The 55,703-nt window shown below is 56.4% G+C and carries 58 protein-coding genes, 1 tRNA gene and 1 pseudogene (2 of these 60 running past the window's edge); 32 read left to right on the top strand and 28 right to left on the bottom strand.

Annotated elements, in window-relative coordinates; all coding sequences use genetic code 11:
- A protein-coding gene (locus AC2FJC_RS14285; RefSeq protein ID WP_496739996.1) for an SDR family oxidoreductase crosses the window boundary here: on the bottom strand, positions 1-70 show its 5' end (the start). The gene continues 749 nt to the left of window position 1, outside the view; 70 of the gene's 819 nt are visible here — the first part of the coding sequence; it begins with the start codon at positions 68-70; its stop codon lies beyond the left edge, outside the window.
- Between the two features lie 134 nt (positions 71-204).
- On the opposite strand from AC2FJC_RS14285, the gene AC2FJC_RS14280 reads away from it, so the two are divergent.
- From AC2FJC_RS14280 to AC2FJC_RS14270, 3 genes are all read left to right on the top strand, one after another.
- Entirely contained in the window at positions 205-1,206 is a 1,002-nt protein-coding gene (locus AC2FJC_RS14280; RefSeq protein WP_496739995.1) for an NADPH:quinone oxidoreductase family protein, read from the top strand.
- Positions 1,207-1,332: 126 nt separating this feature from the next.
- Positions 1,333-1,782, top strand: coding sequence for a type II 3-dehydroquinate dehydratase (gene aroQ / locus AC2FJC_RS14275; RefSeq protein ID WP_109311496.1), 450 nt, complete (start codon positions 1,333-1,335; stop codon positions 1,780-1,782).
- Positions 1,779-2,534 (top strand): helix-turn-helix transcriptional regulator, encoded by a 756-nt coding sequence (locus AC2FJC_RS14270; RefSeq protein ID WP_496739994.1) that lies wholly within the window; start codon positions 1,779-1,781, stop codon positions 2,532-2,534. The genes aroQ and AC2FJC_RS14270 overlap by 4 nt, the downstream gene beginning before the upstream one ends.
- A 369-nt stretch (positions 2,535-2,903) precedes the next feature.
- On the opposite strand, the gene tsf is transcribed toward AC2FJC_RS14270, so the two are convergent.
- From tsf to AC2FJC_RS14245, 5 genes are all read right to left on the bottom strand, one after another.
- Positions 2,904-3,779: a translation elongation factor Ts gene (gene tsf / locus AC2FJC_RS14265; protein WP_170557331.1), complete on the bottom strand. Its 876-nt coding sequence runs from the start codon at positions 3,777-3,779 to the stop codon at positions 2,904-2,906.
- A gap of 76 nt (positions 3,780-3,855) precedes the next feature.
- Positions 3,856-4,659 (bottom strand): 30S ribosomal protein S2, encoded by an 804-nt coding sequence (rpsB, locus tag AC2FJC_RS14260; RefSeq protein WP_058271914.1) that lies wholly within the window; start codon positions 4,657-4,659, stop codon positions 3,856-3,858.
- Positions 4,660-4,825: 166 nt separating this feature from the next.
- On the bottom strand, positions 4,826-5,662 hold the full coding sequence (gene olsA / locus AC2FJC_RS14255) for a lyso-ornithine lipid O-acyltransferase (RefSeq protein ID WP_496739993.1): 837 nt from the start codon (positions 5,660-5,662) through the stop codon (positions 4,826-4,828).
- Between the two features lie 4 nt (positions 5,663-5,666).
- Positions 5,667-6,422, bottom strand: a complete 756-nt coding sequence (olsB, locus tag AC2FJC_RS14250) for an L-ornithine N(alpha)-acyltransferase (protein WP_496740007.1) — start codon at positions 6,420-6,422, stop codon at positions 5,667-5,669.
- A 98-nt stretch (positions 6,423-6,520) separates the two neighbouring features.
- Entirely contained in the window at positions 6,521-6,703 is a 183-nt protein-coding gene (locus AC2FJC_RS14245; RefSeq protein ID WP_058271637.1) for a DUF3553 domain-containing protein, read from the bottom strand.
- Between the two features lie 44 nt (positions 6,704-6,747).
- Here AC2FJC_RS14245 and AC2FJC_RS14240 point away from each other — a divergent pair, with 44 nt between their 5' ends.
- A complete protein-coding gene (locus AC2FJC_RS14240) occupies positions 6,748-7,344 on the top strand; it encodes a histidine phosphotransferase family protein (protein WP_496739992.1) in 597 nt (198 codons plus the stop codon).
- Here the strand turns inward: AC2FJC_RS14240 and AC2FJC_RS14235 are convergent.
- The 10 genes from AC2FJC_RS14235 to AC2FJC_RS14190 form a co-directional block, all read right to left on the bottom strand.
- On the bottom strand, positions 7,341-8,603 hold the full coding sequence (locus AC2FJC_RS14235; RefSeq protein ID WP_496739991.1) for a glutamate-5-semialdehyde dehydrogenase: 1,263 nt from the start codon (positions 8,601-8,603) through the stop codon (positions 7,341-7,343). The genes AC2FJC_RS14240 and AC2FJC_RS14235 overlap by 4 nt on opposite strands.
- A 44-nt stretch (positions 8,604-8,647) precedes the next feature.
- Positions 8,648-9,754, bottom strand: coding sequence for a glutamate 5-kinase (gene proB / locus AC2FJC_RS14230; RefSeq protein ID WP_496739990.1), 1,107 nt, complete (start codon positions 9,752-9,754; stop codon positions 8,648-8,650).
- The gene (gene obgE, locus AC2FJC_RS14225; protein WP_496739989.1) at positions 9,742-10,776 is read right to left on the bottom strand and encodes a GTPase ObgE; all 1,035 of its coding nucleotides are present in this window, start codon (positions 10,774-10,776) and stop codon (positions 9,742-9,744) included. Before obgE ends, proB begins: the two co-directional genes overlap by 13 nt.
- A 37-nt stretch (positions 10,777-10,813) precedes the next feature.
- Entirely contained in the window at positions 10,814-11,350 is a 537-nt protein-coding gene (locus tag AC2FJC_RS14220) for a GNAT family N-acetyltransferase (protein ID WP_496739988.1), read from the bottom strand.
- On the bottom strand, positions 11,347-11,955 hold the full coding sequence (locus AC2FJC_RS14215) for a LysE family translocator (RefSeq protein ID WP_496722849.1): 609 nt from the start codon (positions 11,953-11,955) through the stop codon (positions 11,347-11,349). Before AC2FJC_RS14215 ends, AC2FJC_RS14220 begins: the two co-directional genes overlap by 4 nt.
- On the bottom strand, positions 11,952-12,452 hold the full coding sequence (locus AC2FJC_RS14210; protein ID WP_496722846.1) for a GNAT family N-acetyltransferase: 501 nt from the start codon (positions 12,450-12,452) through the stop codon (positions 11,952-11,954). The genes AC2FJC_RS14215 and AC2FJC_RS14210 overlap by 4 nt, the downstream gene beginning before the upstream one ends.
- An 84-nt stretch (positions 12,453-12,536) precedes the next feature.
- Complete coding sequence (gene rpmA, locus AC2FJC_RS14205) at positions 12,537-12,806, bottom strand: 50S ribosomal protein L27 (RefSeq protein ID WP_058271644.1); 270 nt, start codon at positions 12,804-12,806, stop codon at positions 12,537-12,539.
- An 11-nt stretch (positions 12,807-12,817) separates the two neighbouring features.
- On the bottom strand, positions 12,818-13,435 hold the full coding sequence (locus AC2FJC_RS14200) for a 50S ribosomal protein L21 (RefSeq protein ID WP_496739987.1): 618 nt from the start codon (positions 13,433-13,435) through the stop codon (positions 12,818-12,820).
- A 208-nt stretch (positions 13,436-13,643) separates the two neighbouring features.
- Positions 13,644-14,444: a DUF2059 domain-containing protein gene (locus AC2FJC_RS14195; RefSeq protein WP_496739986.1), complete on the bottom strand. Its 801-nt coding sequence runs from the start codon at positions 14,442-14,444 to the stop codon at positions 13,644-13,646.
- The gene (locus AC2FJC_RS14190; protein WP_496739985.1) at positions 14,444-15,286 is read right to left on the bottom strand and encodes a DUF2059 domain-containing protein; all 843 of its coding nucleotides are present in this window, start codon (positions 15,284-15,286) and stop codon (positions 14,444-14,446) included. The genes AC2FJC_RS14195 and AC2FJC_RS14190 overlap by 1 nt, the downstream gene beginning before the upstream one ends.
- Positions 15,287-15,409: 123 nt before the next feature.
- On the opposite strand from AC2FJC_RS14190, the gene AC2FJC_RS14185 reads away from it, so the two are divergent.
- Positions 15,410-15,499, top strand: a tRNA-Ser gene (locus tag AC2FJC_RS14185).
- 725 nt (positions 15,500-16,224) lie between these two features.
- Here the strand turns inward: AC2FJC_RS14185 and AC2FJC_RS14180 are convergent.
- On the bottom strand, positions 16,225-16,791 hold the full coding sequence (locus tag AC2FJC_RS14180; protein WP_496739984.1) for a TetR/AcrR family transcriptional regulator: 567 nt from the start codon (positions 16,789-16,791) through the stop codon (positions 16,225-16,227).
- 174 nt (positions 16,792-16,965) lie between these two features.
- Here AC2FJC_RS14180 and AC2FJC_RS14175 point away from each other — a divergent pair.
- From AC2FJC_RS14175 to AC2FJC_RS14165, 3 genes and pseudogenes are all read left to right on the top strand, one after another.
- Positions 16,966-18,267 (top strand): annotated as a pseudogene (locus AC2FJC_RS14175) (purine-cytosine permease family protein).
- A 64-nt stretch (positions 18,268-18,331) separates the two neighbouring features.
- Entirely contained in the window at positions 18,332-19,792 is a 1,461-nt protein-coding gene (gene pepD, locus AC2FJC_RS14170; protein ID WP_496739983.1) for a beta-Ala-His dipeptidase, read from the top strand.
- A 12-nt stretch (positions 19,793-19,804) separates the two neighbouring features.
- A complete protein-coding gene (locus AC2FJC_RS14165) occupies positions 19,805-20,872 on the top strand; it encodes a 2,5-dihydroxypyridine 5,6-dioxygenase NicX family protein (RefSeq protein WP_496739982.1) in 1,068 nt (355 codons plus the stop codon).
- A 192-nt stretch (positions 20,873-21,064) separates the two neighbouring features.
- Here AC2FJC_RS14165 and AC2FJC_RS14160 read toward each other — a convergent pair whose 3' ends face one another.
- On the bottom strand, positions 21,065-21,451 hold the full coding sequence (locus tag AC2FJC_RS14160) for a hypothetical protein (RefSeq protein ID WP_496739981.1): 387 nt from the start codon (positions 21,449-21,451) through the stop codon (positions 21,065-21,067).
- A 236-nt stretch (positions 21,452-21,687) separates the two neighbouring features.
- On the opposite strand from AC2FJC_RS14160, the gene AC2FJC_RS14155 reads away from it, so the two are divergent.
- From AC2FJC_RS14155 to AC2FJC_RS14085, 15 genes are all read left to right on the top strand, one after another.
- Complete coding sequence (locus AC2FJC_RS14155; RefSeq protein WP_496722835.1) at positions 21,688-22,926, top strand: hydroxymethylglutaryl-CoA reductase; 1,239 nt, start codon at positions 21,688-21,690, stop codon at positions 22,924-22,926.
- The gene (locus AC2FJC_RS14150) at positions 22,923-23,834 is read left to right on the top strand and encodes a UbiA family prenyltransferase (RefSeq protein WP_496739980.1); all 912 of its coding nucleotides are present in this window, start codon (positions 22,923-22,925) and stop codon (positions 23,832-23,834) included. Before AC2FJC_RS14155 ends, AC2FJC_RS14150 begins: the two co-directional genes overlap by 4 nt.
- Positions 23,831-26,287 (top strand): PEP/pyruvate-binding domain-containing protein, encoded by a 2,457-nt coding sequence (locus tag AC2FJC_RS14145; protein WP_496739979.1) that lies wholly within the window; start codon positions 23,831-23,833, stop codon positions 26,285-26,287. Before AC2FJC_RS14150 ends, AC2FJC_RS14145 begins: the two co-directional genes overlap by 4 nt.
- The gene (locus AC2FJC_RS14140; protein WP_496739978.1) at positions 26,280-27,380 is read left to right on the top strand and encodes a BtaA family protein; all 1,101 of its coding nucleotides are present in this window, start codon (positions 26,280-26,282) and stop codon (positions 27,378-27,380) included. The genes AC2FJC_RS14145 and AC2FJC_RS14140 overlap by 8 nt, the downstream gene beginning before the upstream one ends.
- Positions 27,377-28,708 (top strand): hypothetical protein, encoded by a 1,332-nt coding sequence (locus AC2FJC_RS14135; protein ID WP_496739977.1) that lies wholly within the window; start codon positions 27,377-27,379, stop codon positions 28,706-28,708. Before AC2FJC_RS14140 ends, AC2FJC_RS14135 begins: the two co-directional genes overlap by 4 nt.
- The gene (locus tag AC2FJC_RS14130) at positions 28,705-29,553 is read left to right on the top strand and encodes a hypothetical protein (protein WP_496739976.1); all 849 of its coding nucleotides are present in this window, start codon (positions 28,705-28,707) and stop codon (positions 29,551-29,553) included. Before AC2FJC_RS14135 ends, AC2FJC_RS14130 begins: the two co-directional genes overlap by 4 nt.
- A complete protein-coding gene (locus AC2FJC_RS14125; protein WP_496739975.1) occupies positions 29,546-30,967 on the top strand; it encodes an AMP-binding protein in 1,422 nt (473 codons plus the stop codon). The genes AC2FJC_RS14130 and AC2FJC_RS14125 overlap by 8 nt, the downstream gene beginning before the upstream one ends.
- A 436-nt stretch (positions 30,968-31,403) precedes the next feature.
- Positions 31,404-31,898: a hypothetical protein gene (locus tag AC2FJC_RS14120; protein ID WP_496739974.1), complete on the top strand. Its 495-nt coding sequence runs from the start codon at positions 31,404-31,406 to the stop codon at positions 31,896-31,898.
- Positions 31,899-32,081: 183 nt separating this feature from the next.
- Complete coding sequence (locus AC2FJC_RS14115; RefSeq protein ID WP_496739973.1) at positions 32,082-33,110, top strand: alcohol dehydrogenase catalytic domain-containing protein; 1,029 nt, start codon at positions 32,082-32,084, stop codon at positions 33,108-33,110.
- Positions 33,111-33,185: 75 nt separating this feature from the next.
- The gene (locus AC2FJC_RS14110) at positions 33,186-34,061 is read left to right on the top strand and encodes a branched-chain amino acid ABC transporter permease (RefSeq protein WP_170557355.1); all 876 of its coding nucleotides are present in this window, start codon (positions 33,186-33,188) and stop codon (positions 34,059-34,061) included.
- A 3-nt stretch (positions 34,062-34,064) separates the two neighbouring features.
- Positions 34,065-35,162, top strand: a complete 1,098-nt coding sequence (locus AC2FJC_RS14105; RefSeq protein ID WP_496739972.1) for a branched-chain amino acid ABC transporter permease — start codon at positions 34,065-34,067, stop codon at positions 35,160-35,162.
- Positions 35,159-35,923: an ABC transporter ATP-binding protein gene (locus AC2FJC_RS14100; protein ID WP_480792864.1), complete on the top strand. Its 765-nt coding sequence runs from the start codon at positions 35,159-35,161 to the stop codon at positions 35,921-35,923. Before AC2FJC_RS14105 ends, AC2FJC_RS14100 begins: the two co-directional genes overlap by 4 nt.
- Complete coding sequence (locus tag AC2FJC_RS14095; protein ID WP_496739971.1) at positions 35,920-36,693, top strand: ABC transporter ATP-binding protein; 774 nt, start codon at positions 35,920-35,922, stop codon at positions 36,691-36,693. The genes AC2FJC_RS14100 and AC2FJC_RS14095 overlap by 4 nt, the downstream gene beginning before the upstream one ends.
- A gap of 5 nt (positions 36,694-36,698) precedes the next feature.
- The gene (locus AC2FJC_RS14090; RefSeq protein WP_496739970.1) at positions 36,699-38,585 is read left to right on the top strand and encodes an AMP-dependent synthetase/ligase; all 1,887 of its coding nucleotides are present in this window, start codon (positions 36,699-36,701) and stop codon (positions 38,583-38,585) included.
- 30 nt (positions 38,586-38,615) lie between these two features.
- Entirely contained in the window at positions 38,616-39,776 is a 1,161-nt protein-coding gene (locus AC2FJC_RS14085) for an ABC transporter substrate-binding protein (protein ID WP_496722807.1), read from the top strand.
- A 71-nt stretch (positions 39,777-39,847) separates the two neighbouring features.
- On the opposite strand, the gene rpsI is transcribed toward AC2FJC_RS14085, so the two are convergent.
- The gene (gene rpsI / locus AC2FJC_RS14080; protein ID WP_058271904.1) at positions 39,848-40,333 is read right to left on the bottom strand and encodes a 30S ribosomal protein S9; all 486 of its coding nucleotides are present in this window, start codon (positions 40,331-40,333) and stop codon (positions 39,848-39,850) included.
- 5 nt (positions 40,334-40,338) lie between these two features.
- Positions 40,339-40,797: a 50S ribosomal protein L13 gene (gene rplM / locus AC2FJC_RS14075; protein WP_496722805.1), complete on the bottom strand. Its 459-nt coding sequence runs from the start codon at positions 40,795-40,797 to the stop codon at positions 40,339-40,341.
- Positions 40,798-41,034: 237 nt separating this feature from the next.
- On the opposite strand from rplM, the gene AC2FJC_RS14070 reads away from it, so the two are divergent.
- On the top strand, positions 41,035-41,397 hold the full coding sequence (locus AC2FJC_RS14070) for a nuclear transport factor 2 family protein (protein WP_496739969.1): 363 nt from the start codon (positions 41,035-41,037) through the stop codon (positions 41,395-41,397).
- Positions 41,398-41,401: 4 nt separating this feature from the next.
- Here the strand turns inward: AC2FJC_RS14070 and AC2FJC_RS14065 are convergent, their stop codons facing one another.
- Positions 41,402-42,805: an aminotransferase-like domain-containing protein gene (locus tag AC2FJC_RS14065; protein WP_496739968.1), complete on the bottom strand. Its 1,404-nt coding sequence runs from the start codon at positions 42,803-42,805 to the stop codon at positions 41,402-41,404.
- A gap of 99 nt (positions 42,806-42,904) precedes the next feature.
- Between AC2FJC_RS14065 and AC2FJC_RS14060 the strand changes: the two genes are divergently transcribed.
- Complete coding sequence (locus tag AC2FJC_RS14060; RefSeq protein WP_058271589.1) at positions 42,905-43,132, top strand: DUF1127 domain-containing protein; 228 nt, start codon at positions 42,905-42,907, stop codon at positions 43,130-43,132.
- A 58-nt stretch (positions 43,133-43,190) separates the two neighbouring features.
- Here AC2FJC_RS14060 and AC2FJC_RS14055 read toward each other — a convergent pair whose 3' ends face one another.
- Positions 43,191-43,634, bottom strand: coding sequence for a PaaI family thioesterase (locus AC2FJC_RS14055; protein ID WP_496739967.1), 444 nt, complete (start codon positions 43,632-43,634; stop codon positions 43,191-43,193).
- Positions 43,635-43,692: 58 nt separating this feature from the next.
- Here AC2FJC_RS14055 and AC2FJC_RS14050 point away from each other — a divergent pair, with 58 nt between their 5' ends.
- The 4 genes from AC2FJC_RS14050 to gluQRS all read left to right on the top strand — a co-directional run bounded on the left by AC2FJC_RS14050 (position 43,693) and on the right by gluQRS (position 47,628).
- Positions 43,693-44,478 (top strand): enoyl-CoA hydratase, encoded by a 786-nt coding sequence (locus tag AC2FJC_RS14050; protein WP_496739966.1) that lies wholly within the window; start codon positions 43,693-43,695, stop codon positions 44,476-44,478.
- Between the two features lie 264 nt (positions 44,479-44,742).
- On the top strand, positions 44,743-46,083 hold the full coding sequence (trmFO, locus tag AC2FJC_RS14045) for a methylenetetrahydrofolate--tRNA-(uracil(54)-C(5))-methyltransferase (FADH(2)-oxidizing) TrmFO (RefSeq protein ID WP_496739965.1): 1,341 nt from the start codon (positions 44,743-44,745) through the stop codon (positions 46,081-46,083).
- A 37-nt stretch (positions 46,084-46,120) separates the two neighbouring features.
- The gene (locus tag AC2FJC_RS14040; RefSeq protein WP_496739964.1) at positions 46,121-46,735 is read left to right on the top strand and encodes a class I SAM-dependent DNA methyltransferase; all 615 of its coding nucleotides are present in this window, start codon (positions 46,121-46,123) and stop codon (positions 46,733-46,735) included.
- Positions 46,732-47,628, top strand: coding sequence for a tRNA glutamyl-Q(34) synthetase GluQRS (gluQRS, locus tag AC2FJC_RS14035; RefSeq protein ID WP_496739963.1), 897 nt, complete (start codon positions 46,732-46,734; stop codon positions 47,626-47,628). Before AC2FJC_RS14040 ends, gluQRS begins: the two co-directional genes overlap by 4 nt.
- Positions 47,629-47,634: 6 nt before the next feature.
- On the opposite strand, the gene hisI is transcribed toward gluQRS, so the two are convergent.
- The gene (gene hisI / locus AC2FJC_RS14030; RefSeq protein ID WP_058277906.1) at positions 47,635-48,024 is read right to left on the bottom strand and encodes a phosphoribosyl-AMP cyclohydrolase; all 390 of its coding nucleotides are present in this window, start codon (positions 48,022-48,024) and stop codon (positions 47,635-47,637) included.
- Between the two features lie 48 nt (positions 48,025-48,072).
- Here hisI and AC2FJC_RS14025 point away from each other — a divergent pair, with 48 nt between their 5' ends.
- Positions 48,073-48,525, top strand: coding sequence for an iron-sulfur cluster assembly scaffold protein (locus tag AC2FJC_RS14025; protein ID WP_058271903.1), 453 nt, complete (start codon positions 48,073-48,075; stop codon positions 48,523-48,525).
- A gap of 59 nt (positions 48,526-48,584) precedes the next feature.
- Entirely contained in the window at positions 48,585-49,223 is a 639-nt protein-coding gene (locus AC2FJC_RS14020; protein WP_496739962.1) for a MarC family protein, read from the top strand.
- A gap of 186 nt (positions 49,224-49,409) precedes the next feature.
- Here the strand turns inward: AC2FJC_RS14020 and AC2FJC_RS14015 are convergent, their stop codons facing one another.
- The 5 genes from AC2FJC_RS14015 to sciP all read right to left on the bottom strand — a co-directional run bounded on the left by AC2FJC_RS14015 (position 49,410) and on the right by sciP (position 55,074).
- Positions 49,410-49,532, bottom strand: a complete 123-nt coding sequence (locus AC2FJC_RS14015; RefSeq protein WP_496720389.1) for a hypothetical protein — start codon at positions 49,530-49,532, stop codon at positions 49,410-49,412.
- Positions 49,533-49,643: 111 nt separating this feature from the next.
- Positions 49,644-51,734, bottom strand: a complete 2,091-nt coding sequence (gene recG / locus AC2FJC_RS14010; protein ID WP_496740006.1) for an ATP-dependent DNA helicase RecG — start codon at positions 51,732-51,734, stop codon at positions 49,644-49,646.
- Complete coding sequence (gene ligA / locus AC2FJC_RS14005) at positions 51,731-53,857, bottom strand: NAD-dependent DNA ligase LigA (protein ID WP_496739961.1); 2,127 nt, start codon at positions 53,855-53,857, stop codon at positions 51,731-51,733. The genes recG and ligA overlap by 4 nt, the downstream gene beginning before the upstream one ends.
- Positions 53,858-53,981: 124 nt before the next feature.
- A complete protein-coding gene (gene ctrA, locus AC2FJC_RS14000; RefSeq protein ID WP_496733195.1) occupies positions 53,982-54,698 on the bottom strand; it encodes a response regulator transcription factor CtrA in 717 nt (238 codons plus the stop codon).
- Between the two features lie 97 nt (positions 54,699-54,795).
- Positions 54,796-55,074 carry a CtrA inhibitor SciP gene (gene sciP / locus AC2FJC_RS13995; protein WP_496722773.1) on the bottom strand — a complete coding sequence of 93 codons (279 nt, stop codon included), beginning with the start codon at positions 55,072-55,074 and terminating at the stop codon, positions 54,796-54,798.
- Between the two features lie 129 nt (positions 55,075-55,203).
- Between sciP and mnmA the strand changes: the two genes are divergently transcribed.
- A protein-coding gene (mnmA, locus tag AC2FJC_RS13990) for a tRNA 2-thiouridine(34) synthase MnmA (RefSeq protein ID WP_496739960.1) crosses the window boundary here: on the top strand, positions 55,204-55,703 show its 5' portion. It continues 646 nt past the right edge of the window; only the first 500 of its 1,146 coding nucleotides appear in the window; the start codon lies at positions 55,204-55,206; its stop codon lies beyond the right edge, outside the window.

Below are 55,703 nucleotides of genomic sequence, written 5' to 3'. Positions count from 1 at the left end.
CAATGCCGGTGGCACCGCCTGTCACCAGTGCGGTTTTTCCCTGCAGCGAAAATAAGGTTTCAGGGGTCATGGTCTGCTCCTCGGTTTTGAATTGTGGCACAGGTGGCTACTTTCGGCGAGATTTGCACCCAGCGGAATTCTTGACAACATTCACCGCTGCGCCAAAGGTCCTCTCAACCGAATAACAAGGACAAGACAGTCATTATGCAAGCGTTACTCAGCGTCGCGCCGGGCGGACCGGATACATTGGAACTTACGACCCTGCCCGACCCGGTGCCAGGAAAGGGAGAGTTGCTGATCGGGGTCAAGGCTGCCGGCGTCAATTTCCCCGATACGTTGATGATCCAGGACCTGTATCAGATTAAACCACCCAGACCATTTGCCCCGGGTGGGGAAATCGCAGGTGAGGTATTGGGCGTTGGCGAAGGCGTAACCGGGTTCGAGGTTGGGGACAAGGTTTTGGCGCTGACCGGATATGGCGGTTTTGCCACGCAATTGACGGTCAAGGCGGCCACAGCCGTGAAATTCCCTACATCGATGCCATTCGATGACGCCGCATGCTTCATTTTCACCTACGGCACGTCCTACCACGCGCTGAAAGACCGTGCCGCGTTGCAGCCTGGTGAAACGCTTTTGGTGCTGGGTGCCGCAGGTGGTGTCGGTAGCGCGGCCATTGAGCTGGGCAAGGCGATGGGGGCGCGTGTCATAGCGGCCGTATCTTCTCAGGAAAAGGCGGATTTTTGCCGTCAAATCGGGGCGGACGACACAATCGAATATTCCCGTCAGATGGACCGCGATGCGCAAAAAGCATTCTCCGGTGAAATCAAGGCTATAGCGGGCGCAAATGGCGTGGATGTCGTCTATGATGCCGTTGGTGGGGATTATGCCGAACCAGCGCTGCGCAGCATGGCGTGGAATGGCCGGTTCCTTGTTGTCGGGTTTCCGGCCGGAATACCCAAAATCCCACTCAATCTACCATTGTTGAAGGGCTGCCAGGTCGTTGGCGTGTTCTGGGGGGCTTCGGTCTATCGGGATCCCAAAGGCCATGCCGAAAATGTCAGGGAATTGTTAGACTTATATGCCAAATCTCAGATAAAACCGCAAATCAGCGAACGGTTTCCGTTGGCGGAAGCAAGCGAGGCACTGACATTGCTGAACGACCGCACCGTTCTTGGTAAAGTTGTGATAACGATGCCCGAAACCTGACTGGTTTTCGACGCTCAGTTCAAGATTTGATGGTGTCCGATGCGCGACACTCGCCTGATGAGTGCGCAGGTTGGTGGACATCCATACCTATTCACGTCTATCAACCAGTAATGGGACGGAGAATGAATGCATAAAGTTCTGATTTTGAACGGTCCGAACCTGAACTTGCTGGGCACACGACAACCCGAGGTTTATGGCCGTACAACGCTGAAAATGGTCGAAGAAACCTGTGTAAGCCACGGCGCGTCGATCGGGTTGGATGTATCGCACCTGCAATCAAATCACGAAGGTGTGCTGATTGACGCGATCCATGCGGCCAAAGGCAATCAGGACGGGATCGTTCTGAACGCCGGCGCGTATACCCACACCTCGGTCGCTTTGATGGACGCGATATCCTCGGTCGAGCTGCCGGTTGTTGAGGTTCACCTGTCGAACATACATGCGCGCGAGCCCTTCCGGCACAAATCCTATGTAGCGCCGGTTGCGTTGGGACAGATCTGCGGCTTTGGGCTGCAGAGCTATGTGATGGCGCTGGATGGGTTGTCGGCTCATCTGCAGAATGAGGGGTCCGTATGAAGCTGGATGAGTATCTGAATTTCCTCAGCTACGTCAAAACTCTGGAGGAGCTTTGGGACGCTCATTGTCGCCAGATGGCAAATTTCGGGTTCGACCGTCTGCTGTACGGCTATACACGTTACAGGACCGAGACGTCTTTGGGTGACCCTGAAGACTTCACCATCCTCACGAACCATGGCAAAGAGTACATCGATGGTTTCGTGCGCGACGGGCTGTACTTTCATGCGCCAATGCTGAAATGGGCGCTGCACAATGAAGGCGCGGCCAGTTGGAGAATGATTCAAGATATGAATTCTGACGGCACGATGACCGCGCAGGAACGCCAGGTATACGAGTTCAATCGGTCAAAAGGCGTTGTGGCGGGATACACTGTCAGTTTCACCTCGGTGTCTATGCGGTCCAAGGGGGCGATCTCTCTTTCGGCTGGTGATGCCACAAGTCAGGATGAGGTCGACGCTATCTGGGCGGAACATGGCGATGACATCTTGTTGATGAACAATGTCGCGCATCTGAAGATACTCACCCTGCCCTACAACACCCCCAATCGCGCTTTGACGAAACGTCAACTCGAGGCGCTGGAATGGGTTGGCGATGGGAAGACAACCCAGGACATAGCGCTTTTGATGGGGCTGACGTCGGCTACCGTTGAGAAGCATTTGAGGCTTGCCCGAGAGTCTCTGTCTGTCGAAACAACAGCGCAAGCCGTGCTCAAAGCATCCCTGCAAAATCAGATGTTCATCATGGAAGCGTGATGTGTTCTTTTTGACGCTAAATTGCGTCAATTTACGTAGGGTAAGGAAAACATGACTTCCCGAATCTGAGCCCCAGTTGCAAAGTGAAATTGTTCCGTGAGTGGTGGCTTTAGCCTGGGAACGTTTTGATCGGATCTTTGCAATAACAAAGCTCTCCGGTCGCTCTGACATAAAGGCGTCTATTTGTCCGCGTCTCTTAGTCGGAATTTTGGGGGGCCTCGACCATCCCCATCTGCGGGGCCCCTCAATCCTTCCAAAAGTAGTGTATGATCTGTTCCTACGCCGGAAGGCGCAAAAAAACCGACTACTGGAAAGTAGCCGGTTTCTATTCTGTTCAGGGTGAGGCCCATTCAAGGGCCTCTGCCAGACTTAGCCTTGTGCGGCCTTGGCAACTTCGGCTGCGAAGTCTTCCTTTTCGACTACGATGCCTTCGCCAACTTCCAGACGGATAAAGCCGGTGATGGTTGCGCCCGCTTCCTTGGCCGCTGCTTCAACGGTCAGGTCAGGATTCACAACAAAAGACTGGTTCAACAGTGTCGCTTCAGCCACGAATTTCTTCATACGGCCTTCGATCATCTTTTCGATCACCTGCTCCGGCTTGCCGGATTCGCGGGCGATGTCCATCTGAACCTGCTTTTCTTTCTCGACAACAGCCGGATCCATGTCGGCCTCAGACAAGGCCGCTGGGTTCACAGCTGCGATGTGCATAGCAACCTGCTTGCCGATCGCTTCGTCACCACCGGACAGAGCAACCAGAACGCCGATTTTACCCATGCCGTTGGTGGCCGCGTTGTGGACGTAGGACACAACGGTGTCGCCCGACAGTTTGGCCATGCGACGCACCGACATGTTTTCGCCAATAGTGGCGATCTTGTCGGTCAGGGTGTCTGCAACGCTTTTGCCGCCCAGATCAGCCGCCAGCAATGCTTCGACATTGTCTACGCCTTCGGCAGCGTAAGCAATCTTGCCAACCATTTCTTGGAAGTCAGCGTTTTTCGCGACGAAGTCGGTTTCCGAGTTCACTTCGACAGCAACACCGTTGCCACCGTTGACGTGAACTGCAACCAGACCTTCAGCCGCGGTACGGCCGGATTTCTTGGCCGCCTTTGCCAGACCCTTGGTACGCAGCCAATCAACGGCTTCGTCCATGTTGCCGCCGGTTTCGGTCAGCGCTTTCTTTGCGTCCATCATGCCTGCGCCGGTCGAGTCGCGCAGTTCTTTAACCATTGCTGCTGTGATTGCCATCTTTTGGCTCTCCTCAATTCAAACGGAATTGGGGCAGGTCTGCCCTGCCCCATATGTCAATTACGTGACGGGCAGCTTACGCTTCGGCTTTGGCTTCCGGCGTGGCTTCTTCTGCAACGGGTGCTTCTTCAGCAACGACTTCTTCAACCGGTGCTTCTTCGAATGCGCCCAGGTCAACGCCTGCAGCACCCATCTGAGCGGTCATACCGTCCAGAGCGGCACGAGCAACCAGATCGCAATACAGAGAGATTGCGCGCGCTGCGTCGTCGTTGCCGGGGATGATGTAATCAACACCATCGGGCGAGCAGTTGGTGTCGACAATTGCCACAACCGGGATACCCAGCTTGTTGGCTTCGGCGATGGCCAGTGCTTCTTTTTTGACGTCGATGACGAACAGCAGATCGGGAACGCCGCCCATCTCGCGGATACCGCCCAGCGATGCCTGCAGTTTGCCCTGGTCACGTTCCATGCCCAGACGCTCTTTTTTGGTCAGGCCTTCGGCGCCCGATTCCATGGCTTCGTCAATCTGGTTCAGACGGTTGATCGACTGGGAAACAGTTTTCCAGTTGGTCAGCGTGCCGCCCAGCCAGCGGTGGTTCATGTAGTACTGAGCCGACTTTTCAGCGGCTTCTGCGATCGGCTGAGCTGCCTGACGCTTGGTACCAACGAACAGAACGCGGCCACCTTTTGCAACGGTGTCACGAACGGCCTGCAGAGCCTGGTCCAGCATCGGAACGGTCTGGGTCAGGTCCATGATGTGGATGCCATTGCGCGAGCCGTAGATGAACGGGCCCATGCGGGGATTCCAACGCTGTGTCTGGTGACCAAAGTGAACGCCAGCTTCCAGCAGCTGACGCATGGTGAACTCGGGAAGAGCCATGCTATTTTCCTTTTCCGGTTTACGCCTGGGCGGGGGTGAAAGAAGCGGATGCTCCAACCGGCGGGCCAGATAAGGATGTCTCCCTCAAATAGCCCAAACCCCGCCTGCGGGTTTTAATGGCGCGCGTATACGGTAGGAATTCGTCCTGTGCAAGTGGCAAATGGCCTTATTTTTCAAGCCGCGCAATTGCATGCGCGTGGCGCACTGCCTCTTCGCAATGTGCGGCCAACGCCTTGCGGTCGGCAAAATCGCTGACTTTGGCTGGAACGTGGTAAATCAATTCCACCGTACCCTGCCGACGCGCACCCAAGGTCTTGAGAAGGTGCGGGGCAAAATCCATATCGCCCCACCAGCCATAGAACCTGTCAGGCTGCCCTTTGGGCGCGTGAAAGACTACGGATACAGGCTGAACATACATAAAGTCCCGCAATTCATCCGAGAAGAACGCGGCGAAAAGTGTTGTTTTAAAAGGTAAAACACGAAGACCATCGGTCGAAGTGCCCTCAGGAAAAAACAACAGCTTATGCCCGACTTTCAAGCGCTCTTCAAAGATCAAGGTCTGTTCGCGGGCTTTCTTGCGGTCACGTTCGATAAACACCGTGCCCGTGGCGCGGGCCAGCCAGCCGATACCCGGCCATTTGGCCACCTCGGCCTTGGACACGAAGTACACCCGCTTACGGGCGTTCAGCGCAAAGATGTCGAGCCATGATGTGTGGTTCGCGACCACAGCGCCGCGTTCGCGCATCAATTCGCCGGAGGTGCGAAAGCCGATGCCAAGAAGCCGGAGGGCATTGCGACAGACAAACTGCGCGATGAACGGGGTGATCGGACGCCGTAACCCAAACAGCGGGCGCTCGATCAGGCGAACGGTCAACAAAACGAGCAGCCCGCCAAAAACCAGCAGTGCCAAGGGAAGGCCGCGCAAGATCACCAAAACCCAGCCCAGAATTCCCAATTCAATCGGGTCTGGCGCGTCGTCACTGTCCCAAAGCGGATCGTTCACTGGATCAGGCTCCGCCGTAGATACGCCGCTGGCGCTCGTTCATGCGCGCCGTGTCGAGGATCAGGCAAACATCTGTTGTGTTGAACGCGTGATCGATAAACGCCCCCTCGCCCACAAAGCCACCCAGCCGCAGGTACGCCTTGATCAGCGCGGGAACCTGTACCATCGCCCCACGGCGATCCAGCGCATCCGGCGCGACAAGGTCCATGCTCTGAAACACATCGGGTTGCGCCCTGACCCGCAGGTCCGGCGGGGCCAGATGATTGTGGTGCAACATCGACAAAGGCTGGGCCAGCTCCTGTACATTGATGCCGTGGAAGCTGGCGACCCCGAACAGAACCTCAATCTCGCGCTCGGCCACATAGCCCGCCAGACCATTCCATAGGTGGTACATCGCCGTTCCGCCCCGATAGTCCGGGTGAAGGCAGGAACGTCCAAGCTCCAACAATTTCCGGCCGCTTTGTTTCAGCACGGTCAGGTCGTATTCATCCTCGGAATAAAACTGCCCTAATTCGATGGCTCGTTCACCCGGTAACAGCCTGTAAACGCCCACAACTTCGCTAGTGGTGTCATCATAGGCCAGCATGTGATCAAAATATGGATCGAACTGGTCCTGCTCTAACCCCGCCTCGTGGTCCACCATCTTGCCGCCGCCGCCCAATTCGCGGACGAATACGTCATATCGCAGCCTCTGGGCTGCGCGCAGTTCGGCCTCGGATTCGGCAAGTTTGACAGTGAAAGAAGGGCCTGCATCCGGCATCGGGTATTCCGCTTTTGTTTGCGCGCTGATACCGCAGTTTTCGGTCAAATGGCAACCAGCACGGCGGTGGCCCATCGTTAACCATTCTTAAACCAGTTTCACGGATCAAAGACGGGCGTCAGGGCGATGCGGGTTCCGTCAATCACCACTTTTCCCTGTTCTTGGAAATTCACGGTGATCTTGCCCCCAATGTTGGACTGCACCTGTCCGACGCCCCAGTCGGGGAAATCGGGGTGGCGGACATACATGCCCGGTGCAAGTATGGCATTGAGGTCTGTCATGATCGGGCTCCGGTCCGGCGGCAAATACAACAGGAGAGGTACGCATGGGCGACACCAACGTCAATCTGGCCGAACTGATCGGGTCGCGAATTTGTCACGATCTGATCAGTCCCATTGGCGCAATAAACAACGGGCTGGAACTGCTTGAGATGGTCGGAACCATGCAGGGCCCCGAGATGGAGCTGATCTCGGGCAGCGTCGGAAGTGCCGGAGCAAAGATCAGGTTCTTTCGCGTCGCCTTTGGGTCGGCCAGCGATCAACCGTTGGGTCGGGCTGAGGTCACAGAGCTGTTGAAAGACGTCGAAAGCGTTGGTCGTGTGCGTGTAAACTGGCACGTGACCGATGCCATGCCCCGCAATCAAGTCAAGCTCGCCTTTCTGGCCCTGATGTGTTGCGAAAGTGCGATGCCGATGGGAGGCGATGTCACTGTGGCAAACAACGGCGGCAGTTGGACGGTGACCGGTGTGGCGGACAAGCTGAATATAGAGGCTGATCTTTGGAAGAACCTGCCCAAAGGCCAATTTGCGAACAAGGTGACGCCAGCGCAGGTGCAATTCGCGCTACTTCCGCAAACGGCCGCGTCCATGGGGCGGCGGGTTGCGGCAGAAACCACCTCAACCCGCGTCGCCATCCGGTTTTAAGACCGGACGGTCCCGTTTCCGCGGACAAGATATTTGAAGCTCGTCAGCTGAGCGGCCCCGACCGGGCCGCGCGCATGCATTTTGCCGGTTGCGATTCCGATCTCGGCCCCCATTCCGAACTCGCCACCATCGGCAAACTGGGTTGAGGCATTGTGCATCAGAATCGCACTGTCCAGCCGTTCAAAGAACCGGGCAGCAGCGTCGGCATCCTCGGTCATGATGCAATCGGTGTGGTTCGAACCGAACTGGCGGATATGCGAAATCGCTGCATCGATATCAGCCACCGGCTTGGCCGCGATGATGCTGTCGAGGAATTCCTTGCCCCAGTCGTCGCCCGTGGCCGCAATGGTGCCGTCCAGGGCCAACGCGCCTTCCGCATGGATTTCGACGCCCGCCACAAGCAAGGCGGATATGATATCCCGGCCGAGTGTTTCAGCCACATCCTGATGGATCAGCAAGCACTCGGCAGCACCGCAAATCCCAGTGCGCCGGGTTTTGGCGTTCAGCACGACGTCCAGCGTTTTTTGGGGGTCTGCAGCCTTGTCGACATAAATGTGCACGATACCTTCCAAGTGCGCAAAGACGGGCACGCGTGCTTCGCGCTGAACCAACCCCACCAGACCTTTTCCGCCACGCGGAACGATGACGTCCACACAATCGGTCAGGGTCAGCAGCTCTTGCACTGCGGCGCGGTCTCTCGTGGGCACAAGTTGAATGGCGTCTTCTGGCAAGTTTGCAGCCTTTAGCCCTTGGACCAGACAGGCGTGAATGGCGGTTGAGGAATGGAAACTTTCCGAGCCGCCACGCAGGATCACCGCGTTCCCCGACTTCAGGCACAATGCGCCTGCATCCGCCGTCACATTCGGACGGCTTTCGTAGATCACTCCAATCACGCCCAGAGGCGTGCGAACACGCTGGATGTTCAGGCCCGAGGCCATGTCCCATTCGGTCAGAACCTCGCCCACGGGGTCTGCCTGATCCGCGACCGTGCGCAGGCCATCAACCATGCCCTGAATGCGCGCATCATCCAGCATCAGCCGGTCCATCATCGCCGGGCTCAAGCCCTTTTCACGCCCAAACTCCAGGTCTTTCTTGTTGGCCTCAATGATATCTGCGCGGTTGGCCCAAACAGCGTCAGCTGCAGCAATTAGGGCGGCATGTTTACGCTCGGCGCTTGCAAAGGCCAAATCGGCCGAGGCCGCTTTGGCGCGTTTTCCAAGATCGGCCATCAGGGCGGGAATGTTGTCGAAATCCTTCATCTCAGGTGCCTTTCGGTCGGTCTTTGCGTTTTAACATCGCGCCGTTACAGCGCCAAATCATCTCGGTGGATCAGGACGGCGCGGCCCGGATAGCCCAACGTCTCTTCGATTTCCGAGGACTTTCGTCCCTTGATCGCATCTGCCTCTTGCGCAGTGTATCGGCTGAGCCCCTGTGCCAGCCGTCGTGCCTGCGGGTCCATAATCGCAACTGGGTCACCGCGTCCAAAGTCGCCTGTGACTTCAACGATTCCAGCGGGCAACAGGCTTTTACCATTGCCCAACGCCCTTGCCGCGCCTGCATCGACCACGATTTCACCACGCGGTTTCATGGCCGAGATCCAGCGTTTGCGCGCGGCATGCGGGTCCAGAGTTGCCGTGAACCATGTGCAATTGGCACCTTCTTCAAGCGATTTCAACGGGTTCAGCGTCGAACCTTCGGTGATCGCCATATCGCAACCGGCAGCAGTTGCCATCTTGGCGGCCAGCAGCTTGGTCTTCATTCCGCCTTTGGATAGTCCGGATCCGGCATCGCCTGCCATTTCCTCGATCTCGGGCGTGATGGTCTCAATCACATCGAAACGCTTGGCGTTTTCGTCTTCACTTGGGTTTCCGGTGTAGAATCCGTCGACATCCGACAACAGGATCAATTGATCGGCCCCAACCGTCACCGCGATCTGCGCCGCAAGGCGATCATTGTCGCCATACCGGATCTCATCTGTGGCAACTGTATCGTTTTCGTTGACAATCGGAACCACGCCCAAACTCAGCAGCGTTTCCAGCGTCGCGCGAGAGTTCAGATACCGCCGCCGGTCTTCGCTGTCTTCCAGCGTTACCAGAACTTGCGCGGTTGTGATTTTGTGCGGCGTCAAAGCCTCTTCATAGGCCCGCGCCAGCCGAATTTGGCCAACAGCAGCGGCGGCTTGAGATTGTTCCAACGGCAAATCCGCCATGGGCAGGCCCAAAACGCCGCGTCCCAACGCAATCGAGCCCGACGAGACCAAAATGACGTCAGTCCCCTGCCCTTTGAGCCAGGCCACGTCTTGGGCCAGTGAGTGCAGCCAATCCGACCTCAGCAACCCGGTATCGCGGTCCACCAGCAAGGCAGAGCCGATTTTGACCACCAATCGGCGTGCTGCGGTCAGGGTTGCCAAGACTTGGTCTCCTCAACGGGTTTTTGTCGCAGGCGGTTTTCGTCGATCTGCGCACGCAAAGCGCGCAACACTTCGGTCACCCCCAGATGCGCTACACCCGACATCGTCATGACGGGTCCGCCAACGGCCTCTTCTAACTCGGCCTTTTTCAGCGCCAATTCTTCGTCGTCCAGCGCGTCGACCTTGTTCAGAACGGTAATGCGCGGCTTTTCTGCCAGCTCACCACCGTAGGCTTCAAGCTCATGAATGATCGTCCGATAGTCCTCGGCCACGGTTTCCGACGTACCATCGACCAGATGCAGCAGAACGGCGCAACGTTCCACGTGACCAAGGAACCGATCACCGATCCCACGCCCCTCATGGGCGCCTTCGATCAGACCTGGAATATCCGCGACGACAAATTCCACATTGTCGACACCAACAACACCAAGATTGGGATGCAGGGTTGTGAACGGATAGTCAGCAATCTTGGGTCGCGCGTTTGATGTCGCGGCCAGAAACGTCGATTTACCGGCATTGGGCATGCCCAACAAACCCACATCCGCGATCAGCTTCAGTCGCAGCCAGATCGTGCGGTCGATCCCCGCTTGCCCCGGGTTAGCGCGGCGCGGAGCTTGGTTTGTGGCCGATTTGAAGTGCAGGTTGCCAAAGCCACCATTGCCGCCCTTGGCCAGCAGAACACGCTGCCCAACCTCTGTCAGGTCGCAGATGACGGTCTCTTCGTCCTCGTCCAGAATCTCAGTTCCGACAGGCACGCGCAGGATGATTTCGTCACCATCCTTGCCTGTACGCTGCTGACCACGACCGGGCTGGCCGTTTTTGGCAAAGAAATGCTGCTGATAGCGGAAGTCGATCAGGGTGTTCAGCCCGTCCACAACCTCGGCCCAGACAGACCCGCCCTTACCGCCGTCACCGCCATCGGGACCGCCGTATTCAATGTACTTTTCACGCCGAAAACTGACGCACCCGCCACCGCCGGCCCCTGACCGGATGTAGACCTTTGCAAGATCGAGAAATTTCATGTGTGTCCCCTACTGCAAAGGCCCCATCGGCCACAAGTCAGAGTTTTTTACTATATGTCCAGGTGGGCACATTCGCATCGCGCGCCACCGAGTAACTTTCGGCGTCACCCAGATACTGGAACCCACAATGGGTCAGAACCCGGGCAGAGGCCGGATTGTCCTGAAACACGCTGGCGAACATTGTCGCGTTCTCCAACGGGTTGACATTGACCAACGCCTCAACCGCCAAAGAGGCAACACCCGTGTTCCAGAAAATCGGCGCGACCCAATAGCCGACCTCGGATTGGTTCCGGTCCAGCCGTTTCAGCGAAATCAGACCGATCAACTCTGGCCCGCCATCCTTGGTGGCGTCCATGACCCAAACGTCCTCGTCGCGGTCTTCGGCCATCGAGCGCGTGATAAACGCCTCGGTGGAACCCGGTGCCAGCGGATGTGCGATACTGGTGGTCATGCGCGCCACGCGCTCATCACCTGCATAATGTTCAATGAGACCCAAATCCGAACGGCGCAATGGGCGCAGATCGAACCGCTCGGTTTCGATGACCGGCTGGTTTATTATTGTCTCGAGTTTCATGAGTGCGTTCCTCCTCCGAACAACACAAAAAATACGGACGCAACAGTGAGACTCGCTAACGTCCACATCAGATATTTTTCCACGGGCCGACCTTCAACCACGTGGGCAATTCTATCTCCGGCAAATGTCCAGATCGGGTGTAAAACCATCTGGCAAAGCAATAAACAGAGAGCGATCGTGAACGTCGCGTTAAAGCTGGGGGTGCCAACCGCAACGAACCCGGTAAATCCGGCTATGATCATGGCCCAAGCCTTCGGGTTAAGGGGATGAACGATCAGCCCCGCCCAAAAACCGGGCACGTCTCCGACAGTTTCACTGCGCGAAAGACGCAGATTGGCGATCTTCCAAGCCAACCAGCAGATATACGCCGCCGAGGCGTATTTCAGGACCGTAAAGACAATCGGTGCCTGATCTGCGAGTTGCAACAGACCAAAACCAACGGGCCAGATGATCAGCTGTTTGCCCAGGATCACACCGGCCACAAACGGCAGAGCCGCCCGAAACCCATAGCGTGCACCTGTACCCAGCAGGACCATATTGGCGGGACCGGGCGTTCCGACCTGAGAGGCTGCGAAGATTAGGAAACTGGTGGTTGCAACGGTCATTGCATCGCCTCCCAGCCCGCACGACGCAGCAGAACGTCCTGAATTATCACATCTTCGTTGGTCGACTGCACCGTCGCACGATGCTGGCCATTTGGTTTGAACCCAAGTTTGGACAGAACCGCCTTGGACCGTTCGTTGCCGACATGATAACCCGAGGTCAGTTTCTGCTGATCAGCCGCAAAGAACCTCGAAATCATCGCGCGGGAGGCTTCGGTCACATAACCTTGCCCCCAGAACGCTTTGGCAACCCAATACCCCAGCTGTGATCCGGTCGAGATGCAGCCGATAAGGTTCTCTTCCCGAGTAATGGCAAAGGCATCATGCTCGGCAGCCATCTCGTCCACAAATTCGGTCGAATGCGCGTTCTCATAGGGGTGCGGTACAACCGTCAACCAGCGCACCACGTCCAGATCGTTCAGAAGAGTGACAAGACGCGACGAGTCCTCACGCCGAAACCGACGTAAGACAAGACGCTCTGTTTTTATCACTTCGGTCATGGGACCGCTCCTGAAAACGAGAAAGGGGACCGGCACTTTCTGCCGGTCCCCCATGAAATTTTCTTAAACCTTCTGGGTTTCGGCTTACTCTGCGGCCTCCGCCACTGGCAGGACCGAAATAAAGGTGCGGTTTTTCAGTCCCTTGTGGAACTTCACGGCGCCATCCACAGTTGCAAAGATGGTGTGATCTTTGCCCATGCCTACGCCTTCGCCCGGCCAGAACTTTGTGCCGCGCTGACGCACGATGATGTTGCCTGAAATGGCGGCCTGGCCACCATACAGTTTTACGCCAAGGCGGCGACCAGCTGAGTCGCGACCGTTACGGGAGGAACCGCCAGCTTTTTTATGTGCCATTCTGTCTCTCCTTAGCCTTTAGCCAGATCTTTGGCCTGCTCAACCCATTCGGGTTTCACTTTGACCGTTTCGATAGCAGCAATCTGCTCGTCCGACAAGGCGGCCAGAGCGGCAAAGCTCTCGATACCGGCCTCATTCAGCTTCTTGGCAGCGGCAGGGCCGACACCGTTCAGCTTGGTCAGATCGTCAGCGGCAGCAGCAGCGGCAGGTGCCTCTGCTTTGGCTTCAGCTTTCTTGGCAGGCTTTTTCGCCGCCGGAGCAGCTTCGCCAGCCGGAGCCGAACCGGTTGCAACCTTGATGCCCGACTTGTCAGCGCCCGACGACAGGATGTCGGTGATTTTGACCAGAGTCAGCTTCTGACGGTGGCCAACGGTACGCTTCGAGCTGTGCTTACGACGGCGCTTGACGAACTTGATGACCTTGTCACCTTTGATTTGTTCGATCACTTCGGCTTGAACGCCGGCACCATCGACGAACGGTGCACCAACAACCGGAGCGTCGCCGCCCAGCATCAGAACATCGTTGAATTGAACTGTTTCACCTGCGTCGGCAGCCAATTTTTCAACGCGGAGGATATCGCCCGCCTGAACTTTGTACTGCTTGCCGCCAGTCTTGAGGACCGCAAACATGCGTCTTTCCTTTGTCTAATCGCGTTCTATGGTCCCCGACCGGGCGTTTTTGGCTTTCGCCACCTCGAACAGCGCGCCCTTTTCGGGCTGTGTGACGACCCGTGGGACAAAGCCCTGGGGTCAATAATAACGACACCCGGCGCGGAAAACCGGCCGGGATGCGCGCTTATCCATAGATTGGTCGGCAAAGTCAACATCAAATGCGCGGTCAAAGATCTGATGCGGTAAGCGCCCGTGAGACGGCCTGACCCAGTTGAAAATAGATCTGGTCATACATCTTATCGAAACCGCCGAAAAAGGCTTCGTTTACGGCGCGTCCGGTCTCAGTTCTGGAAAAAGCAATATTCTCGCGCATCTGAGCCTCATCAAGCGGTTGATAGGCCACCAGAAGGAAGGAATACAACCAGATGCGGTTTTCTTCGGCAAGACTGTCCTTGTCCGACAAGAGCTGCGCCAGAATATCTTCCGAGCTGGTTCCGTTATCCGCGCTGAGACCGCGAAAAAAGTTGTAATCCGAACTAAGCGAGCTTTGCACGTTCTTTTCGATCAGGTCGTTGACTTCAATGTACTCGCCGATCAGCCGATAGAGCTGAGTGCCGCCTGCCCCGTTCAGATAGTTTTCGCGCGCCATGTCCTTGATGGTTTCATCTGCGAAAGCCTTTCTGGCCGAGTTTTCCAGTGTGATAACGGTTTGCCCGACATCACTTTCAAAGAACAGGATCGCGCGATCTATCTGGCTGGCTGTCAGGCTGGTCTCGAAGGTACCAGAGATCTGTTCCTGCATCCACTCCGGATCATAAATCTGGTCCACCTGATCATCGAAGAGCGGCCCGCCTTCACCACCCAGAAAAGTGTCGTTCAGGCCTTTCGCCTGAGCCAACCCTTCGTCACGCAGGATATCGACGACCTGTTCCATTTGAAGCGCCTGCATGAGGCGTTCAACCAACTCGGACGCCGCAAGCGGCATGGCTGACAGCAACACGGCGAAACAAGCAGCGATCAGGCGCATCAGATATCCTGGGCCGGATGTAGTTCCGCCATACGCGCGGCCAGATTTTCAAACTTCATGGCCATGATTTCGTATTGGATGGCATTCAGCAGCTCATAGACTTCTTGCATCAAAGGCTGCTCCAAAGCCTCAGCATAGGCGACGACCTCAGAATCCGAGAAGTCCTGATAGGTATAGGCTGCCCCGGCAAGTGCGGACAGCTGCAAAGCCTGACGCATGCCGGTCTCATTGCGCTTCATCATCTGACGCAGCTCATCCGCGCCCAGTTGCAAGTCGATCACCCCCGAGGCGCTGGCAGCGAGCAAAAAGCGCACCTGAATTTCCTGCAGCGCACGCAATGCCGTCCCGCTGGAATCAATTGCATTGTTCATGCGTTTCAGATTTTCGACCCTTTTCGATCCATTCTTGATCAGGTCCGAGACGATTTTCTGCCCTTCAAGTTGTTTGGCATCGTCATCTTCAACCATGTGCGATGCATTCTCGGACTCGACCAGCCGTTGCCCAAGGTCGGATGCATAGAACTCGACCGCATGGGTTAGCGCCTCATCGCTCAGCGTTTGTTCCAGAATAGACACGGCTGTTTCGCGCATGTCCTCGGTATCAAAGACCTCTTCGGTCAGGCGTGTCCAGTCGGACCCAAACCCATCAGGATCGATCCCCAACATTTCCGGGGCTGAGGCCGAGGCCAGAGCGATGCTTTCAAGTGCAACGTCGAACCCGGTTGTTGTCAAAAAGGCTTCGATCCGATCCCGTCCGACAGCAAATGCTTGCTGCGACCCGGAAATCACGAACAGAACGGCGGCGAATAGCGGTAGGATAGTTTGGCGTAAAGGATATGTCATACCTATGAGCCTAGGGGAAATACCGCGTCAGGCAACGGAAAATCCCGCCTTTGTCATTTTCAGGAATTTTCTGCTTGCACCCCCGCGCGTTCCTCACTAAATCCCCCCCTCACAGACCCCCGCGGAGAGGTGCCGGAGTGGTCGAACGGGGCGGTCTCGAAAACCGTTGTGGGTGCAAGCCCACCCAGGGTTCGAATCCCTGTCTCTCCGCCACTACCTATCAAAAATAAAAGATATTCCCATGCTTTCTGCTCCCACGAGGGACGCCGTTAAACCACTTTGCGCTGCCGCAACATGTCATACTATGACAACATTTCGGGTTTCGTTTGCACCAACTATGCCATTTCTTGGGTTCAAATCTTGGCGCGAGAGCATCGGTAGTCGCCATGGGGCACCGCAGACCTCGATGGCCGCGAAGGCAGCGCAGATTCCAAACATCCGCACATGCCGAATGGGTTCTTTCCTTAAAATTTGATGGGATAGCCAACTCCGCGCGCCCACTCTTGAACCCTAACGCGCAAATCGACCGTGCCAGTAATGATGTCTTCGAACCCACTACGGAAGATCTTTGTTGTTATTTGTTCGAGCGAAAGCCCTATGTCCGTCTCAAATGTATCCGCCCATACGAACCTTCCGTCTCCAATGTTGCGGTTGAGAAATCCGTCGAAGTCCCGGGCGACACTGGTGTTTGGATCACTTGCAATACTCGATCTAATCATACTGTCAGGTTAAGTAAGGACTTTTGGGAACACCAGCGGTAGAGAACGACTGTACTCTTGTAGACCCTTACCAAAGGCTAAGTACCCTCCGCATCTTGCTGTTGTCATTTGAAACTGCTGGATGCTGCGATGGGGCCATCCATCCGGACCGGTTCGCCTGCATTCAAATCACCCAAACGCTCTAACCTGCTTAAGTTCCGCTGAACCCGACCTAACGTGTTACTTTTGTGCCAGACTGTGTTTCAGCATTTCAATTCGTTCAGGGTCCAAAGCACCGAGACGAAGCCATTCATATGACAATGACACATAGAGTGCACCCATGCGCTGGCTGAACCACAGAAAGAAATCTTCATCCGGGAGGTCTCCGTCTGCTACAGCCCTTTGAAACAGCTCTCGTTCGATTTCTGTTATGCGTACAATTTCGGGTGTCTGCCAGCCAATCGCCTCAGTGCCGCCGGGCTGACTGAGGTCCAGTAAGACAAGCCGCGCAATGCCAGGGCGTTGAACCAACAAATCGACCTGACGACCTTGAATGAAGTTCAGCGCTTGCATTGCGCCAAGTGATTCGTCCACGTTGTCGTAACACAGAAGAATTTGGCCTAAGCCTCGGCGCGTCACTGCTTCGAGTATCGCCTGCATACTCGAAAAATGGGCGTAAAGAGAAGGTGGTTTGATCCCCAACTCTTTGGCGATCAAGGCATGCTGCAGTCGCTGGGGGCCCACCTCGGCACACAGGCGTTCAACAACATCAAGTATATGATCTTTGGAGTTTTTCTTCTGAATCATAATCAACTTTTCGTCTGTTTCTTTTGAATATCCGCTTCAAACGGGTCGCGCCTGTGGGCAGAGCGCTTCGCCACGGTACCTAATTTCGTTAGGATACGTAACCTAATTATGTTAGGCTAATGGTATTAGGGAATAGAGCCACGCGTAAGAAGCCGGGCCAATAGGGAGGGACAGATGTCAAATTCGGATATTCAGCTTGAGGTGTCGCGCCTCGAAAAACTCACCGAAGATTACACCCGCGAACCGGTTCCGGCGGACGTGAATACACGCGGCATCCAGATCGCAGTTATCCAATGTGCAATCGGCATCACGCTTCCGGTGCTGGCCTACAGCTCTTGGCTGGCTCAAGATAATGGACTGGGCAGCGCCAACTTTGCCTTCTGGGTTGGCAGCTGGATTGTCGCGATCATTTCGATCTTTTCGGGAATCGTCGGTGCACGTTCGCGCCTGTCGACCTACATGATCCTGCAATTCTCGTTTGGTCAGACCGGCGCAAAGCTGGTGAACCTGTTGATGGCCCTGATCCTGTTGGGTTGGTACGCGGTGACCTGCGAAGAGTTCGGCGTGGCGATTTCGCAAGCCCTCAAGACAATGCTCAACATCGACTTCAACGTGAAAGTCGCGACCTTTATTGGTTCGGTCCTGATGACGATCACAACGATCTTTGGCTTTCAGATGATCGAGAAATTCTCGCGTTTCTCGGTACCGTTGCTGGCGGCGTTCATGATCTAAGTCGCGTTCCAAGCCACCGGCAATGCCGACAGCGCGCTGGACTGGACCCGCACGGCAACAACCGAAAGTGAGATTTCGCTGATCTCGACTGTGATCGGCCTGTTCGTGATTGCAGCTGTGCTGATGCCGGATTTCACGCGGTATTGCCCTAACGACCGGGAAAGTCTGATTGCATCAGCTGTGGGACTTGGCTTCACTTTCCCTATGGTTGCCCTGATGGCGGCGATCCCTGCGGTTCGCACTGGTGAATCCGACCTGATCCTTATCATGGCTGGAATGGGTGTGGTCTGTGCCGCTTTGTTCGTTCTGGTTTTCGCCACTTGGTCGACGAACATCACCAACCTCTATTCCTCGACCCTGACGCTGTCGACATTCGCAACCAAGACCCCAAGCTGGAAGATCACTGTCTTCGGCGCGATCATCGCAACCATTGCCGCCGTGGGCGGGTTCGCCAGTTATTTCTCGGACTTCCTGCTGTTTATCGGGGTTTGCGTGACACCGCTGGTCGGCGTCTATGCCGTCGACTTCTTCCTGGTCAATGACCGGGACTATGGCCTGAACAAGCTGGAAAGCACTCCGGCTATCGGTTGGCCAGCATTGATCGCGTGGGCCGCAGGCTCGGTACTCGGCTACGTCACGCAAAATGGTTATCTGACGCTGACCGGCCTGTCCGCGATCGATGCGTTGGTCGCCACAGCAGTGCTGTACTTCGTGTTGGCGAAGGCTCTGCGCAAAACAGGTTAACCCTCCCCGACTGCCCGTGCGCGGCTGCTGCGCCTCGCGCGGGCCTTTTCAAGGAGCAATGACAATGCCCACGTCCCTTTCAGGGCTGATGCCCTACGCCGTCTGGCGGCACTTCGAAGGTCTCAGCCAGATCCCGCGCGGATCAGGCAAGGAAGAGCGGGCGGTCGCTTTTGTCCGCGGATTTGGTCTGGCGTTGGATCTGGATACCCGTGTCGATGCCACCGGCAACGTGATCATCCGCAAACCCGCGACCCGTGGGATGGAAGATCGCCCGACGGTCGCTCTGCAATGCCATCTGGATATGGTGCAGGAGCAGGAAGAAGGGCGTGGTTTCGACTTTGACTGCGATCCCATTGAATTGGTGGTGGACGGCGACTGGCTGACCGCTCGGGGTACGACATTGGGGGCGGACAACGGTATCGGCGTCGCCCTGACAATGGCCGTTCTGGCCTCGTCCCAGATGGCGCATCCGGCGATTGAGGCTTTGTTCACCGTCGACGAAGAGGTCGGCATGAGCGGAGCCGAGGCGGTGACAGCCGACCAGTTGACTGCGCCCTATCTGATCAATCTGGATATGGAGAGCGATCACGAGTTGACCATTGGGTGCGCCGGTGCCGTCGATATCCTGGCCGAGGGCCGATATGATCAGCAGCCGCTGAATGGTGATGCGCATCTCTACGAGATTCAGGTGCGGGGTGGCCTCGGCGGACATTCCGGCCTCGACATCCATCTGGGTCGCATGAACGCCATCAAGGTTCTGGCAGAGGCACTGGTTCGACTTAACGCAGCCGTGCCCTTGACGGTCACGTGGTTCGGCGGCGAAGGCGTGGCCAACGTCATCCCGCGCCGTGCCAAGGCCCATTTTGCGGTTACCCTAGGCAGTGAGACTGCGTTGCAGGAGGCTATTCACGGCTTGCCGGATCTTGTGGCACCGTTCGTGCCTCGCGAACCCGATGCCCGCATTCGGTGCAACCGGGTACATGAGACTGCCGAGCGCGGCTTTACCCCTGCGTTCCAGGCCGAGTTTCTGGCTGCAATTGGCCGGGTGAACAGCGGCGTCCATTCGATGAGCGACGACGTGCCCGATCTGGTCGAGACCTCCAACAACCTGTCTATCGCCGTCGCGGAAAAAGGCCGGTTTCAGGTCACCTGCCTCGCCCGTAGCTGCGTCGAAGCCCACAAACCAAAGGTCATTGAACAGGTGAAAGACAGCGTCGGTGGAACCGGGGCGCAAATCTGGACGGCCAATGACGCGCCGGGATGGGAACCCCAGGCCGATAGCGCGCTGTTGCATTTCATGTCGGACGCCTACCACTCCCAGCAAGGCGAGAAGCCCGGAATGATCGCAATTCATGCCGGGTTGGAAACCGGCATTCTGTCTCAGACCTTCCCGGCCACCGAAATGATCTCGTACGGGCCAAACATTCAGGGCGCTCATTCCACCGATGAACGAGTGCAGATCAGCTCGGTCCAGAAAGTCTGGGCAGTTCTGCAAAGAACGCTTGCCACACTCCCTTCAGCATAAGGAACTCTAACCATGACTCCGAACCTGCCCGAGCAATATCTGGTCGTTGCGCGCCGTATCATTCAGGAGATGTTTGCTGCCAAGCCCGGAGAGACCGTGGCCCTGACCGAGGACGACGGCACCGACCCGCTGATCACGCAAGCCTTTTTTCAGGCGGCGGCCGAGGTGGATGCCAAGCCGCTGATCATGAAGTTCCGGCGGGCGAACAACAACGGCGAGGCAGGAATGCCCGACTGGCCCGCCGGAGCCATGGAAGCCGCCCTTAGCCATGCCGACATCTGGATCGAGAACAACGAGGCGTTCACGCTCTACTCCTCAATGTGGGAACGCGTGATGGAGGCCAACGACAACCTGCGTTACAATGTGCTGGCGGGCAGTTCCATCGACAGTCTTGAGCGGGTGTTCTGCCACTTTGACATCACCCGCATGGGCCAAGTGATCTACAAGATCGTAGCGCTTGCGGCCAAGGCCAAGACCGTGTGCGTCACCAGCGAAAGCGGCACGGACGTGTCCTTTGAAATGGACCCCAACAACGTGATCGATGCCGATAGCGGAGATTTCTCGCAGAAGAAATTTGGCACTGCACCCGGGTATGTGAACCTCGTTCCCAAAACCGGCACGATGGAAGGCCGTATCGTGTTTGACATGATCATGCATGCTGACCTGTCGAAAGGCGGCAAAGTTGAGTTCACCATGCAAGACGGCAACATCGTCGATTACGGCGGCCAACACGGCAACCTGTTGCGCGATTATGTCGAAGGTTTCGATGAAGAAAACATGCGCAGGATCAGCCATATGATGATCGGGCTCTGCACTGGCGTGCGCGAGCTGAGTTGGGAAATCGTCGAGGACGAACGCATCTGGGGTGGTGTCGACTTCGGCTTCGGCCACACCTCTCCGATGGACATGCCCCCGCATGGCCAACCCGCCAGTTCTCATTTTGACGGTATTTCAACCAAGGCAACCGTTTGGCTGGACGATCTGAAAATTATGGGAAATGGGGTGATCGTGCACCCGGACATCAAGGAAGATGCCGAACAATTGCTGCATGACTACGACCGAAAAACCGCGAGCGCGTAACGGTCGTCGCCCCCATCCTCGTCAGCAAGACTGGCGAGGATGGCATACTTACAGTTTTAGCGGATTTGCTTTAGGGTCAAAAATATCTTCCTTCGGTGCCACCCCAAAACGCGGGTTTGGACACCGAGCGCGGTATTATCGCCGGGAGCGTCGAACAGACAGCCCGCTTGGACAACCCGAACGCTTCCGCACTCAGATTGCATTGGCTTCTCTGACCGTAAGTTGCCGTTCTGCTCCCAGAGTCCAAGATTCTCCGGAAACGATCATACGGTTACCAGGCTCAAGATGATCAAAATCGAAATTGGAATCTGGACCAAGATTGGGGATTGAAATAACCGCCTGATACATGTTCCCGGCATTGTCGCGAACGGTAACTGTACTCCCATCCTTTTCAGGCTTAACCGAAACGATTTCTACTTCAACCTCGTTGAGTTCCACCTCGTCGTTGGCGGATGCTCGCGTCCCCGGCTGACAGGCTGTAACACTTAGAAGAACGAAAAATGTAACAATGGCTTTCATCAGTTTTTGCATGATGTTTTGTGATCTTCTGATTAGAGGCTTGAAGGCGATGCGTTTCATCTGACCCGTTGGCGTTTTGGCTGATCTATTGCGTAGACACGCTTATCGAGCAGAAAGTAGTATCAACCGCAACATATACGAGACCCTTTCGGATCAAATACTTGATAAAGGAAAATTTGGCTGGTTTTTAGTCGATCTATTAGTAACTTGCATACCGATCAGATTGTGGTTGTAATCGCTTTTTGCGGAAAATCTATTGGAGTGCACTCTTGATAATTCCGTTTCATGTTCGGGAAATGCTTCAACGCATCAGGGCACGATTTGACGCTGATCAGATACCGAAACAGATGGCACCAAATGATGCCGAGTTTTCAACACTGCGCCCGTCCCGCAAGCCTACCAAAGAGATGGTCGTGCGCTTTTGGGAGCAGTTGAAACCCACAGCCAGCGACGAGGATCAAGCGCAAATCGCTGATCCGGAAACGGTAGAAGATGCCGAAACCTATGGCACCAATATTGAGAACTTCATCGGGACGGTTAAGCTTCCTGTCGGGGTCATTGGACCTTTACGTTTGAACGGAATGAACGCAAACGGCGATTTTCATATCCCCCTTGCAACAACCGAGGCGGCGCTGGTCGCGTCTTATGCCCGGGGCGCTTATGCCGCCACCCGATCGGGCGGTGTCAGTACAGCTGTTTTGTACGAAGGTGTTCTGCGGACACCGGCGTTTGTTTTTGAGAGCCTTCTTAAGGCCGGGCAATTTGTGGATTGGGTTGTGACAAATGTCGACATACTCAAATCTGCGGCCGAAGCGACGACCCGTCATGGCAAGCTTGTATCGCTGGAGCCGTTCATTGATACAAACGTCGTTTTTTTGATTTGCCGCTACACCACAGGTGACGCAGCGGGTCAGAATATGGTGACCATCGCCACCGACGCCTTGTGCCACGCAATCGCGGATAGCTGCCCTGTCGCGATTGAGAACTGGTATGTCGAAGGCAATTTTTCGGGCGATAAAAAGGCTTCGGCGCTGGGGCTGGTAACGGGGCGCGGGCGTAAGGTCAGCGCCTCGGTCACGCTTCCGGCTGAGGTTGTCAAAAAGACGCTTGGAACGACGGTCGAAGCGATGCTTGACTATGGCCGTGTCGCCAATCTGGGGGCGCTTTTGTCCGGCCAATTTGGGGCGCAGGCGCACTATGCCAACGGGCTGGCGGCATTCTACATTGCAACCGGGCAGGACGCGGCCTGCGTTGCCGAAAGCGCGATGGGAATCACGCGAATGGAACCAAGGGGCGACGATCTTTTCTGCTCGGTGACACTTCCGAACATCTTGGTTGGCTCGGTCGGCGGGGGCACTGGATTGCCCAGCCAGGCAGCAGCGCTGAACATACTCGGCCTACGGGGCAGCGGGTGTGGCACAGCTTTGGCTGAAGTGGCCGCGGCCACGTGCCTGTGCGGTGAAATCTCCATCGTCGCCGCGATTGCTGCGGGCCATTTCACCCGCGCCCATGAAAGTCTGGCCCGACACAGATGAGCATTCGGAACCGATTCTGGATTTATCAATCCGAGCGTTTTCCACTGAAGAAAACCGTCCCTCTGTTGCTGGTGTTTTCTTCGGCCAGTATCTGCGTGTCCGCCCGTCTCTCAGACCGCCCTCTGCCCGAGTGGCCCGCATTTGCCGCCGGCTTTGTGTTGGCCATGGCGTTGTTCTTCCAGATGCGGGTCTGTGACGAGTTTAAGGACGCTGAAGACGACCGACGCTACCGGCCCGAAAGGCCGATCCCACGCGGATTAGTCTCAACCGGTGAAGTTCTAAGCCTGGGTTTACTGACCATTCCACTGGCATTTGCGGCTGCCTGGTTCTGGTACCCGTCGGTTTTGTGGCTGTTGGGCACGGTTTGGATCTGGCTCGCGGCGATGACGGTCGAATTTGGTGTCCCGGCCTGGCTGAAGGCGCGGCCGGTTTTGTACCTGCTAAGCCATATGGCGATCATGCCCTTGATTGATCTGTTGCTGACCGGCCTCGAATGGCTGCCGGCAGGCGGGGCGGCGCCCTCTCTGTGGCTGTTCCTGGCGTTGTCCTTTGTAAATGGCTGCGTCCTTGAGATCGGGCGCAAACTGTGGGCACCAGAAAACGAAATTGCCGGGGTCGACACCTATTCCGCCCTATGGGGTCCGCGTCGGGCGGGGCGTATCTGGATCGGCTGCGTCCTGCTGTCCTACGCGCTTCTTGTCGCAACGGGCAGCGCCACAGGCGTTGGCTGGCCAAGTGCCCTTATCGGCGCGCCGGCGCTGGTTCCCTGCGGGACTGCCGTATTGCGCTATAGTCAGGCACCAACCGTGAAAGCCCAGAACAGGATGGACACTGTTTCCGGCCTGTGGGTTTTCTTCTGCTATGCCACGGCTGGTTTCCTGCCCTTCTTGATCGGAGCCCCTGTATGACTTCCATCGTCGCCCAAACGGATGCCAACGATGTCTCGGTTGTCGGAGGCAAAGCGGCGGCACTGTCACATCTGACGCAGCACGGTTTTTTCCCGCCCGAGTTCTTTGTCATCACTAATGACGCATTTCGCATGGGGCAATCCGGACCCATCGCGAAAAAGGGCCTGCGATCGGCAGTGACTGCCGCGCTTAAAACGCTCGGGCCCGGGCCTTACGCGGTGCGCAGCTCAGGCCGGTCCGAAGATGGCGTGGACCACAGCCACGCGGGACAGTTCGAAACAGTCCTGAACGTTCCGGGAAAAAGTGTAATCGCGGCGGCCAAGCAGGTTTGGCAATCCGGTTTCTCGGCAACGGTCGAAACCTACCGGGCGGTCAAATCCGGCGGCCAAGCCGAGCCCCCTGCGATCATCGTACAATGCATGGTCGATGCAAAGACGGCCGGTGTCGCCTTTTCCGCCGATCCGGTCAGTGGTCGGCGCAATGTGGTTGTGATCTCGGCCATCGAAGGCCTCGCAGAACAGCTTGTGTCAGGTGAAGCGGACGGAGAGGACTGGATCATCGGCGCGGATGGCACACCGGAAAGCGCACCAGACACCCCAACGCATTTGACCGTGAACGAGGCGCAATCCATCGCGGCACTTGCCCGAAAGGCCGAAGCGCTGTTCGGATCACCTCAGGACATCGAATGGGCCATTGATGCGCAAGGGCTGCATATTCTGCAGGCCCGACCGATCACCACGGCCCTGCGTCCTGCGCCGCTCAAAGACCAGACACTTACTATTTTTGACAATTCCAATATCGTCGAAAGCTATCCGGGCATCGTCAGCCCGCTGACCTATTCCTTTGCCCTACATGTGTATTCTCAGGTGTATCGCGCTTTCGTCAGGTTGCTGGGCGTATCGCGGCACACGGTTGCCCAGAACCCAACTGTGTTTGACAATTTGCTGGGGCGGGTGGATGGGCGTGCCTATTACAATCTGATCAACTGGTATCGCGCGCTGGCACTGTTGCCCGGGTTTTCACTGAACCGCGACTATATGGAAACGATGATGGGCGTTTCTGAGCCGATGCCGCGTGAGGTCACGGATGCTCTTGCTCCGCCCTCCACCACTGGTTGGACCAGGGTCGTGGAATACGCGAAACTCGCCAAGGTTGCGGGCGGTCTGATCTGGCAGGCTATCCGGCTGCCGCAGACCCGGCGCAATTTTTATCATAGGCTGAACGACATATTGCTGGCGGGGCTCGATGTGAACACGTCCAACGCGACCGAACTGGCGGCCGAGTACAGGCGCATCGAAAGCACCTTGCTGGATCGTTGGGACGCCCCGCTGATCAACGATTTTCTATGCATGATTGCCTTTGGCGGCTCGCGCAACCTGCTACAAAAGTGGCTGGGCGAGGACGGGTTGACCCTGCACAATGACCTCATGATCGGGCAAGGCGATATCGTTTCAGCGGAACCCGCTCAGCGCATTGCCCAAATGGGAAAGTTGGTTAGGCAGGCAGGTCTTGCCGCAACTTTGAAAGCCAATGCAGAGCTGTCAGTTTTGTCCGGGCACCGGCAAATCGAAGCCGAGGTTGATGCGTATCTTGAGAAGTTCGGCGACCGATGCACCGAAGAGCTCAAGCTGGAAAGCGTTCCGCTGCGCGACGACCCAACCAGCCTTTTGCTGGCGATTGCAGCCAGCGCCGAGCGTCCCCCGTCCGGGCGTCAGGAAGGCGCTGAACCGGACTGGCAAGCTCTGTTTCCAGCAAACCCCCTCAAACGGCAGTCGGCCAAATGGATTCTTGGCTGGACCAAGGCCCGTGTGCGCGACCGCGAAAACCTGCGTTTTGAACGCACGCGAATCTTTGGTTATGCACGGCGTGTGTTTTTGGGCATCGGCCGGGAATTCGCCGCCCACGATCTGCTTTCATCATCAAAGGATGTATTTTTCCTGACAACACATGAGATTCTCGGAGCTGTCGAAGGCTATAGCCTGTCGCCTGATCTGAAAGGCATTGTTGCGCGGCGCAAAAACGAGGATGAAGCCTCGTCCCGACGCCTCGACCCGCCGGAACGTATCGAAATCCGTGGACCCGCCATCGCGCCGGTCTGGTCCGAAAACGTGGAAGCCGAGGTAGACACGGCACGGGCGAAGCACGGCACGGGCTGTTCTGCAGGACAGGTCAAGGCGCGCGCGCGTGTGATCCGTGACCCGCGCAGTGAGGCCCTGGACCCCGGAGATATACTGGTGGCACGCCACACCGACCCGGGATGGATTGCCGTATTCTCAAACGCTTCTGCCATCATTGTCGAGCGGGGCTCGTTGTTGTCGCATTCGGCCATTGTGGCGCGCGAACTTGGTATCCCCTGCGTGGTTGGCCTGAAAGGAGCCACGCACTGGATCGAGGATGGCGAGATGATCTCGGTCGACGGGGCAAGCGGCGCGGTGGAGCGGTGCGATGGGTAGCAGTGAGATTCAGAAAAAAGCGGATTTCGACCATATCCGCTATGCCCAACTTTGGGAGGACGCAGATGTCCTGACTTCTGCACTGGGCGATTGTGCGGGTAAGACATTGGTGTCCATCTGCTCTGCCGGCGACAATGCGCTGGCGATGCTCACGCTCGATCCCGCGCGCGTCGTGGTTCTGGACCTGTCATCGGCGCAGATCGCCTGCCTCAAGCTTCGGATCGCGGCCTACAAGGTGCTGACCCACCCGGAATTCATCGAACTCACAGGCTCGCGCTCAAGTACCAGACGGGGAGCTTTGCTGGGCCGGGTTTTGGACGCCACAGATGCCGACACACGCGTCTTCTGGGAGGCTCTGATTCCGGAAGTCGAAAAACACGGTATTGGGGGCGTCGGCAAATTTGAACGCTATTTTCGCGTCTTTCGGACCCGGCTTTTACCGCTGGTGCATTCACGCCGAACCATCGACGAAGTGTTTACTCCACGCAGCCCAGAAGCACGGAAAACCTTTTTCGACACGCGGTTCAACACATTCCGTTGGCGTCTTCTGCTGAACATCTTCTTTTCTCGCTTCGTCATGGGGCGCATGGGCCGGGACAGCGCGTTTTTCGATCATGTCGAAGGCAGCCCGGCCCAACATGTCGCCCGCCGCATCCGTCATGCGGGGGTCGCCACCGATCCTTCGCAAAATCCCTATCTGCATTGGATTCTCAAGGGCGACCACGGTGACGCGCTGCCGATGGCGTGGCGCCCCGAGCATTACGAGACAATCCGATCCCGATTGGATCGTCTCGACATCCGCCTCGGGTCGCTCGAGGCATTTGTATCGACCGGTGAAAAAGCCAGCGGGTTCAACCTGTCGGATATCTTCGAATACATGTCGCCTGAAAGCTTCCCGCAAGTCTACGGCTCTATCCTGACCGCCGCAGAGCCACACGCCCGACTGGTCTATTGGAACATGATGGCACCCCGGCGGGTTCCGCCGGTATACAGAAGCCAGATAGGCACACTGACCGACATCGAAACGCAGCAGAAAGACCGTGACATGGCATTCTTCTATTCGGATTTCGTCGTTGAAGAGGTGCAGCCGTGACGGTTCCTGGGCAGGTTCTGCTGGCGGCGGGGTCCGTATTGGCTCTGGTCGGAGTAATGATGGTCATCCGAAGTCTGGCCAACACGGCGGGTTTGAGCGCCGAAGTGCAGCGCAAGCTGATGCATGTCAGCACGGGCCTCTTTGCGTTGCTGTTGCCCTGGCTCTTTCCTGATCGCTGGCCGGTTTACATGCTGATCGCAGCCACAATGCTGGTGATGCTTGTGCTGCGCCTGCCGCGTTTTTCATCGGGTCTTGGCGCGACCCTACATGGGGTTGAACGCACATCCTACGGTGACTTTCTACTCGCCTTGTCCGTTGGACTTTGCTTTTTGCTGGCGGGCGAAAACACGCTGTTCTACTTGCTGCCAATTGCAGTTCTGACACTCGCGGATGCTGCCGCAGCGCTTGCCGGGACCGCGTATGGAACCAAACGCTACGTGGTGGAAGATGGCGACAAGAGCCTAGAAGGGTCAGTGGTGTTTTTTGTCGTAACGCTATTGGTTGCGATCATCTGCTTCTTATTCTTGTCGAAACTCCCGCCATCTAACGTCATGATGTTGTGTCTTATGGTTGCGGCCTTTGGCACATTGGTCGAGGCGCAAAGTTGGCGGGGGTTTGATAACTTGTTCCTGCCGCTTGGCTTGCTAATTTTTCTGAACGGCCACTATCACAGCTCTTTGGCAGAGCTCGCCCTGTTGGCCGCCATGTTCTTTGCCGCCCTTGCCAGTTTCGGCGTGGTGGGAACCAAGCTGGGCCTGACCAAGCATACGACCCGAGTGTATGTTGTCGCGGTTTTTTTGCTGCTTGCGGCCGCTAAACTGCAGAACACAGTACTCCCGATTATGGTTCTTGCCGCACATGGCTGGGCACGCACCGCTTCTCCTTGTGACAGTAAGTACCCCGATCTGGATATCGTAGCCGCCTTAGGGTTTTTGGGATTCGGTTGGCTTGCGGCAGGAAATGCAACGGGATTGGATGCGATTTCTTTTTTTGGGCTCAGTGCGATGGGGTTGGCTATGGGGCTCACTGCTGTGGCGCTGTGTGCCAATCCTATTGCGATACCGTTTGCTGCGGCCTTCTTGTTTTTCATTCGGACTTGGGCTGTTTCCCAGAATTCTGAACAGTCAAACTGGGCTGAGCCGCTGACGGCTCTGACCCTGCTCTCACTGCTGTGCACAGTCACAGTGCCGCTGGCCCGGCCACACTGGTTCGGAAAAGATCGGGTTCTGAGGTTGACGTTGTTGGCCCTCGCCCTGCCCTTGATCTACTATGTTTGGGTCGTTTCTGGATCGCTTGGAGCGGGGATCTTTGCCGGAGTGGTTTCATGATTACCAAAGAGACGATCAAAACCGCTGATGCAAAGCTGACCGTGTATCTGAACGGCCCAAACTGGGACGGCGTTCCCGCCGCAACCTTCGGTGATTTTTCCTGCAAAACCCCCGAGGCCGGAGCCGAGATCCTACACAAGGGGATACGGCGAGTCAGAGACGCGGGCCTCGACCGGATCATCGGGCCGATGTCCGGCGATACCTGGCACAGCTACCGGTTTGTCTCGGGCAGCGACGGGTCTGCTCCGTTCCTGATGGAACCCACCAACAAACCTCATGAGCCCAAGGTGTTCCGGTCGGCAGGATTTACAGAGATCAGCCGGTACTTCTCGGCCCGAGTCCCACTGCAGGCCGCCGCCCAGTCGGCACCGCCGGAAACCGATGGGTTCGTGGTGGAAGAGTGGGATGGAACAGACCCCGAGGCCCTGTTCCGTCAGGTATTCGAACTTTCAACCCGGGCATTCTCAAACAACGCATTCTATAAGCCGATATCTGAGGCGGATTTTCTGGCCATGTATATGCCGGTCGTGCCGATGATGAAGCGCGACCTGATCCTGTTTGCGCGCCGCCGCGACGGGACATTGGCCGGATTTTTGTTCGGCATTCCCAACTATGCCGAAGGCCCCGATCCGACTTCCGCAATCCTTAAGACCTATGCAAGTCTCGAACCCGGCGCCGGGCGGCATTTGGCACACAGGTTCCACAAGACAGCATTCAGCATGGGGTACGACACCGCCATTCATGCGCTGATCCATGATGACAACAGCTCGGCCGACCGCAGTGCCGCGGAAGGTGCAACGATTTTCCGGCGATATTCCCTGCTTGGGCGGAAGCTGAATGGCTGACCTGCTTGCCCATTTTTCAGCTGCGGTTGAACGGTTTCCGGACAGGACCGCAATAGTGGACGGCAAAGGCCGCCAGATTAGTTTTCAGACCCTGCACTCACGGGTTCAGCACCTGGCAGGTAGGTGGCAGGACAAGGGTATCCAACCAGGTGATCGTGTGCTTTTGGCCATGCCTGTCGATGCGGACCTGTATGCAAGTCTGGCCGCCCTATGGTCCCTTGGCGCCACCGTAGTCTTGCCGGAACCGGCCATGGGGTTGGCCGGTCTGCGCCACGCCGCCCGGACCACGAACCCAAAAGCGTTCTGTGCAGCCGGCGCGTATTCTTTGCTGAAGTTTCTGATTCCAAACCTTTGGTCCCTACCTCTGCTGAAGCCGGGGGAAGGTCGTTGCGATCCGGTGGTCCACAAAGTTCAACCGGAGGATATCGCCCTTATTTCTTTTACCTCCGGGACGACGGGCCAGCCGAAAGCCATTCCCCGCTCGCATGCGTTTTTGATGGCGCAACACGATGCCATCGCACCCCTCCTTGACAGCGATCAAGTCGAGCGCGATCTGGTGGCCTTTCCGGTGTTCACATTGATCAATCTGGCGGCTGGGCGCACAAGTGTTCTCCCGAACTGGAAGTTGAGCAAGCTGGACCGCCTGTCGCCGGAACAGTTGAACAGCTGGATCCATGTGCAGCAAATCACCCGAACCCTCATCCCGCCGTCACTTTGTGAAAAACTTGCTCAATCCGGCGACACCGGTCCGTTGCGCACGGTGTTCACGGGCGGTGGCCCGGTGTTCCCGGACCTGGTGGAGACGTTGAGAACCCGGCACAGGCTTTCGGTTATTTGCGTCTACGGATCGACCGAGGCCGAACCGATTGCCCATCTCGACGCCAGGGACATCTCGGAGGAGGATTACCGTCGGATGTCCGGTGGCCATGGGCTTCTCGTCGGATATCCAGTGCCTGAGATCACGCCCCGCATTTGCGACAATGAAATTCAAGTCGCTGGGGCGCATGTGAACAACGGTTATCTTGATCCGGCCCAATCAGTGGAAAACAAAATCAAAGAAGGCGGCGTCATTTGGCACCGAACCGGTGATGCTGGCTCGTTGGACGAACACGGAAGATTGTGGTTGTGGGGGCGGATGGGGTCCGAAATTGAAGTGCACTCGGGTTCACTTTTTCCCTTCGCAATCGAAGTCGCGGCAAGGCAATGGCCGGGTGTAGAACACTGCGCACTTATAAATACGAAGGAAGGCCCGGCGCTTTGCATTCAAGGGTTCCCTGCTCAAATTGAGGCTTGGAGTAGTTGTGCGCTTAATTTTGGTGTCCCCAAGGTGATTTCAGTTGACAAAATCCCCATGGACAAGCGTCACGCCTCCAAGGTCGATCGCGCGAAACTTGAACGCATCTTGGGTTCTTAACGAAAAATGGGCCGAAACCGCATCGTTTTCGGTTGGTCGGAAATTCAAACCTGAGTGCCCGCACCTATACGGCGAGAAATTGGGCTTCGCTCGCGCGGTGAACGGCAGCTTTCCGGCCTTTTTTTAGAAAATTGCTCCGTTCCAAGCTTTCGATCAGCGCCATTAATCCACCCTACTATGTCACTTTACTATGACACCACAGCCCGGCCTTTGTGCCGAATGTGTCTGCTTCCGGCCCAATTCCGCCTCGGATTTTAGCGAATAATCAAGTTCACCTGCCGTGCTTTCCGCATGACGGCGTGTTATTGCCACCTGGTTCCATCAGATCGGCGCAGGCTGGCTCAAACCCCCGAATTGAAATGAATTTCTGGGAATTCCCCTTTGATCACCGATAATTTACCCTCATCTAAGCGGCACATATTTCAAGGAGAACCCCATGTCGCGTACTCTCATATTAGCTGTTATCGTCGCCGGACTTGGCGCCGGAGCTTACTATTACCTCAACCAACCCGAACCCACACCTGCCGAACAACTGCAATCGGCGGCCCAAGAAGCCGGTGAGGCTGTGAACGATGCCGTAGAAGCCGCGACCGAGCAGGCGAGCGAAGCCGCATCTTCCATTACAGACCAAGCCAACGAAGCGGCCGAGCAAGCCGGACAGGCGGCCACTGATCTTGCCAACCAGGCCGGAGATCAAGTCGCCGCTTTGGCCAATCAAGGACAAGATCTACTGAATTCCTGGATCGAAGAAGGTACGCTTTCCGTCCAGAATTTTGACTATGACGCCATGGTGACTTCGGTTCAGGACAGCCAGTTGTCGCAGGACCTCAAAACAAAGGCTCTGGGTATCTTGGATGAAATCAAAGCATCCCCTCAGTTGATTGCCCAGAAGATCGAAGAGCTCCGTGTGCTTTTGACCGGACAACAATAATTTCCAAGGGCCGTTCGGAATTGAGCGGCCCTTTTTCCATACGGCGCACACGCTCCCGCAACGTCAGACGCAACTCTGATTGACGTCCCAACACACGTTTGATTGGCTGCCCCTAAATCCAACGCAACACCATTGGCAACAGACCCGTTCTGTGCGGTGTCCGCACAGGAGATAGGAAACAAAATGACCACCCTGCCCCCAAACATGTTCGCTGTCATTCAAACCCATGACGGTTATTCCGGATCGGCCACCGGTCCGTTTATCGAAGATGCCGCCGATTGGCTGGCCGAGGCCGAGCTTCCTGTGCCCCAACCCGGCCCCGGTCAGGTCCTGATTAAATTGCGGGCATCGTCGGTGAACCCGTCCGACATCCACTTTATCAAAGGCGAATACGGGCAGCCGCGTGTAAAAGGCACGCCCGCCGGGTTCGAAGGCTGTGGCGACGTTGTGGCCACCGGTGCCGGTGCCGAAGCGTTGCAGGGCCAACGGGTCGCCTTTGTGGCAGCTGGTTCCGGGGCATGGGCCGAGTATGTTGTGACGCAAGCGCTAATGTGCATCCCTTTACGGCCCGATATCTCGGACGATGACGGCTCAGCCCAGATCGTCAACCCTATGACTGCGATGGCGATGGTGGACATCGCGCGCGGTGCAGGCGACGCATTTGTCGTCTCAGCCGCCACCAGCCAGTTAGGCAAGCTCATGTGTTCCTTAGGGCGCGACCTTGAGCTTAAACCCATCGCCATCGTGCGCCGGGCCGAGGCCGTGGAAACCGTGAAAGAACTTGGCGCGCACGAGGTTCTGGTCACATCCGACCCCGACATGATGCGGAAGTTCGAAGCACTCAGCAAAAAGCTGAAACCGCGTGTCTTCCTGGATGCTGTGTCGGATCAGATGTCCGAGCAGGTTTTCTGCGGGATGCCCAACGGTGCACGGTGGGTCGTTTACGGCAAGCTTAGCCCCGAACTACCAAAGCTTACGCAGACGGGCCAATTGATCTTTATGAGCAAGCGGATCGAGGGGTTCTGGCTGACCAAGTGGATGACATCAACACCTCCGGAAGACCAGATGAGAGTCGTCGCCGAAGTACAGGCCCGATTTGCCGATGGTCGCTGGAAAACGGATGTTTCTGAACGGCTTGGCTTGCGCGATGTGGTGGCAAATCTGGCGGATGCGCTGAAAAAGAGTGACGGAAAGGTCATTATCGCGCCATAGTAGAACAAAGCCCCGGACGAAGGAGGATGTCCGGGGCGCAAAAAACGCCGGACATACCGGCATGGGAGGACAGACTTGGATAACGCGCAGCTGCTGATCAGCGGGCTGGCGAATGGCTGTGTCTACGGCCTTATCGCTCTTGGCTTTGTTCTGATTTACAAGGCCACTGAGGCGGTGAATTTCGCGCAAGGCGATTTCATGATGCTGGGCGCCTTTGTGACAATCGGGCTTACGAATACCGAATATATGGGCCTGCCTTTCTGGTTGGCTCTTCCGATTTCGCTGGGGATCATGGGCGCGTTAGGTTACCTGGTAGATCGCCTGATCATTCGCCGTTTGTTTGGGGAAAGCCAAACAGCTGTCGTCATTCTGACCATCGCTTTGGGGTTCGTAATCCGGTTTGTGGCCGGGCTGATCTGGGGGCACGAGCCGCAGACACTTCAAAACCCATTGGCAGGCAAAGAAGTTCGGTTTGGAGGGCTGGTGCTGGGGATGGAGGACGTCGCCGTTATTGTCGTTACCATCCTTCTGACCTGGGGTCTGTATGTTTTCTTCAGCCGGACCAAATTGGGCCTGGCGATGCAAGGCGCGTCACAAAACCAGTTGGCAGCATATTACATGGGCATCCCGGTAAAGCGCGTTCAGGGTTTCATCTGGGCTTTGGCTGGGGTTGTCGCGGGGATTGCAGGGATCTTGTTCGCGGCCAAAGGCTCGGTTGATCCAACCACAGGTTTGCTTGGCATCAAGGCCTTTGCCGCAGCCGTTATTGGTGGTTTCGGCAGCCTGCCCGGTGCCCTCGCAGGCGGGCTGATCGTTGGGGTAATTGAACCCTTTGCCAGCCGTTACATCGCAGCAGGATACAGTCAGATCGCGCCTTATGCGCTGCTCTTGGCAGTGTTGATTTTCCGCCCCAACGGGCTGTTCAGTCAGGTTCGGGTCAAGAAGGTCTAAGTCATGCGGATTGTGTTCAAAACCAACTATATGCAGGATATCCGACCTTGGAAGGACACCTATCAGCTGTGCCTGTATATGATCTTACTGGCAGCCGTCGCAGCCGCGCCCTGGTGGCTGGATGATTTCTATCTAGGCGAACTGACAAACGTGCTGATCTGGGCCATAGCGGGAATAGGTCTGATGATCTTAACGGGTCACACCGGTCAGGTCAGTCTGGGTCACGCAGCTTTTCTGGCCTTTGGGTGCTACGCCAATGTTATACTTTTGGAAGCGGGCGTGCCGTTTCTGATCGCCTTCCCGCTGGCTGGTATCCTCACAGGATTGGCTGGCGTGACCATCGCCATCCCTGCCCTGCGTCTGCATGGCATTTACCTTGCGATCTTCACCATGGCTTTGTCCATCCTGATGGATGACGTCATTGTTCTGGCCGAACCGATCACGGGGGGCGTCGCTGGAAAATATCTGGGCGGTGTCGAAATATTCGGGTTTCTGGTCGACCGCTGGGGCACTCCAGTTCAGTTCTTCTGGCTGGTCCTCAGTGTGGCGGTGTTGGTCACACTTGGCTACATCAACCTGTTGCGGGCACCTTTAGGACGAAGCTTTATCGCTGTGCGCGACTCAGAGGTATCGGCGCAGGCAATGGGCGTGGATATTGCCAGGACCAAGATGATCTCATTCGCGTTGTCCTGCGCTGTCAGCGGATGGGCAGGCGCGCTGATGGGCATGTTCTCGGGCGCATTCAACAATGAGACATTCAGCGTCCTGATTTCAATCCAGTTGCTGATGATGATCGTGATCGGCGGTCTGGGGTCCATCCACGGCGCGTTTCTTGGCGCCATTGTGATAGGGTTCCTGCCTCAGTTCTTATCTATCTCCAAGGAATACGTGGGTGCCCTTTTCGGTGGCAACACCGTCGCCATTCCGGGGCTGGAATTTGGCATCTTCGGAATGATCCTGATCGCCTTCATCCTTTTTGAACCGATGGGTCTGTACGGGCGCTGGCTGAAAATCCGGACGTGGTTCGAGCTGTTTCCGTTTTACCGGAAAGACATGTTCAAACGTCAAAAATCCTATCTCAAGACGGAGCGCCTGAGATGAGCTTGCTTGAGTTCGAAAACGTCACTCTGAAATTCGGTGGACTGACTGCGGTCAACGATCTGTCTTTTTCGGTCGAGGAAGGGGAAGTCTTTGCCATCGTCGGACCCAACGGCGCGGGGAAATCCACTGTCTTCAACCTGATCTCGCGGTTCTACGATCCCTTTGCGGGTAATATCCACTATGACGGGCATGATTTGCTTGCGGTGAAACCGTCAGGCGTGGCCGCATACGGCGTGGCACGAACATTTCAGAACATCGAACTGTTCGAACACGCCACGGTCTTGCAGAACCTTCTTGTTGGGCGGCACCGCCACCGGAAAACCAACTTGTTGTCCGAGGTGTTGTTCCTGCCCTCGGCGCGGCGGCAGGAACTGGAGAACCGCGAAAAAGTAGAAGAGATCATCGACTTCCTTGACCTGCAGGCATTCCGCGACAAGATGATCTCTGGCCTGCCCTATGGCGTGCGAAAGGTTGTCGAGGTGGCACGTGCTCTGGCCACCGATCCAAAGCTGCTTTTGCTGGACGAACCAGCCTCGGGTCTCTCGGTCGAAGAAACAACCGACATGCGCTGGTGGATCGATGATATCCGGCGGCAGATGGGGATCACGGTTTTGATGGTCGAGCATGACATGGGACTGGTATCTGGCGTCTCAGACCGCGTTCTTGCAATGGCAGACGGCGCGAAACTGGCGCTGGGAACACCTGCCGAGGTTCAATCGCATCCCGCCGTGGTCGAGGCTTACCTGGGGAAAGCCTCATGAACACTCCGATACTGACAATCCGCAACGTCGAGAGCTTCTATGGCCCGATCATGGCGATCCGAGGGGTTTCTCTGGATGTGCACCCCGGCCAAATCGTTTCGATCCTTGGTGCAAATGGCGCGGGAAAGACCACGTTGATGAAAACCGTTTCGGGCGTGATGGACCCGGAAAAGGGTAAAATCACATTCGACGGTGACGAAATTCAGGGGTCCGAGCCGCACAAGGTCGTCCAAAAAGGTATCGTTCACGTGCCCGAAGGTCGCGAGGTTTTTCCGCTGCTGACGGTCGATGAAAACCTAAGCCTTGGAGCCTATACCCTCAAGGACAAGGGCCAGATCGACCACGATCGCGATTTGGTGTTTTCGTATTTCCCGATCCTCAAGGAACGTCGCAACCAAGAGGCGGGAACGTTATCTGGCGGGCAGCAACAGATGCTGGCAATCGGCCGTGGCTTGATGGCCAACCCTAAAATCATGCTGTTGGATGAACCGTCGCTGGGTCTGTCACCGTTGTTGGTACAGGAAATCTTTGGAATCCTGGGGCGTCTGAACGATGAACAGAACATGACCATGATGCTGGTCGAACAGAATGCTAACGCCGCCTTGGAGCTGGCCCATCATGGCTATGTGATGGAGGTCGGGCGCATCGTCATGGATGGCGCTGCAGACGTTTTGATGCAATCCGAGGACATCCAGAACTTCTATCTGGGCGTGCAGGAGGAAGGCGCACGCGAAAACCGCCGCTGGAAACGAAAAAAGACGTGGAGGTGAGACAGATGAACATCAGCACCCTGCCCCCTCAGATCACGGTCAACGGCGTTGGCCTGAATGCAACCCCCGGCCAACGCCCGGTTTGTGTCGATGGAAGCACCACGATTTGCGAGCTGTTTCGGAACCGATGCACTGAGCTTGGTGATCGAACGGCGCACCGCGAAAAGGACCTTGGCATCTGGAGGTCGTATTCCTGGGCGGACTATTGGCAGCATGCCAAGTGGATTGGGCTTGCACTGCGCAAATTGGGACTGCAACGGGGCGAAGTTGTCTCGATCCTGTCAGAGGATAGAAAAGAATGGGCCTGGTTCGACATGGGCATTCAGGCCGTTGGAGGCATCGCATCGGGCGTCTACACCACCGATTCTGCCAGCCAATTGAAATATCTCATCAATGACAGTGACAGCCGATTTCTGATCGTCGAAAACGAAGAGCAGTTGGATAAGTTCCTGCAGGTTGAAGACGAGGTTCCCGGCCTTCTGAATGTCATCATTCTGGACGATGAGGGGCTGCACGATCTGGACCATGCGCGCTGCATGATGGTCGACGCGTTATATACTTTGGGTCAGCAGGCCGAGGCTGAAGAACCCGATCGCTTTGAGGCCGAGATAGCTCTGGCATCACCGCAGGACACTGCACTTCTGATTTACACCTCGGGCACCACAGGAATGCCGAAAGGCGCGATGCTGAGCCACGAGAACATCTTGGCCGCGATTGAATGCGGGGCCCATGCGCTGCCCGCGCTCGAGTCTGACGAACAGCTTTGCTTTCTGCCGCTGTGCCATATTCTTGAGCGGGACGTATCAATCTATTTCCCGCTGGCTGCAAAATGCGTCGTTAACTTTGCCGAAAGCCCCGAGACGGTGTTTGCCAACCTGCAAGAAATCTCACCGTCGACCTTCACGGCCGTTCCACGGGTTTGGGAAAAGATCTATTCGTATGTTCAGATCATGACGCAGGACGCAACGCCCACTGGCCGCGCAGCCTTTGGCATGGCGCTGAAGGCTGGGTTCAAGCGCGCGGAATACATATTGGCTGGAAAACCCGTCCCTGCTGGCGTCGCTGCACAGTTCTGGGTGTGGGACAGGCTGGTTCTGCGTAATTTGCGCCGTATGTTGGGGATGGACAAGATGCGGCGTGGCGGTTCGGGCGCGGCCCCGATTTCGACGGATCTGTTAAAGTGGTACTGGGCCATTGGCGTACCGTTGGTCGAAGGGTTCGGGATGACCGAAACCTCGGGCTTGGCGACGCTAAACACAATCGAAAACAACAAGGTCGGAACCATCGGACGCGCGGTTCCCGGAAATGACATCCGGATATCCGACGACGGTGAGATTCAGCTAAAGGGCCTCAACATTTTTCAGGGTTATTGGCGCAATAACGCAAAAACGGCCGAAACTTTCACTGCCGACGGATGGCTGCGAACTGGCGACCTCGGGCATATTGATGAGGATGGCTACGTCACCATCTCAGGCCGAATGAAAGACATCATCATCACTGCTGGCGGCAAGAATATCACCCCGGCCGAGATCGAAAGCCGGTTGAAGTTCAGCCACTACATCTCGGACGCGGTGATAATCGGTGACAAGCGAAAGTTCCTGACCGCGCTGATCATGATTGATCAGGAAAACGTCGAAAAATTTGCGCAGGATCGGAAAATCCCCTTTTCAAATTTTGCATCCCTCTGTGCGGCCCCTGAAATCAAAGATCAGATTCAGGGGGAAATCGACGCGGTGAATAAGGATTTTGCACGGGTCGAGCAGATCAAGGACTTTCGCCTGATTGATGTACTTCTGACCGCAGATGACGATGAACTGACCGCAACAATGAAGCTGAAACGCAGTTTTGTCGAAAAGAAACACGGCCATCTTATTGAAGACATGTACAGTTAATAAAAGAGATAACCTAAAGGGAGGAGAAAGATGAAGAATGTGATCATGCGGCTGGCGGCGGCCACCGCCTTGACGGCTTCGGCGACCCTTGCCAATGCACAGACCCAGGGTGTCACGGATGATGAGATCATCATCGGGTCGGTCAATGACCTGAGCGGTATCTTCGCAGCCGTCGGTGTTCCGGCGACCAAGGGTGCAAATGTGGTGTTTGACCGCGTGAACGCTAATGGTGGCATACACGGGCGGACGATCCGCTATGTTGTTGAGGACAACGGGTATCAGATGCCGCGTGCGATGCAGGGCTATAATAAGCTGCTGAACCGCGACAAGGTGTTCGCAATGCTGCAATCGCTGGGAACGCCGATGAATGTCGCGGGGTTCAAGCTATTGGATCCAAAAGGTATTCCCAATGTTGCCCCTTTGTCTGCTGCACGGCAGATGTTGCAGGAGCCGATGGACAACAAGTTCACGGCCTTTTCCACATATTTTGACCAAAGCCGTGTCGGTGTGAAATATCTCGCTGAGCAGTTTGGTGGTCAGTCTGTGTGTTCGATGTATCTGCCAACCGATTTTGGTGAGGAAATCGTCGAAGGCACCAAGGCCGGTGCCGAAGAAGCCGGGATCGCTTTCGTCGCTGAGACCACGCACAAACCGGATGAAACGGATTTCGTGGGCTCACTCAGCAAGTTAAAGGAAGAAGGCTGCGATATCGTAACGATCGCTCTGGGCGTACGCCAGGCTATCACAGTTGTCGGCACGGCCAAAAAGATGGGCCTTGCAGATATGAAGTTCCTTGGCACCTCGGCCAGCTTCCTGACCGTCGTCGCGCAAGTGCCGGGCGGTGTGACCGACGGTTTTTATGCCGCCGCATCCTGGCAGGATCTGTGGTCCCGCGCGGAAGATCCCGCCCCTGCCGCCTTTATCGAAGAATATAAAGCGGCAACCGGTGAAGATCCCGTCGGGTTCGCAATGCTGGGATATTCTGCTGCTGAAACGATGGTCAAAGCGCTTGAGGCTGCTGGCCCCGATCTGACTCATGAAAGCTTTATCGCGGCCATGGAAACGCTGGACTATCAGGATGAACTGGTTGGAAACCACATGACTTTTGGACCTGATGACCATCAGGGGGCCGACTCAGTGTACGTGAGCGTTGTCGAGGATGGCGCCTGGAAGATGGTGTACGAAGAATAACCGTACACGCATCCCAAACGAAAAAGGGCTCGCAACTGCGAGCCCTTTGAATTTGTGCACTCGGCAGCGAATTAACGCTTCGAGAACTGGAACGAACGACGCGCTTTGCGCTTACCGTATTTCTTACGTTCCACAACGCGGCTGTCGCGGGTCAGGAAGCCAGCAGCTTTCAGAGCACCACGCAGCGACGGATCGTACAGTTGCAGCGCTTTCGAGATGCCGTGCTTGACCGCACCGGCCTGACCGGTCAGGCCACCGCCTTTGACGGTTGCGACAACGTCGAATTCACCTTCAACACCGGCAACCTGGAACGGCTGGCGCAGGATCAGCTGCAGAACGGGACGCGCAAAATACTTGTCCTGGTCCTTGCCGTTCACGGTGACCTTGCCGGAACCCGGCTTGATCCAAACGCGGGCAACAGCGTCTTTACGCTTGCCGGTGGCATAAGAACGACCCAGCTCGTCACGTACGGGTTCACGCACGATGACTTCTTCGGCCACAACCTCAACGCCTGCAACGGCGCTCAGCTCTTCGAGAGTATTGATCTGATCAGCCATGGTCATTAGCTCCGGGTGTTTTTCTTGTTCATGGATGCAACATCCAGAACTTCGGGCGCTTGCGCCTCATGGGGATGCTCGGCACCGGCATAAACGCGCAGATTGGTCATCTGCTGACGTGCCAGACGGTTGCCCGGCAGCATGCGCTTGACCGCTTGGGTCACGACGCGCTCGGGGTGCTTGCCTTCAAGGATCTGCTGCTTGGTGCGCGACTTGATGCCACCTGGGTGGCCAGTGTGCCAGTAGAAGTTTTCTTCGCGCTTCTTGCCGGTCATCTGGATTTTGTCAGCGTTGATCACGATGACATTGTCGCCCATGTCCATGTTCGGGGTGAACGACGCTTTGTGCTTGCCACGCAGGCGCATGGCGACGATCGAGGCAAGACGGCCCAGAACAACGCCCTCGGCGTCGATCAGGATCCATTTCTTGTCGATGTCTGCAGGTGTTGCAGAAAAGGTTTTCATGGCAGGATAGTCCTGTTTGATGTGAAAGACCGCCCACATACGGAGCGGCCCGAATTCGATGTTGGGTGTTTAGATGCAGGCGTAGTGCGCGTCAAGAACACTGAAACTTATTTTATCAAGCAATTACAGTATGTTATAAAATAGGTATTATTTTACCCCACAACTCAACAAATAAACCGCAATACATGACTGAACGTTAATTAACCCGGCAAGATCCGGAAAGGGAGATATTGCGCAATGAACTTGCAGCAGACCGTAAACGACTATGGGGCAGCATGGAAAGAACCTAACCGGGCGAAACGGCTTGAGATACTGGCCGGGTGCTTTGCTGAAGATGGCATCTATGTCGACCCCATGGCCGAGGTCAAAGGCCGCTCAAACCTATGCGATCATATCGGAGAGGTGGCGCAAAGCACGGGCGGAATGCTTGAGTTGACCAGCAAGGCCAATGGCCACAACGATGTCATTCACTTCACATGGCGTCTGGTTGGCCCGGACGGCAGTGTAGTTGTCGCTGGCCACGATTTTGCGCATTTGGATGATGAGGGAAAGATCTCACATCTGGCCGGGTTTTTCGGCGACCCCGAACCAACGAGGTGAGTCTTTAAACGCTGATCTGTTCCGGCGGATTGTCCAGAAGCGCCCGCAGGCGCTGCATCGCGGCCTCGAACCGCTCCAATGACACGTGCCCGTTCATCGCAATGCGTACAGCGTTGGGGGCACGTCCGTCCCGCAGCGCGAACTCGTCGGCAGAACGTAACTGAATGCCTTCGCGTTCAGCGGCACGGCTGAATGCGGCGGCACGCCAGCCCGACGGCAAGTTCAGCCAAACAAACGGCACGTCGGGCGCCCAGTTCAGGTCAAAACCGCCAAGCGCGTTGACCGTCACCCGGACATAATCGCCCATCCGGGCGCGGACGTCCCTCGCGATCTGCCGTGTCCGCGGATCGGACAACAACAGCCGGGTCAGCTCTGCAAGCGGTTGTGCCAAACCGAAATAGCCGTATTCGGCTGAACGCCGGAGGTCGACGCTGCGTTCGCGCGGGGCGATGGCGAACCCAACGCGCAGGGCTGGCGTCAGGATCTTTGAGATCGACGAGACATGCCAACCTCGTTCAGGCGCCAATGCACGATAGCTGGGCTCGCGGGCATCCCCCATCCGATAACAATCGTCTTCAATGATCTGCAAATCATGGCGGCGGGCGACTTCCACAACCTCTTTTCGACGCTCCAGCGGCGTATGCGTTCCGGTTGGGTTTTGCACCTCGGGCGAGACGCAAACCGCTTGCGCCTGAGTCTGACGCAAAATGTTATCCATGGCCTGAGGGTCAATGCCCCACTTGTCCATCTTCACGCCGACGACCTCGGCGCGCATCAACTCTCCTGCCCGACGGAAACCGGCATATGACAGATCCTCGACCAGCACGACCGGCTTGGGACCGCGAAGGATCGTCTGAAATACAAGGCAAAGGCCGTTTTGCCCACCATGCGTCAGAACCACATCATCATGGGTCACTGCGCCAAGCGGCAGGTCTGAGAGCCATTCAACGACCGCCTGCCGCATGGGTTGGTACGCATCGCGCGTCGGGTAATTCATCAGCAAACGCGGATCGGCTTGGGACACTTTCTTAAGACATTCCCTGATCAATGCCACCTGCCCCACATCCGGTAATCTGGGGCTGAACAGGCTGACATCGGCGTTGTACTTGTCGTCGCGCAGGTGGAGTTGTCTTGCCCACACATCGTCCAGCAAAGGTGATTTCGGAGGGGCGACAAATGTACCACGCCCCACCTCGGCTTGTAGCAAGCCTTCCTCCGTTAGAATCGTATATGCCCGGGCAACCGTGCCAGGCGTGATTTGTAACCGATACGCAAGTTCTCGGACCGGAGGCAGTTTGGATCCTACCTCCAGCGCTTTGTTCTCAATCGCTTTTCGTATTGTGTCGGCGACCAATGTGTACTTGGGACCTTTGGATTTTGGTAACGCCTCTGGCCAAATTGTATCCATTACAATTCTTCCTTTGCTTTTGACACAATCCCGAATGTATCACACATATGTACCGAACATTAGTACTTTGTGTCAATACAATTTGAAAGGATACCCAAGATGACACGCCATATGCACAACCCCGCCCTCATGCTGCTGAACGATAGCCCTCGGCTGCCGATGATCGCCGCGCTGGCCGTGCGGTTTGCGGCGACTGTCACACAGTGGGAACGACAGCGCCGCAGCAGAATTAACCTGTCAAAGCTGGATGATCGCATGCTTAAAGATGTCGGCCTGACCCGCCCCGCGGCCGACCGCGAGATCAAACGCTATTTCTGGCAGTATTAATTATCCCCAGTCCCTATCGGGACCTCTTCCTAGGCCGGGTTTCATACCCGGCCCTTTTTTATCCAAACGCCGCTGCTGCAGACCCTGCAGGCGGCAAAGAATAGGTCATCGTAGCCCGCGCCACGGGTTTGACAGAGCCTTCCGAGAACATCAGAACATCGCCCACCGCAAGCGTCTTGCCCAGTTTCAGCAAGCTGCAGCGCGCGATCATATCGTTGGCCCCATCGGGTTTGCGCATGAAATCCATCGAACACCCTGTCGTCACAGCCAGCGACTGACGTCCTTTCAACGCAAGGATCATTGCATAGACGCTGACATCGGCCAGACCGAACATCGACGGGCCTGAAACTGTCCCCCCTGGACGCAGATGTCTGTCCCCGACCTTCAGCCGCATGGTGATTGAGTTTTCATCCAGCCTGTCTACGACAAAGTCCTTCTCGACCTGCGGAAACACCTCGACCAGATAATCTGACAGTTGTTCGCGGTTCAAAACCAACGACATACTTCCCCTCCTCGAATTGCCGCCCTAGAGTTGGCCCGACATCAGATCGGAGAGCAAGATGGGAATTCTGGAACGTAACGACATGAATGGCGTTGCCCGTTTAAAAATGAACGCGCCAGAGCGCCTGAATGCCCTGAGCGAAGAGATGCTGGCAGCACTTCAGGCTGAATTCGACGCCTTAAGCAACGACTCGAGCATTCGCGCCGTGATCCTGTCCGGCGAAGGCAAAGCTTTTTGCGCAGGTCACGATCTGAAACAGATGACTGCCGGACGTCAGAGCGAGGACGGGGGAAAAGCCTATTTCCAGGACCTGTTCGCGCAGTGCGCCAAGATGATGCTGTCAATTCAATCCCTGCCCCAACCCGTGATCGCGCAAGTCCACGGCATCGCCACGGCTGCCGGCTGTCAAATGGTGGCCACCTGTGATCTTGCGATTGCAGCCGAAAGCACGCGCTTTGGTGTAAACGGGGTCAATATCGGGTTGTTTTGCTCGACACCAATGGTGGCCCTCAGCCGGAATATCCCCCGGAAACAGGCTTTTGAAATGTTGACAACAGGCAAGTTCATCTCCGCGGAACGTGCGGCTGAACTGGGCCTGATCAATCGCGCCGTACCCGAAATGTCGTTGGAACATGAAACGATGGCGCTGGCCGAACAACTGGCCGACAAGCTTGGATCGGCCGTCAAAGTGGGCAAACAGGCCTATTACAAGCAATTGGATATGCCGATCGAACAGGCCTACGCCTATACCGGCGAGGTAATGGCACAGAATATGATGCATCGGGATACCGAAGAAGGAATATCTGCATTTATCGAAAAAAGACCGCCAAATTGGGAACAATAACGAGATTATTTAAGGAAATTTTCGCGACTGTTCGCAATTTAGTCCTTTTCAAAAGGGCCACACTGTGGCAAAGCTGAGACATGGCTTAGGCCCAAATACGCTTTTGGGTCGCTGTAGGCGGAAGGTCCCTCCAAGCTGGTTTCTCTCACCGGCGCTGACATTCCCGCTGCGGCGACCCCAAGTACCCTCCTTAAATTACTAGCTAATCAACGCGAAATCTTGCGTGTGTTGCGTTGCGCGATGCTGTGCCCTATGTGGCACCTCATGACACAGAAATTGCATATAGTTGGCGGCGGCATGGCAGGGTCCGAGGCGGCCTGGCAAGCAGCGGAAATGGGCGTGGACGTTGTAATCCACGAAATGCGGCCCAAAGTGGGCACTTTTGCGCACCAGACCGGCAATCTGGCCGAGATGGTGTGTTCGAACTCCTTCCGCTCGGATGACGACGAACAGAATGCCGTCGGTCTGCTGCATTGGGAAATGCGCGAAGCCAACGGCATCATCATGGGCACCGCCGATACGCATCGCCTGCCCGCCGGTGGAGCGTTGGCCGTGGATCGCGATCCGTTTGCCGAAGCAGTGACCGCCAAGCTGCAGGCCCATCCACGGGTTGAGGTAACAGGTGAAGAAGTCACCGCCCTGCCCGACGACGGCCACTGGATCATTGCGACGGGTCCGCTGACGTCCTCGTCGCTGGGCGAGTCGATCAGGGCTCAGACAGGTGCTGAGGCTCTGGCGTTCTTCGACGCGATCGCGCCCATTGTCTATGCCGACAGCATCGACATGAGCCAGGCATGGATGCAGTCACGTTATGACAAGGGCGAAACTGAAGAGGAGCGGACGGCCTATCTGAACTGTCCCATGGACCGCGATCAGTATGAGGCGTTCATCGACGCCCTGTTGGCGGCGGACAAAACAGAATTCCACGAAGGTGAAACTGCCGGGTATTTTGACGGCTGCCTGCCCATCGAGGTTATGGCGGAACGCGGCCGCGAAACGCTGCGCCACGGTCCCATGAAGCCAGTCGGCCTGACCAACCCGCATCAGCCTGACGTCAAACCTCATGCCGTTGTGCAACTGCGCCGAGACAACGCGCTGGGCACTTTGTTCAACATCGTCGGTTTTCAGACCAAGATGAAATACGGCGCTCAGACCGACGTGTTTCGCATGATCCCGGGGCTGGAGAACGCCAGTTTCGCGCGCCTGGGTGGGATTCATCGCAACACGTTCATCAACTCTCCGACATTGCTGGACGCGCAGATGCGGCTGAAATCAAAACCGAATATTCGGTTTGCCGGCCAGATCACCGGCGTCGAGGGGTATGTGGAAAGCGCTGCAATGGGATTGTTGGCTGGGCGGCTGGCTGCTGCCGAGATCCTGGGGCGTTCCCTGCCCGAGATCCCGCAGGACAGTGCCATGGGCGCGTTGATACACCACATCACCGGCGGGGCCGAAGCCAAAACCTTTCAACCCATGAACGTCAACTTTGGTCTGTTTCGCCCGGTTGATGGCCTCAAAGGGGGGCGCCGGGGCCGTAAGGACCGGTACAAGGCCTACACCGACCGGGCCAAGACGGAATGGACGGACTGGCTGGCGCATTGCTGACTGGACGCATTGCACCCTACCGGCCTAACATACGGGTATGAGCGACAAATACCTCAAAGACGCCTACGGGCTTGATACGCCCGAGGCGACCCGTACGCATTATCAGAAATGGGCTTCGTCATACGACGCCGAAGTTGGAGCACATGGCTACGCCACGCCTGGTCGCGTGGCCGAGGCGCTTTGGTCTCAGATGCCCGAACCGCAGACGCCTGTTCTGGATTACGGTTGTGGCACGGGTCTGTCCGGCAAAGCCCTGCACGATACGGGATTTCAGGTAATCGATGGTGTGGATCCCACGCCAAAGATGCTTGAAGGGGCCACCGCCAAGGAGGTTTACAGAAACCTCACTACGTTTGAGATCACCGATCCGGAACCGCTGGAGCAAGATGCCTATAAGGCAATCACAGCGATTGGCGTGATCGGAACCGGCGCCGCACCGCCAGAGACATTCGACCTGTTGATGAAGGCGCTACCCAAAGGTGGCTTACTGGCCTTTTCCTTCAACGATCACACACTTGACGACCCGTCCTTCACCACCCGTTTGAACGATTGGCTGGACATGGGCGCTGCGCGGTTGTTGTTTCGGGAATACGGGCCGCATCTTCCCGGGATGGACCTTAAATCTGACGTATATGTTGTTGAGAAGACGTGACGTTTATTACCAGATTTGCCCCATCTCCTACGGGGCCGCTTCATCTTGGCCATGCCTATTCTGCACTTCTTGCCAGTGATATGGCCGCCGCTGAAGGCGGTCAATTTTTGTTGCGGATCGAAGATATCGACCGCTCCCGCTGCCGCGCAAATTGGGAAAAGCAGATTTATGACGATCTGACTTGGCTTGGATTGACCTGGCCAGAACCCGTGATGCGGCAATCGTCTCGTGTATCGACTTATGAAGACGCGCTGAAAACGTTGTGGTCCCAAGGTTTATTGTACCCGTGCACCTGCAACCGTCGGGACATTGCCGCCGCCGCCGGGGCACCGCAGGAAGGAGTTCCTCCGCATGGGCCGGATGGGATCATTTATCCGGGCACGTGCAGGCATGTTTCAGAGCGATCGGGGCCGATTCCAGAAGATTTGCCCCTTCGACTGGACATTGAAATGGCTGCACGTGTAGTTCCAGATTTGTTTAGGACTACCGCTCAACCGTATGCAAAAACGGCAGTTTTCGAAGAAACAGGCGCGGGTCCGGAAGGGGAAACGGGCCCCGTTACTTTCACTGCTGATGAGTTGCGGGACACAATCGGAGACGTGGTATTGTCCCGGCGCGATATGGGAACGTCCTACCATCTATCCGTCGTTCTGGATGATGCAGAACAAGGTGTTACCCGCGTCGTACGCGGTCAAGACCTGTTCGAGGCGACGCGTATTCATGTTCTGCTGCAGGCTTTGCTCGGCTTGCCGACACCCGTCTATCACCATCACAAACTGATCCGAGATGATGCAGGCAAACGCTTGGCCAAACGCGACGACGCGCGCGCCATCGCCAAGTATCGTGGTGATGGAGTTACCGCGGATCAGGTTCGGGCCATGGTCGGGCTGTGACCGACCCTAGTCCATCGGCCGCATTAGCTCGACTTCTTCACCATCCCGCACTGCGGTGTAGAAACAGGTGCGCCGGTTCGTATGACACGCCGCGCCGGTCTGTCGCACCAGGACCAGCAGGCAGTCGCGATCACAATCGACGCGGAAATCGATCAGTTCCTGAACATGCCCCGAGGTTTCGCCCTTGATCCAGAACGACTGACGTGAACGCGACCAATACGTCACGCGGCGCGTTTCAAGAGTTTTTTCAACCGCTTCTGCGTTCATCCACGCCATCATCAACACCTCGCCAGAAGCTTCATCCTGTGCGATCGCCGGAATCAGACCGGCGTCGTTAAACTTCAGGCTAGACAGATCGAAAGTGACGGTCTCGGACATTGTAAAAACCTTTTGCATCCCGGTGGATGGCCACTATGTATGGGGAACACGCAACGAGGGAAAGCCATGTCTGGCGAGAACGACCTTATAAAGCTGTATTCCGGGCGCATTCTGGCCCTGGCTGCGGATATTCCGCATCTGGAACGACTGGAAAACCCTGATGCGACCGTCAAGAAACGCTCGCCTTTGTGCGGGTCGACCGTGACCGTGGACGTCAAGGTTGAGGACGGTCACGTGTCCGACTTTGGTCAGGACGTTAAGGCCTGCGCCCTGGGTCAGGCCTCGGCCTCGGTCGTTGGATCCGCTGTAATTGGAACCACGCGCGCGCAAATCGAAACCGCGCGAGATCAACTGTCGGCTATGCTGAAGAAAGACGGCCCTGCTCCGGACGCACCGTTTGACGGGCTGGAAGTTCTTATGCCTGCGCGTGATTACAAGAACCGGCACGCTTCGATTCTGCTGGCGTTGGTTGCTACTGCTGAAGCTATGGAACAAGCCGAACAGGCCAACTGCGCCTGAAGATGGTAATTCAATTCAAACCCATCTAACCTCCGCCAAAGTTTTGGGGAGAATTTGGTTTGAATAGTTTGCTGGAACATTTTGTTACCCTGTGGGTCGTTATTGATCCGATTGGAACAATTCCCGTATTTATCGCCGTTACAGCCGGGCTTGGCGCTGCGGCGCGTCGCAAAACAGCCCTGTTGGCCGCGCTCATTAGTGCCGGAGTTTTGCTGTTCTTCCTTGTTTTTGGGCAATTGCTGATCGAGGCGCTGGATATCGGGTTGAACTCGTTCCAAGTGGCCGGAGGGATCATCCTGTTCCTGTTCGCCCTGACGATGATCTTTGGCGAAAGCAAACAAGAGGTCGAGCAACGCGCAGCGGAAGACGATCAGGAAGACAAGTTTCACAAGGCCAACCCCGCGATCTTTCCGTTGGCGGTGCCCTCACTGGCGTCGCCGGGTGCAATGCTGGCCGTGGTTATCCTGACCGACAACAACCGGTTCAGCGTGGCGGATCAAGGTATCACGGCAATGGTTATGTTATCCGTTGTGGCCATCGCCTTTGTTTTGATGCTGCTGGCCGAACCGATCATTCGACTGATTGGCCATTCCGGTGCCGCCATTATCAGCCGTATCATGGGGATGATCCTGGCATCGGTAGCAGTGAATTCCGTGCTGTCGGCGATGCTCGAAATCTTCAAAACCGGACAGTTGTAAAAAAAACCGCCGCTCTTTCCGGGCGGAAAGGGCGGCGGTAGGCAATGCGTGTCTCGCGTGGGATCCGTATTTCCGCACAGGGCCGAGGCATGGCCCTTTCAAGAGAATTGGGACAGGCAGGTCACTCTTGACTGAAATGGGGACGACAGCACGGTGTTTTCGGCACGAGATCGCAGGCAGAAAGGGTCAGAACGTTCCGGGAAGGTGAAGGGCAACCACCAGCATCACCACCAATGACACCGCACCTGCCGCATCCTGCAATAGCGTGGAATGCGAACGGCTTATGGCGGTCTTGATCTGGGTCAGCATGGTCTCACCTCCGGTCTTGTTTTAATCCTTTGTTGACCTTTTGTTCTCATATTTTACCGAGTCGGTAAAGAACTTTTTGAGAACATTTGTGAACTTTGCGGAACTAATTTACTAACCCACTGAAATTAAACGGATTGCCTGATCCTGTTTCATAAGCCAAAGTAGAACACGCACCGCCTGCCCACGTTCCGTGGCCAGGGTCGGGTCTTTGCTAAGCAAATTGCGTGCGTCCGTCTGTGCAACAGCCATCAATCCGGCCTGGCGTTCCAGGTCCGCAATCCGGAATTTAGGCAACCCGGATTGGGCCGTACCGATCAGGTCACCTGCGCCGCGCATCTGCAGGTCAGTCTCTGATATCCGGAACCCGTCTTCGGTCTCACGCAGAACTTCCAGCCGTTTGCGCCCACCTTCACTGAGCGGGGGTTGATACATCAACAAGCAGGTCGAGTCCGCCTCACCCCGTCCCACGCGGCCGCGCAGCTGGTGTAGTTGAGCCAACCCGAATATCTCAGCCCGTTCGATCACCATGATCGAGGCGTTCGGAACATTCACGCCAACCTCGATTACAGTCGTGGCAACAAGTACTTTTGTTCGGCCCTCTTGAAACGCGGCCATTGCGGCATCCTTGTCGGACGCGGGCATCTGGCCATGGACCAGGCCGACAATACCCTCGCCCAGTATGGCACGCAGCCGTTTGAACCGCTCTTCCGCTGCCGTCAGGTCCGAGACTTCGGATTCATCGACCAGCGGACAGACCCAATAGCACTGACGTCCTTCATCGATAGCCCGACGCAAATGCGCCACGACGTCATCCATACGCTCGGTGCTGATAATCGCCGTTTTGATCGGTTTCCGCCCCGGTGGTTTTTCATCCAGAACAGAGACGTCCATGTCCCCATATTGCGCCAAAGCCAGGCTGCGCGGAATCGGTGTCGCGGTCATCACCAGAACATCCGCGCCCTGCCCTTTTTCGGACAGCTCCATCCTTTGTCGGACCCCAAACCGGTGCTGTTCGTCCACAATGGCAAGTCGCAGGGCGTGGAACTCCACATCGCTTTGAAACACCGCGTGGGTGCCGACAAGGATGTGAATATCGCCCTGTTTTAGGGCGGCCAACTTTGCACGCCGTTCGGCGCCCTTGTCCCGTCCCGTCAGGATTTCCAGAACGACTCCGGCCTCTTCGGCAAGCGGGCGCAGGCCTTCCAAATGCTGCCTGGCCAGAATCTCGGTCGGCGCCATCATGACACCCTGTCCACCAGCCTCGACCGCGACCAGAAGTGCCATGAAGGCGACCAAGGTCTTCCCTGCGCCCACATCGCCTTGCAGCAATCGGTTCATCCGTGCGTCCGAGCCCATGTCGGCGGTTATTTCCTTGATCGCACGTGTCTGGGCCCCGGTTGGTTTGTAAGGCAGATTAGCAAGAACTTTGGCCTGCAGAGCACCAGTGCCGACGCTCACGATGCCCCGAGCCTTACGCTCGCGCTGTCGCGCCAGAGCCAGCGTCACCTGATGGGCAAACAGTTCGTCATAGGCAAGGCGTTCCCGGGCTGGCGCATGCGCGGCCACATCATCCGCCCCCTGTGGATTGTGCGCCGCGGATACAGCCGTGGCCCAATCCGCCCAGCCCTGTTTTGACACTTGCGCAGGGTCAATCCACTCAGCCAGCTTTGGTGCGCGGGTCAATGCGCTACGTGCCGCCTTGTACGCCGTCTTTTGGGTGATGCCCTGCGTCAGGTGATAAACCGGCTCGAACTCAGGAATGTCATCCGCGCTTTCCACGGGCAGCATGTGATCTGGATGGACCATCTGCGCCATGCCGTCGAACAGTTCGAGCTTGCCAGAGATCACACGACGGCTGCCTTGTGGTAGAACTTTTTTCAAATAGTCGCCACGCGCGTGGAAAAAGACCAACTGAAACTCGGTCTGCGTGTCTTCGACATGAACGCGGTAGGCCCCGCCCTTGCTTCGCGACGGTCGGTGGGTACCGACCGTGACCTCAACCGTCAATGTCGTTGGCAGATCAGCCCCCTGGATTGTATCGCGCCGCCTGCGGTCCACGACAGCGTAGGGCAAGCCGAACAGCACATCACGCGGCGACTCGATCCCCGCCTGCACCATTGTCTGCGCAGTCTTGGGGCCAACGCCCTCCAGAGTCTCGAGCCCCGCGAAAAGGGGAAACAGGATTTCAGGGCGGCCGCTCATGCGGTGCCGATCAGGTGCAGCCATTCATCTTCGTCCAGCGTCTCGATACCAAGTTCTGCTGCCTTCTTGGCCTTGGAGCCCGCACCCGGGCCTGCAACCAGCAAATCGGTCTTCTTGCTGACCGAACCAGAGACCTTGGCCCCCAGTGCCTCGGCCCGGGCCTTGGCTTCGGCGCGGGTCATCTTTTCAAGTGACCCTGTAAAGACAACCGTCTTGCCAGCCACCGGACTGCCCGATGTGTCGGGTCGTTTGGCGTCCTGCACGTCCAATTGCGCAACCAAAGCGTCGACGCTGGCGCGTTCTGCGTCTTGCGCAAATGCGGACACCAAGGCGCGCGCCATGACGTCACCTACGCCATCAATACCCAAAAGCTCGTCCCACTCAGGTCCTTCGAAATCAGCGGCAGCGGTGACGGCACGTTCAAATTCTGTCCAGGCGCCATAGTGGTTCGCGATCAAGTTCGACGCCGCCTCTCCAACATGTCGAATACCTAATGCAAAAAGAAGGCGTCCGAATGGGATTTGGCGTTTTTCATCAATTGCAGCCCAAAGGTTCCCGGCACTTTGCGCGCCCCAACCCTTGCGGTTGGCGAGCTTGTTGAGATTGGCCGCATCTCTGGTCTGCAGTGTAAAGATGTCCACCGGGGTTTTGATTGGCAAGTCCGGGTCATCGTAAAACATTTCAATCTGCTTGGCGCCCAACCCTTCGATATCGAACGCTTTCCGAGATACGAAATGTTTTAATTTTTCAACAGCCTGCGCCGGGCAAATAATCCCACCGGTGCAGCGTCTAACGGCATCGCCTTCTTCCCGAACCGCATCACTGCCGCATTCCGGACAGGTTGTGGGAAAATCATAAGGTTGCGCGCCATCTGGACGTTTCGAAATATCGACATCCGCCACTTTTGGGATCACGTCGCCCGCGCGATAAACCTGCACCCAGTCGCCGACCCTAATATCTTTCCCATCCCGGATCGTACCGCCCTTTGCGTCGCGACCAGCGACATAGTCCTCGTTATGCAGCGTGGCATTGGACACGACGACGCCACCAACAGTTACCGGGTGCAGCCGGGCAACCGGGCTGAGCGCACCCGTTCGACCCACCTGAATGTCGATGGCTTCCAGCCTTGTCCATGCAAGTTCAGCGGGAAACTTATGCGCAATGGCCCATCTTGGGGTCGTGGACCTGAACCCCAACCGTGCCTGCAGCGCCAAGTCGTTCACCTTGTAGACAACGCCGTCGATGTCATAGCCAAGAGTGGCGCGTTGGGCTTCGATGCTGCGGTAATGTCCGATCAACTGATCTGTTGTTTCGCACAATGCTGTCAGTGGGTTGGTTGAGAAACCGAATTCCGCCAACCGTTCGATGGCACCCATTTGTGTATCGGCCAAAGGGGCCGACAACTCACCCCAGGCATAAGCGAAAAACCGCAGCGGACGGGATCGTGTTATTTTCGCGTCAAGCTGCCTCAACGACCCTGCGGCAGCGTTTCGTGGATTTGAAAACACCTTTTCGCCCAGCTCTGTCTGTCGCGCGTTCAGCTTGTCGAAGTCTTCATGCGACATGTAAACTTCACCGCGCACCTCCAGAACATCCGGAGCGTTTTTGACGCTGTGCGGAATGTCTGAGATCGTCCGCGCGTTCGCAGTCACGTTTTCACCAATCTCGCCATCGCCTCGGGTCGCCGCCTGCACGAGTTTCCCCTGCTCATACCTTAGCGATAGGGACAGACCGTCAATCTTGGGTTCGGCAGTAAAAGCCAGCTCGGCCGAGTCGCCCAATCCCAGATATTTGCGGATTGACCTGTCAAAATCCGAAACGTCCTCATCGTTGAACGCATTGCCCAGGGACATCATCCTGACGGCATGTACAAGTTTTGAAAATCCCTCTGCTGGTTTTGCGCCCACTTGATCTGTGGGGCTGTCGGACCGTTTCAGCTTAGGAAAGCGTGCCTCGATGTCAGCGTTTCGCCGCTTTAGCGCATCGTAGTCCGCATCCGAGATCTCAGGGGCGTCCTCGGCGTGATACAGCGTGTTGGCCCGCGCAATCAATTCCGCGAGCCGCGCCAGCTCGGCACGTGCCTGATCTTCCGTCAGTTCTGTTACCGCAATTGAGTCGCTCATAGCCTCGCCCTGTCACATAGTCTTTGAACCCAGTGATAGGGCGAGGCCATGGCTAGGTCCAGATGTGCTGTTCCATGAGTGAGGGTGTCGCCCTGGACCAACGGCAACCAGAATTCATTTGAAGTCAGGCACCGACGGCGATCCGACGTTCGTCTAGACTGTTGCTTTGGGGATCGCGCAGCACGTAACCCCTGCCCCAGACGGTTTCGATATAGTTCTCGCCACCGGTTGCATTGCTGAGCTTTTTCCGCAATTTACAGATGAAAACGTCAATAATTTTCAGTTCGGGTTCATCCATTCCGCCATAGAGATGGTTCAGGAACATTTCTTTGGTCAGCGTGGTGCCCTTCCGCAGGCTCAGCAATTCCAGCATCTGGTATTCCTTGCCGGTCAGATGAACGGCTTTGCCTTCGACCTCAACCGTTTTAGCATCCAGATTCACCGCGACACGGCCGGTATGAATGACAGATTGCGAGTGCCCTTTGGACCGACGAATGATTGCGTGAATGCGAGCCACCAGTTCCTCGCGGTGGAACGGTTTGGTCATATAGTCGTCGGCGCCAAAGCCGAAACCTTTGATCTTGCTTTCGGTATCATCAGCACCAGACAAAATCAGGATGGGGGTTTCGACACGCGCGATGCGCAGCTGTCTCAGCACTTCGTGCCCGTTCATGTCTGGCAGATTCAGATCCAGAAGGATCAGGTCATAGTCGTACAACTTGGCAAGATCGATGCCTTCCTCGCCCAGGTCCGTCGCATAAACGTTTAGATTGGCATGCGTCAGCATCAATTCGATGCTTTTCGATGTGGTCGGATCATCCTCGACAAGAAGTATACGCATTTACTGCTCCAATTTAGTCAACTTACCAATTTCATAATGAGCCTGATCAAAAATGGTTAATCTGACGTTACCGTTGAATCATTTATTCACATTCACCTTAAAGTTGTCGATATTTTTTTAAGGCCGTGACTTTCAAAGCGTCTGTTCCGTGCTCAGCGACTGCAGAAACCCAGGAATTGAACTCTTCATCGCTAAGCCCATACCGCTTTTTGGCGTCTGACAACGAAATCAGCCCGTAAAGAACGCCGCGCACCACAACCACCTTGCGCGATGCGACCCATCTGGTCGTCTCTGCAGGTGGTAGATCGCTGCGCGATAAAACCGTTCCATCCGGCAGGGTTACGGACCTTGGCCCTTCGACTTTGTGCAAATACATCTCTTGACCCTTTTTCAGCTGCGACAAAGCTGCCAACAGCCTACTTAATGCCGGGTGAAACCGCCCCTTGAGAGTGTGTAGAATTTTCCTATATTCTGCCGGTCTTTCTTAACCCGCACTGGAATCGTCATGGCCCTCGATACCGAGACACCGCTGAACTCGCTTGGCTTTGCCAAACCCCCGTCGGAAACACGGGTGGTTGTTGCCATGTCCGGTGGCGTGGACAGTTCGGTTGTCGCTGCATATTTGGCTGATGAGGGTTATGACGTGGTTGGCGTGACGCTGCAGCTGTATGATCACGGCGCGGCCTTGGCCAAGAAAGGCGCATGCTGCGCCGGGATTGATATCCATGACGCGCGGCGTGTGGCCGAGGAACGCGGCTTTCCGCATTACGTTCTGGATTACGAGAACATCTTCAAAGATGCCGTGATCGACGAATTCGCCGACAGCTATCTGGCCGGGGCGACTCCGGTCCCGTGTATCCGGTGCAATGAGCGGGTGAAGTTCAAGGACCTCCTGGAAACCGCCAAGGACCTTGAAGCCGACTGCATGGCGACTGGCCATTATATCCAGCGCAAGATGGGCGCGAACGGGCCAGAGCTGCACAGCGCCGAGGACGCGAACCGGGA

The sequence above is a fragment of the Ruegeria sp. CDSB117 genome (assembly GCF_059611005.1).
The sequence above is the reverse complement of the archived record's forward strand: the minus strand, read 5'-3'. Positions and strand labels throughout refer to the sequence as shown.

What these genes read in the sequence shown, in the direction of transcription:
- AC2FJC_RS14280 (WP_496739995.1), top strand. Translation starts at nt 205, where the DNA reads ATGCAAGCGTTACTCAGCGTCGCGCCGGGCGGACCGGATACATTGGAA.
- aroQ (WP_109311496.1), top strand. Translation starts at nt 1,333, where the DNA reads ATGCATAAAGTTCTGATTTTGAACGGTCCGAACCTGAACTTGCTGGGC.
- AC2FJC_RS14270 (WP_496739994.1), top strand. Translation starts at nt 1,779, where the DNA reads ATGAAGCTGGATGAGTATCTGAATTTCCTCAGCTACGTCAAAACTCTG.
- tsf (WP_170557331.1), bottom strand. Translation starts at nt 3,779, where the DNA reads ATGGCAATCACAGCAGCAATGGTTAAAGAACTGCGCGACTCGACCGGC.
- rpsB (WP_058271914.1), bottom strand. Translation starts at nt 4,659, where the DNA reads ATGGCTCTTCCCGAGTTCACCATGCGTCAGCTGCTGGAAGCTGGCGTT.
- olsB (WP_496740007.1), bottom strand. Translation starts at nt 6,422, where the DNA reads ATGCCGGATGCAGGCCCTTCTTTCACTGTCAAACTTGCCGAATCCGAG.
- AC2FJC_RS14245 (WP_058271637.1), bottom strand. Translation starts at nt 6,703, where the DNA reads ATGACAGACCTCAATGCCATACTTGCACCGGGCATGTATGTCCGCCAC.
- AC2FJC_RS14240 (WP_496739992.1), top strand. Translation starts at nt 6,748, where the DNA reads ATGGGCGACACCAACGTCAATCTGGCCGAACTGATCGGGTCGCGAATT.
- AC2FJC_RS14235 (WP_496739991.1), bottom strand. Translation starts at nt 8,603, where the DNA reads ATGAAGGATTTCGACAACATTCCCGCCCTGATGGCCGATCTTGGAAAA.
- obgE (WP_496739989.1), bottom strand. Translation starts at nt 10,776, where the DNA reads ATGAAATTTCTCGATCTTGCAAAGGTCTACATCCGGTCAGGGGCCGGC.
- AC2FJC_RS14220 (WP_496739988.1), bottom strand. Translation starts at nt 11,350, where the DNA reads ATGAAACTCGAGACAATAATAAACCAGCCGGTCATCGAAACCGAGCGG.
- AC2FJC_RS14215 (WP_496722849.1), bottom strand. Translation starts at nt 11,955, where the DNA reads ATGACCGTTGCAACCACCAGTTTCCTAATCTTCGCAGCCTCTCAGGTC.
- AC2FJC_RS14210 (WP_496722846.1), bottom strand. Translation starts at nt 12,452, where the DNA reads ATGACCGAAGTGATAAAAACAGAGCGTCTTGTCTTACGTCGGTTTCGG.
- rpmA (WP_058271644.1), bottom strand. Translation starts at nt 12,806, where the DNA reads ATGGCACATAAAAAAGCTGGCGGTTCCTCCCGTAACGGTCGCGACTCA.
- AC2FJC_RS14200 (WP_496739987.1), bottom strand. Translation starts at nt 13,435, where the DNA reads ATGTTTGCGGTCCTCAAGACTGGCGGCAAGCAGTACAAAGTTCAGGCG.
- AC2FJC_RS14195 (WP_496739986.1), bottom strand. Translation starts at nt 14,444, where the DNA reads ATGCGCCTGATCGCTGCTTGTTTCGCCGTGTTGCTGTCAGCCATGCCG.
- AC2FJC_RS14190 (WP_496739985.1), bottom strand. Translation starts at nt 15,286, where the DNA reads ATGACATATCCTTTACGCCAAACTATCCTACCGCTATTCGCCGCCGTT.
- AC2FJC_RS14180 (WP_496739984.1), bottom strand. Translation starts at nt 16,791, where the DNA reads ATGATTCAGAAGAAAAACTCCAAAGATCATATACTTGATGTTGTTGAA.
- pepD (WP_496739983.1), top strand. Translation starts at nt 18,332, where the DNA reads ATGCCCACGTCCCTTTCAGGGCTGATGCCCTACGCCGTCTGGCGGCAC.
- AC2FJC_RS14165 (WP_496739982.1), top strand. Translation starts at nt 19,805, where the DNA reads ATGACTCCGAACCTGCCCGAGCAATATCTGGTCGTTGCGCGCCGTATC.
- AC2FJC_RS14160 (WP_496739981.1), bottom strand. Translation starts at nt 21,451, where the DNA reads ATGAAACGCATCGCCTTCAAGCCTCTAATCAGAAGATCACAAAACATC.
- AC2FJC_RS14155 (WP_496722835.1), top strand. Translation starts at nt 21,688, where the DNA reads ATGCTTCAACGCATCAGGGCACGATTTGACGCTGATCAGATACCGAAA.
- AC2FJC_RS14150 (WP_496739980.1), top strand. Translation starts at nt 22,923, where the DNA reads ATGAGCATTCGGAACCGATTCTGGATTTATCAATCCGAGCGTTTTCCA.
- AC2FJC_RS14145 (WP_496739979.1), top strand. Translation starts at nt 23,831, where the DNA reads ATGACTTCCATCGTCGCCCAAACGGATGCCAACGATGTCTCGGTTGTC.
- AC2FJC_RS14140 (WP_496739978.1), top strand. Translation starts at nt 26,280, where the DNA reads ATGGGTAGCAGTGAGATTCAGAAAAAAGCGGATTTCGACCATATCCGC.
- AC2FJC_RS14130 (WP_496739976.1), top strand. Translation starts at nt 28,705, where the DNA reads ATGATTACCAAAGAGACGATCAAAACCGCTGATGCAAAGCTGACCGTG.
- AC2FJC_RS14125 (WP_496739975.1), top strand. Translation starts at nt 29,546, where the DNA reads ATGGCTGACCTGCTTGCCCATTTTTCAGCTGCGGTTGAACGGTTTCCG.
- AC2FJC_RS14120 (WP_496739974.1), top strand. Translation starts at nt 31,404, where the DNA reads ATGTCGCGTACTCTCATATTAGCTGTTATCGTCGCCGGACTTGGCGCC.
- AC2FJC_RS14115 (WP_496739973.1), top strand. Translation starts at nt 32,082, where the DNA reads ATGACCACCCTGCCCCCAAACATGTTCGCTGTCATTCAAACCCATGAC.
- AC2FJC_RS14105 (WP_496739972.1), top strand. Translation starts at nt 34,065, where the DNA reads ATGCGGATTGTGTTCAAAACCAACTATATGCAGGATATCCGACCTTGG.
- AC2FJC_RS14100 (WP_480792864.1), top strand. Translation starts at nt 35,159, where the DNA reads ATGAGCTTGCTTGAGTTCGAAAACGTCACTCTGAAATTCGGTGGACTG.
- AC2FJC_RS14095 (WP_496739971.1), top strand. Translation starts at nt 35,920, where the DNA reads ATGAACACTCCGATACTGACAATCCGCAACGTCGAGAGCTTCTATGGC.
- AC2FJC_RS14090 (WP_496739970.1), top strand. Translation starts at nt 36,699, where the DNA reads ATGAACATCAGCACCCTGCCCCCTCAGATCACGGTCAACGGCGTTGGC.
- AC2FJC_RS14085 (WP_496722807.1), top strand. Translation starts at nt 38,616, where the DNA reads ATGAAGAATGTGATCATGCGGCTGGCGGCGGCCACCGCCTTGACGGCT.
- rpsI (WP_058271904.1), bottom strand. Translation starts at nt 40,333, where the DNA reads ATGGCTGATCAGATCAATACTCTCGAAGAGCTGAGCGCCGTTGCAGGC.
- rplM (WP_496722805.1), bottom strand. Translation starts at nt 40,797, where the DNA reads ATGAAAACCTTTTCTGCAACACCTGCAGACATCGACAAGAAATGGATC.
- AC2FJC_RS14070 (WP_496739969.1), top strand. Translation starts at nt 41,035, where the DNA reads ATGAACTTGCAGCAGACCGTAAACGACTATGGGGCAGCATGGAAAGAA.
- AC2FJC_RS14065 (WP_496739968.1), bottom strand. Translation starts at nt 42,805, where the DNA reads ATGGATACAATTTGGCCAGAGGCGTTACCAAAATCCAAAGGTCCCAAG.
- AC2FJC_RS14060 (WP_058271589.1), top strand. Translation starts at nt 42,905, where the DNA reads ATGACACGCCATATGCACAACCCCGCCCTCATGCTGCTGAACGATAGC.
- AC2FJC_RS14055 (WP_496739967.1), bottom strand. Translation starts at nt 43,634, where the DNA reads ATGTCGTTGGTTTTGAACCGCGAACAACTGTCAGATTATCTGGTCGAG.
- AC2FJC_RS14050 (WP_496739966.1), top strand. Translation starts at nt 43,693, where the DNA reads ATGGGAATTCTGGAACGTAACGACATGAATGGCGTTGCCCGTTTAAAA.
- trmFO (WP_496739965.1), top strand. Translation starts at nt 44,743, where the DNA reads ATGACACAGAAATTGCATATAGTTGGCGGCGGCATGGCAGGGTCCGAG.
- AC2FJC_RS14040 (WP_496739964.1), top strand. Translation starts at nt 46,121, where the DNA reads ATGAGCGACAAATACCTCAAAGACGCCTACGGGCTTGATACGCCCGAG.
- hisI (WP_058277906.1), bottom strand. Translation starts at nt 48,024, where the DNA reads ATGCAAAAGGTTTTTACAATGTCCGAGACCGTCACTTTCGATCTGTCT.
- AC2FJC_RS14025 (WP_058271903.1), top strand. Translation starts at nt 48,073, where the DNA reads ATGTCTGGCGAGAACGACCTTATAAAGCTGTATTCCGGGCGCATTCTG.
- AC2FJC_RS14015 (WP_496720389.1), bottom strand. Translation starts at nt 49,532, where the DNA reads ATGCTGACCCAGATCAAGACCGCCATAAGCCGTTCGCATTCCACGCTA.
- recG (WP_496740006.1), bottom strand. Translation starts at nt 51,734, where the DNA reads ATGAGCGGCCGCCCTGAAATCCTGTTTCCCCTTTTCGCGGGGCTCGAG.
- ligA (WP_496739961.1), bottom strand. Translation starts at nt 53,857, where the DNA reads ATGAGCGACTCAATTGCGGTAACAGAACTGACGGAAGATCAGGCACGT.
- ctrA (WP_496733195.1), bottom strand. Translation starts at nt 54,698, where the DNA reads ATGCGTATACTTCTTGTCGAGGATGATCCGACCACATCGAAAAGCATC.
- sciP (WP_496722773.1), bottom strand. Translation starts at nt 55,074, where the DNA reads ATGTATTTGCACAAAGTCGAAGGGCCAAGGTCCGTAACCCTGCCGGAT.